The sequence below is a fragment of the Pseudomonas sp. MIS38 genome, from assembly GCF_019891575.1.
Lineage (GTDB): Bacteria > Pseudomonadota > Gammaproteobacteria > Pseudomonadales > Pseudomonadaceae > Aquipseudomonas > Aquipseudomonas putida_A.
Map to the genome: position 1 here is coordinate 57672 of NZ_JAFLXF010000020.1, position 55911 is coordinate 113582.

Sequence of the window (55911 nt, forward strand, 5' to 3'; positions counted from 1 at the left end):
GCAGATCCCGGCCGGCGTCGGCGCCAAATCCAGTCTTGAAGGCGTGGGCGGTACCAACAGTAAAGGCACCACCCATTACATCGGGCCGTGCCCACCGGTTGGCGACAGCGCCCACCACTACATCATTCAGATCTACGCCCTCGATCTGGCCCCGGACGCCTTGCCCGCCGGTCTGACCCGTGCCGAACTGATGGACAAAATCAAAGGCCACGTACTGCGAAACAGCAGCGTGGTACGGCGTTATCACCGCTGAAAAAATTTTCAGCGGCGTTTAACCCGATCTGAAAGGGCTGCCCGTCTCAGTGGATGAATGGATCACTTTCATCCCGAGGTCAGCCCCCATGTCCCGCTCCCTGCCTTTTCTGCGACCCGTTGCCGTCGGTGTGTTGTTGACCGTCGCCGGTTGCGGCGTGTCTTCCAATCCCGAATCGGCTGCCGTTCCGGCGCCGGCCCAGCCACAGGCGTCGATTCAGCATGAGGCGCTCGTTACCGACAGTGCGCTGGCCAAGCGCAGTGCGCGTCCGGCGCCGATTGCCAGTTTCGCGGCGATGCCGGCTTCGGAAAGTTATCCACAAGGCTATCGCGACGAGCAGCGCGAGCAATATCAGGCGCTGGCCGACAATTCTATTCACAGCGTGGCCGAGGCTCCGGTCTCGACCTTCAGCGCCGACGTCGATACCGGCGCCTACGCCAATGTCCGGCGTTTGCTCAATCAGGGACGTCTTCCGCCGGAAGGCGCGGTGCGGCTGGAAGAGTTGGTCAATTATTTTCCCTACAACTATGCGCTGCCGACCGATGGTTCGCCCTTCGGCGTAACCACCGAACTGGCCGCCACCCCGTGGAATCCGCACACCCGCCTGCTGCGCATCGGCATTAAGGCCTCTGACCGGGCTGTGGCGGAGCTGGCCCCGGCGAATCTGGTGTTTCTGGTGGATGTGTCCGGCTCGATGGATCGCCGCGAAGGGCTGCCACTGGTCAAAAGCACATTGAAACTGCTGGTCGATCAGTTGCGCGAACAGGATCGGGTGTCGCTGGTGGTGTATGCCGGCGAATCCCGTGTGGTGCTGGAGCCAACGTCCGGACACGAGAAAGCCAAAATTCGCACAGCCATCGAGCAATTGACCGCAAGCGGTTCAACCGCTGGCGCGTCGGGCATCGAACTGGCCTATCAAATGGCGCAGCAGGCGTTCATTCCCAAAGGCATCAACCGCATCCTGTTGGCCACCGACGGTGACTTCAACGTCGGCGTCAGCGACTTCGACAGCCTCAAACAAATGGCTGTGGATAAACGCAAAACCGGGATTTCCCTGACCACCCTGGGTTTCGGTGTGGATAACTACAATGAACACTTGATGGAGCAACTGGCTGACGCCGGCGACGGCAACTACGCCTACATCGACAACCTGCGCGAGGCGCGCAAAGTGCTGGTGGATCAACTCGGTTCGACCCTGGCGGTGGTGGCAAAAAACGTCAAATTGCAGGTGGAATTCAACCCGGCGCAGGTCAGTGAATATCGCCTGCTCGGCTACGAAAACCGCGCCTTGAAGCGTGAGGATTTCAGCAACGACAAAGTCGATGCCGGTGAAGTCGGCGCAGGACACACGGTGACCGCGCTGTATGAAATTGTTCCGACAGGTGAGAAGGGCTGGCTGGAACCGCTGCGCTACGGTAAATCGGAGAAGGTGGTTGCTGCGAAGGATGGAGAATTGGCGATGCTGCGTGTGCGTTATCAGCAGCCTGAAGGTGGGAAAAGTCTGCTGATCGAGCGGCCGATTGCCAATCAGGTCGCACCGGCCAGTGAGGACCTGCGTTTCGCGGCGGCAGTGGCGGCGTTTTCCCAGCAGCTCAAGGACGCTCGCTACACCGGCGACTTCAGCCTCAAGGACACCGAAACCCTGGCCCGTGGCGCTCGCGGCGACGACCGCTTCGGTTTGCGCAACGAGTTCGTGCAACTGGTGGAACTGGCGCAAAGCCTGCGCACCTCAACCGCATCGATCACGATGCCCACTGAGCGACGGATTGAATAGTGAGCCGATTGAAAGGCTTCATCAGTCAGCTGTTTGCTACGCCAGACAGCGCGGCCGCCAGCAGCGATGAAACGCTGCTGGCGCGTTATCGCGAGGGCGACGGCGCGGCGTTCGAGATTCTGTACGCGCGCCATCGTCAGGGTTTGTATCGGTTTCTGCTTGGATTGAGCGGCAAACCGGAACTGGCTGACGAAGTGTTTCAGGACACCTGGCTGAGCCTGATCCGCAGCACCAGTCAGCCACAGGGCCGGGCGACGTTTCGAACATGGCTGTTCCAGATTGCGCGCAATCGGCTGATCGATCACTGGCGCAAACACGGCGCACATCAGCCGCTGCACGACAGCTACGACGAACAGCTGCATGCGATTGGCGACGAGACCAATGATCCCGAACAATTACTGAACCTCAGCCGCGACAGCCAGCGCCTGGAAAGCGCTCTGCAAACCTTGCCTGCCGATCAGCGCGAAGTGTTCCTGCTGCGTGCCCACGGCGACCTCGACCTGGCACAAATCGCCAGCCTCACCGAAACACCGCTGGAAACCGTCAAGAGCCGCTTGCGCTACGCCCAGCATAAACTGCGTCGGCTGCTGGCCGAGGAGGTACTGACATGACTGACGCCCGCCAGACACCCGAAGATCCCGTGATCAAACATGTGCGCGAACAGCACAACGTTGAACCGCCGGCGCACCTTGATGCGTTCATCCTCAATGTTGCTCACCGCGAAACCCCGGTGCCCAAGCCAGGCCTGTGGCAACGCTGGCTGCGGGCCTGCCAGAAACCGCGTTGGCAGGTCGCCTTCGCCAGCGTGGTCGGTGTGGCACTGATGTTGTCGCTGGTGCAACGTACGCCCGAGCCGCTGCCGCAATTCGACTTCGCACCGGCGGCCAAGCCGGCTGCACCACTGGCGCGCAAACAAGCCCCCGAAGCGCAATCACTGGCCGCTCCGCCCGCTGCGGCCATGCCCGCGCCGGCACCGATGATGGAAATGGCCGCGCCGATGCAAAGCGACGCGATCAGCGCCGACGAGGCCAAACTCGGCAAACGCGCCACCGCCCCGGCCAACGGCCTCGACACGCAACTGCGCGAAGTCCTGCGCCTGCGCGACTCCGGTCAGTTGCAAGCCGCTGACGCGCTATACAACAACCTGCACAAACGCTACCCCGGCGTGGACCTCGACCTGCGCCTCGAAAAAATCCGCCAGAACTGACCGCTTGTTCACCCAGCCATTTGGCATTGCCCGGCAAAAACGCGCACTATCGGGCCATGGCTGAAGCGCTGGAGAACAAAGTGGCAGCAAAAATCGACCGCATCGCCCAACTCCTCAACTGCCCGCAGAAGGGCGAGGAGATGCGGCGCGCGATTACCGAGGCGCGCAAGGAGTTTCTGCTGAACCAGTCGGAAGAAGACGTCGTGGAAGAAGACGAGGTTTTTGAGGAGGTTGGGGAAGAAGAGGAAGACGACGATTACGATGAGTTTGACTGGACGACGGAGTGACCGCCGTCGCATGAAACACCGCGTCCACAAAAAAGCCCCGGACCATCACAGTCCGGGGCTTTCTCGTTTCAATTCATGGCGCACCAGGCGGGATTCGAACCCACGACCCCTGCCTTCGGAGGGCAGTACTCTATCCAGCTGAGCTACTGGTGCAGCGGGCGACATCATACCTAGGTCGGCTCGGGGCGTCCATGCCGGGTTTTGGCGGGTTTTGTCAGTGCGCGTGTCCGTAGAAACGCTGCATTCCTTAAAGCTGTAATGTCCTGCAAAACCCTCGCTTGGCGCTTTTTCCTGGCTGATCTATGGTTTGGCTGCGGCCGGGGCTTTTTGCTCGTTGATCTGAAAAAACCAGCAAACGCTGGGATTTTGTTCTTTTTTTCGAACGACCTATTGTCCTTTACCCCCTTTGCTCCTACGATCCGTTTGAGATTTCAAACGCTCTTTGACGGGGTGTGGATGCGCAGATGCTGTGAATAACGCACGATCGCTGCGCCTCACCCGGTAGATGATTTCCCTGACGGCAGCCTTGCGAGGCGCCTTTCTACAATCATAATTTTGCTCCGCGCAGGCCGCGGTGCTGTTAAGGAAAGCCGACATGCAGCTTAAAGATACCCAGTTGTTCCGCCAGCAAGCCTTCATTGATGGCGCTTGGGTCGATGCGGACAACGGTCAGACGATCAAGGTCAACAACCCGGCCACCGGCGAAATCCTCGGCACCGTGCCGAAGATGGGCGCCGCCGAAACCCGCCGCGCCATCGAAGCCGCTGACAAAGCGCTGCCGGCCTGGCGTGCACTGACCGCCAAGGAGCGTGCAGGCAAGCTGCGTCGCTGGTTCGAACTGATGATCGAGAACCAGGACGACCTCGCGCGCCTGATGACCCTCGAGCAAGGCAAGCCGCTGGCCGAAGCCAAGGGCGAAATCGTTTACGCCGCTTCGTTCATCGAGTGGTTCGCCGAAGAAGCCAAGCGTATCTACGGCGACGTGATTCCGGGCCACCAGCCAGACAAGCGCCTGATCGTGATCAAGCAGCCGATCGGCGTGACCGCCGCGATCACCCCGTGGAACTTCCCGGCGGCGATGATCACCCGTAAAGCCGGTCCGGCGCTGGCCGCCGGTTGCACCATGGTGCTCAAGCCAGCGTCGCAAACCCCATTCTCCGCTTTCGCCCTGGCCGAACTGGCGCAGCGGGCCGGCATCCCTAAAGGTGTGTTCAGCGTGGTCTCCGGCAGCGCCGGCGACATCGGCAGCGAGCTGACCAGCAACCCGATCGTGCGCAAGCTGTCCTTCACCGGCTCGACCGAAATCGGCCGTCAGCTGATGTCGGAATGCGCCAAGGACATCAAGAAAGTCTCGCTGGAACTGGGTGGCAACGCGCCGTTCATCGTGTTCGACGACGCGGACCTGGATAAGGCCGTCGAAGGCGCGATCATTTCCAAATACCGCAACAACGGCCAGACCTGCGTCTGCGCCAACCGTCTGTACATTCAGGATTCGGTCTACGACGCGTTCGCCGAGAAGCTGAAAGTGGCCGTCGCCAAGCTGAAGATCGGCAACGGTCTGGAAGAGGGCACCACCACGGGCCCGCTGATCGACGAGAAAGCCGTGGCCAAGGTGCAAGAGCACATCGCTGACGCCGTGGCCAAAGGCGCCACCGTGCTGGCCGGTGGCAAGCCGATGGAAGGCAACTTCTTCGAGCCGACCATCCTGACCAACGTGCCGAAAGATGCCGCTGTCGCCAAGGAAGAAACCTTCGGCCCGCTGGCACCGCTGTTCCGCTTCAAAGACGAAGCCGAAGTGATCGCGATGTCCAACGACACCGAGTTCGGTCTGGCTTCCTACTTCTACGCTCGCGACCTGGGCCGGGTGTTCCGTGTGGCTGAAGCCCTGGAATACGGCATGGTCGGCGTCAACACCGGGTTGATCTCCAACGAAGTCGCGCCGTTCGGCGGCATCAAGGCGTCGGGCCTGGGCCGTGAAGGCTCCAAGTACGGCATCGAGGATTACCTGGAAATCAAATACCTCTGCCTGGGCATCTAAGCCGGGAAAGGGATCGCTGCAAACGCAAAGGGCACGAGAGCGCTGTCCCTTTGCGTCGTTTCAAACCGGAATTTTCTCTGCGGCCAGGAACGCCGTGGCAGTCGATCATCGCATGCTGCCACCGCCGATTTCTCCCGCTTAATCCTTGAACCACGCCGCCCGATGAGCGGTGAATGAGGACTGTAATGAGCAAGACTAACGCTGAACTGATGGCCCGTCGTACCGCAGCTGTTCCACGTGGTGTTGGCCAGATTCACCCGATCTTCGCTGAGTCGGCGAAGAACGCTACTGTGACTGACGTTGAAGGTCGTGAATTCATCGACTTCGCCGGCGGTATCGCTGTGCTGAACACCGGCCACGTGCACCCGAAAATCATCGCCGCCGTGACCGAACAGCTGAACAAGCTGACCCACACCTGCTTCCAGGTACTGGCTTACGAGCCGTACGTTGAGCTGTGCGAAAAGATCAACGCCAAGGTGCCAGGTGATTTCGCCAAGAAAACCCTGCTGGTGACCACCGGTTCCGAAGCCGTGGAAAACGCCGTGAAAATCGCCCGTGCCGCCACTGGCCGTGCCGGTGTGATCGCCTTCACCGGCGCTTACCACGGTCGCACCATGATGACCCTGGGCCTGACCGGTAAAGTCGTGCCTTACTCGGCCGGCATGGGCCTGATGCCAGGCGGCATCTTCCGCGCGCTGTACCCGAACGAACTGCACGGTGTGAGCATCGACGACTCGATCGCTTCCATCGAACGCATCTTCAAGAACGACGCCGAGCCGAAAGACATCGCCGCGATCATCATCGAGCCTGTGCAGGGTGAAGGTGGTTTCTACGTCGCGCCGAAGGAATTCATGAAGCGTCTGCGTGCCCTGTGCGACCAGCACGGCATCCTGCTGATCGCTGACGAAGTGCAGACCGGCGCTGGCCGTACCGGCACCTTCTTCGCCATGGAACAGATGGGCGTTGCTGCCGATCTGACCACCTTCGCCAAATCCATCGCTGGCGGCTTCCCGCTGGCCGGTGTCTGCGGCAAGGCCGAATACATGGACGCCATCGCTCCAGGCGGCCTGGGCGGCACCTACGCCGGTAGCCCGATCGCTTGCGCTGCGGCGCTGGCCGTGATGGAAGTGTTCGAAGAAGAGCAACTGCTGGATCGCTGCAAGGCTGTCGGCGAGCGTCTGGTAACCGGTTTGAAGGCCATCCAGGCCAAGTACCCGGTGATCGGCGAAGTGCGTGCGCTGGGCGCGATGATCGCGGTCGAGCTGTTCGAAAACGGCGACAGCCACAAGCCAAACCCGACCGCCGTTGCGGCTGTCGTGGCCAAGGCGCGCGACAAGGGCCTGATCCTGCTGTCCTGCGGCACCTACGGGAACGTGCTGCGCGTTCTCGTACCGCTGACCTCGCCGGACGAGCAACTGGACAAAGGTCTGGCGATCATCGAAGAGTGCTTCTCGGAGCTGTAAGCCCCGGCGCTGTGTGATCCGTTCGACAAAAAACCCGCTTCGGCGGGTTTTTTTATGCCCCTGATACACATCCAACGCTTTTGCGCTGTATCGATAGGCCAGCATTGGCTAAGGTTCAGGCATTGCAAGGGAGAGCGCGCATGACCGCCGTTGATTTACCCGCCGTACCCCGAGTGCTGATTGCCGAGGCCGATCCATGGTCTCGTGACCTGCTTAAACAAGTGTTGCTCAACGTGCGCTGTGATGCGCGGCTGGACTTGTGTGCCGATGGCCAGCAAGCCATGTCGTTACTCAGCGAAGTGCCTTATGACCTGGCCATTGTCGATTGGGAGTTGCCGGGCATTGATGGTTTGAGCGTGCTGCGCAGCGTGCGCCAGCGCAAACGCAATCCGCCGCTGCCGTTCATTCTGATGAGCAGTCGCAACGACAGCGCCAGCGTGCGCGAAGCCATCCCGTTGGCCCCGACGGCCTATCTGACCAAACCGCTGAACATGGAAAGTCTGACCGAGCGGCTGCAGGGTTTGCTGCTGAATGCGGGTGAAGAGGTGTTCTGCGAAGTGCCGACGCTGGCGCCGGGCATGACCTTATCGGTGTTCCTTGAGCGGCGTCGTGAGCAGGCCGATGGCGCGCCGTTGATGACCGATGTGCAAGTGGCGGTCAAACGCAGCCTCAACCCCAATGGCCTCGATCTGAAGCTGCTGGAAGAAGAGATCCGCACCGATCCGCAGATCACCGCCGTGCTGATCGCCGCCGCCAACAGTGCGGCGCAGCATCATGGTGTGGCGGTGCAGACCCTGGGGCAGGCGCTGCACCGCCTCGGCACCGGGCAGAGCATGAACCTGATCCTCGGCCTGGCGCTCAAACGCAGCGCCAGACTCAGTGACCCGTGCCTGGCGGATTACGCCGAGCGCTATTGGGGGCTGTCGCTGCACACGGCGGAATACGCCCGCACCCTGGCGCGCCTGCTCGATCTGGATCAGGAGCGCTGCTACTGCGCGGGCATGCTGCATCGTCTCGGTGACCTGGCGTTGCTGCGTTGTTTGCAGGAGTGGAAGCAGGCTGGCGGCGAGCTGGATGAGTGGGAAGAGGTCGGTGACGCGCTGGCGGAGTTTGGCGCGGCCTACGGTTCGGCGCTGCGTACACGCTGGCGCCTGCCGCTGGAGCTGCGTGAGTTGATTGCGTCGGTCTACCAGCTCGGTGGTGGGGTCTATTCCCGTGAGGCGCTGGTGATGAACATGGCGGCGCAGATGGCCCGTCTGACCGAGCATGAGGGCGTTGAGGAACTGGCGAGGAGTCGTACGGCGCGACTGCTGAAGATCGGGCTGCCGGAATTGATGCGGATGCGTAAGTAATCTGACTTTTCACAAAACCCTGTGGGAGCGGGCTTGCTCGCGAAGGCGGTGTATCAGCCAACATAAATGCTGAATGACCTACCGCCTTCGCGAGCAAGCCCGCTCCCACATTGGATATTTGGGTGGCTGAAATTCTGGATCAGGCAGAAATGATCCGGTTCTTGCCCTGCCGTTTTGCCTCGTACATGGCCGCATCCGCTCTGGCGAACAGGCTCTCGAGACTGTCGTCGCCATCCCTGAGGCTGGTCAGGCCCTGGCTGACGGTGATGCCGAATGTCTGCCCCTCGTGGTTGAAACTCAGGCGCTGAATCTCCTGCTGCAGCCGCTCGGCCACTTGCAGCGCCATGTCCGGTGCGCAACCGGGAAACACCGCAGCGAACTCCTCGCCGCCGATACGTCCGAACAAATCACCCCGGCGTAACGAAGCGCGCCCGCATTCGGCAATCCGTTGCAGCACGTTGTCACCCGCCGGGTGGCCGTAGCTGTCGTTGATCAGCTTGAAATCATCGATGTCCAGCAGCAGGAAGGCCAGTGGTGCACCTTGCAGGCGTGCCTCTTCGAACTCGCGGTTGGCGCATTCGAAGAAGTGTCGGCGGTTGCTGCTCTGGGTCAGTACGTCGGTGGTCGCCAGGCGATGCAGTTCGGTTTCCATGTGCTTCTTGTCGGTGATGTCTTCGGCGATGCCGACGATGATCACCGGTTGCCCGGGTTCGTCCTGACGGTTGATGAAGCATTTGTCGCTGAGCCAGCGCACCTGACCGTCGGCGGCGATGATCCGGTACTCGCGGTCTTCCACAGCACCTTTTTGCAGCACTTCGGCAAGGCTGCGTTCGGCATAGTCGAGGTCGTCGGGGTAGATGCTGTCGCGCCACTGGTTGTAGTCGGCCAGCAACAGGCCTGCGGAGCGACCGAAAATCCGCTCGTAGGCAGGGCTGACATACAGCACCTGACGGGTTTCCCAATTGAACGCCCAGAGCACCGCGTTGACGCTCACCAGCAATGAACTGAACAGTTGTTCGCGCTCGCTCAGCCGGGCGACTTCGCCTTGAGCGTGCATCAGCGCCATCAGGGTTTGCGCGGCCTCGGGCCACTGCGCAAGGGATGAGTCTTTTTGATTGTTGTTGACCATCGGCACATTTCTCAAAAGGTGTGCCGCAATTTCGACAACGGCCACAGTACAGCCCGCCGGGGTGGCGAAGTGTCTTTGAGATAGGGCTTTCGGTGCTAAGTTCCGCGCTTTTGTGGCGAGGGAGCTTGCTCCCGCCGGGCGGTAGATATGACGCGTTTCAGCAATGAGAACGCGTCGACAAATTTGCGGTAGCTGCGCTACCGATCGGGGATGAATCCCCTGTGGCGAGGGGATTCGTTCATGGCGGTCAGGCTGCGGCGGGGCGCAGCGAGTAGGTTTTCAGCTGGTCGGCAAATTCACGCAGGGACTGGATGCCGCTGGCTTCGGCCTCGTGCACCCATTCCTTGATGGCGGCGAGCATGTCGTGGCCATTGGCGCTGGTCTTGACCCAGATCTGCTGCAGGGCCAGACGTTTCTCGTAAATGACCTTCAGCGCCTGGCTGTGCTCGAGCATGTTCTGGATGCGCAAGTGATGACGGTCTTCCAGCAGGCTGGTTTCCCGCGACAGCAGGCGCTTGGCCCGATGGAATTGATGACGTACCGAATGATCGACCTTGTCCAGCTCCTGCTTGACCAGCGGGCCGATCACCAATTTGCGGTACTGGGCCATGATCTGGAAGCGGTTGTTGAGGATCGCCATGGCGGTGTCCATGTCCAGATGGCCCTTGCCTTCGACGCGGTGGGCAATCGGTGCCACACGCTGCACTTTGGCCAGACCGAAGAAGCTGAAGACCTTGATCCACGCCCAGCCGAGGTCGAACTCCCACTTCTTCACCGACAGCTTGGCCGAGTTGGGGTAGGTGTGATGATTGTTGTGCAGTTCTTCGCCGCCGATCAGGATGCCCCACGGCACCAGATTGGTCGCCGCGTCGCGGCATTCGAAGTTGCGGTAGCCGATGGCGTGACCCAGACCGTTGACCACGCCGGCCGCCCAGACCGGGATCCACATCATCTGGATCGCCCAGATGGTGATGCCGATGGTGCCGAACAGCAGCAGGTCGATGACGCCCATGATCGCCACGCCCAGCAACGGGTAGCGGCTGTAGAGGTTGCGCTCGATCCAGTCTTCGGGGCAGTTCTTGCCGTAGATGCGCAGGGTCTCCGGGTTCTCGGCTTCGGCGCGATACAGCTCGGCGCCTTTGCGCAGCACGGTGGACAGACCCTTGATGACCGGGCTGTGCGGGTCATCTTCGGTTTCGCATTTGGCGTGGTGTTTGCGGTGGATGGCAGTCCACTCGCGGGTGTTCTGCGCCGTGGTCAGCCACAGCCAGAAACGGAAAAAGTGTTTCAGGCCGGCATTCAGCTCCAGCGAGCGATGGGCCGAGTAACGGTGCAGATAGACCGTGACGGCGACAATTGTCACGTGGGTCATCAGCAGGGTGACCGCGACCAGAGACCAGGCCGACAAGCCAAGAAAACCTTCGTACCACATAGGCTATAGGGCCCTCGATAAAGATAAAAACAGCCGTTGCATTATCACCAAGCACACAGATAAAACCAGTCGCCCTTTCAGATAAGAGTCGCTGGATGTTTCTTGACCTATAATTCCAGCCTTTTTTGTAGGGACATGGACAGCCGAATGCCTGCCACTTACCGCGATGCCTTGCGTGCAGCGCTGCTCTACCTGTTGCTTGCTGTGGTCTGGCTGCAGGGAACTGGTTACTTATTGAACAGTTTCTTTGATGAGTCTGTCGATCTGCAGCGATGGCAACTGATCAACGGTTACGTCTGGGCTGCCGTCAGCGCTGGCCTGATTTTCCTGGCACGGGCCAGATTGTGCGAATTTCTCGGCATTGGTGCGCGGCTACGCGAGCGTCAGTCCGACCGTGAACGCCTGCGTCAGGCGGCAGCGGTGTTCGATTGCACCCGCGAAGGGGTGCTGGTCACCAATCATCAGGGCCTGATCGTGCACGTCAACCGTGCGTTCATGGAAATCACCGGCTACCAGTACGACGAAGTTCTCGGCCATCAGCCAAGCCTGTTCAAGTCCGGCCACCATCCGCCGGGCTTTTACCAGGCGATGTTCGCCACGCTGGAGAGCGAGGGCGAATGGAGCGGTGAGATCTGGAACCGACGCAAGAGCGGCGAGATTTATCCACAGTGGCAGACCATCCGCGTGATTCACGATGATCAGGGCCGGCTCAGTCACTACGTGGCGGTATTTTCCGACATCAGTGCGATCAAGGACTCCGAACACGAACTCAAGCACCTCGCCCATCACGACCCGCTGACCGACCTGCCCAATCGCCTGTTGTTCAGCGACCGCGCCGAGCAGGCGCTGGCCTCGGCGCAGATCCACAAGCGTGGCTGCGCCCTGCTGATGATCGATCTGGATCACTTCAAGATGATCAACGACAGCCTCGGGCACAACGTCGGCGATCGCCTGCTCAAAGCGGTGGCGGCGCGCCTGCAGGACCTGTTCGGCCCCGGGATTACCCTGGCACGGCTCGGCGGTGACGAATTCGCGGTGCTGGCGGAAAGTTGTCCACAACTGGTTCAGGCAGCGGCGCTGGCCCAGCGCATTCTCGATGCGCTGAAGGAACCGTTCAGCATCGAGCGGCATCAGCTGTTCATCAACGCCAGTATCGGTATCAGCCTGTTCCCCAGCGACGCGTTGAGTGCCGATCAATTGCTGCGCAACGCCGACGCCGCGCTGTTCAAGGCCAAGAGCAGCGGCCGAAACGGCTACGCGCTGTACACCGAAGAGTTGACCGCCCATGCGCAGCAACGGGTCGAGATTGCCTTCGAGCTGCGTCGCGCGCTGGAGCAGCAGGAGCTGCGCGTCTATTACCAACCGGTTCACGATTTGCACAGCAGTCGCCTGATCGGCGTCGAAGCGCTGGTGCGCTGGGAGCATCCGCAGCGTGGTCTGGTGTCACCGGCGGAATTCATCCCGATTGCCGAGCGCACCGGGCTGATCGCCGAAATCGACGCCTGGGTGATGCGTCAGGCGTGTTCGCAGATGTGTCAATGGCAGCAGGCCGGGATTGTGTTGTCGTTTGTCGCGGTGAATGTGTCGTCGCGCCTGTTTGCCCGGCGTGAGCTGTATCAGCAGGTGGCGCAGGTGCTGCACGAGACCGGGCTGGATCCGGCGTATCTGGAGCTGGAAGTCACCGAAAGCGCGGTGATGGATGACCCGGAAGTGGCGCTGGAGCAGATGCATCGCTTGCGTGAATTGGGCATTCGCCTGGCCATCGATGACTTTGGCACCGGGTACTCGTCGTTGTTGCGGCTCAAGCGCTTGCCGGTGCAGAAGCTCAAGATCGATCAGGGTTTTGTCGCCGGTCTGCCGTGGGACGAGGATGACGCAGCCATCGTTCGGGTGATCGTCGCCCTGGCACGCAGCATGGGCATGCAGGTGCATGCCGAAGGGATCGAGCAGGCCGAGCAGGCGGCGTTTCTGCTGGAGCAGGAATGTGATCTGGGGCAGGGGTACTGGTTTGGGCGGCCGGTGCCGGCGGGGGAGATTGATTGGACCAGAGCTCCTGTTATCGGTTAGCAGTCCTGTTATGGCTGACACAAAACCTGTGGTGAGGGGATTTATCCCCGATGGGTCGCGCAGCGGCCCTAAAAAACAGGGACTGCTACGCAGTCCATCGGGGATGAATCCCCTCACCACAAGGTTTCATACAGGCTTCAAACTCGGGGAACACCGCGCAAACCCTTGCCCCGTCAGATAATGTTTTCTAGTTATATAAACATTCTTAAATAGTCTTTTTAAGAATATCTGCGCCTCTCTTATATTGCTCCCACGCCGAACGCAGTGCCGCCCACTGCCAGGCACATCCCATTCAAAGGAGCAGCACCATGAGCGCATCCCTTCGCAGCGTTGACGGTCAGGACGAAACCACCATCTTGCGTGAAATCCAGAGCGCCCTGCGCGATCTGCGGTTTGGCGCGGTGGAGATCACTGTGCACAACGCCCAGGTCGTGCAGATTGAACGCAAAGAGAAATTCCGTTTGCAGCAGCCGGGTAACAAGCCGAGCTGAAAAAGATCGCAGCCTGCGCCAGCTTTTGCAGGGGGCTGTGCGCAAGCGCTGGCGCAGGCGGCGATCTTTGAATGAGCAACCCGATTCCAGCAACACATAAGAAAAAGCCACCACCAAGAATTCCAGGAGCTTTCACCATGTCGTCGATTCGCCGTTACGCTTTGGCCGCGCTGGCCAGTGCTGTGTTTGCCGGTTCCGCGGTTGCCAAGGATTACGAACTGCTCAATGTGTCGTACGACCCGACGCGCGAGCTGTATCAGGACTACAACGCCGAATTCATCAAGTTCTGGCAGAAGGATCATGCCGGCGACACCGTGAAAATCCAGCAATCCCACGGCGGTTCGGGCAAGCAGGGCCGGGCGGTGATCGACGGTCTGCGTGCCGACGTCGTGACCCTGGCCCTGGCCGGCGACATCGACGAAATCGCCAAGCTCGGCAAGACCCTGCCGGCCGACTGGCAGAAGCGTCTGCCGGACGCCAGCACCCCGTACACCTCAACCATCGTGTTCCTGGTGCGCAAGGGCAACCCGAAAGGCATCAAGGACTGGGGCGACCTGGTCAAGAACGACGTTTCGGTGATCACCCCGAACCCGAAAACCTCCGGTGGTGCACGCTGGAACTTCCTCGCCGCGTGGGCCTATGGCCTGAAAGCCAACGGCGGCAGCGAAGAAAAAGCCAAAGAATACGTACAGACCCTGTTCAAGCACGTGCCGGTATTGGACACCGGTGCTCGCGGCTCGACCATCACCTTCGTCAACAACGGTCAGGGAGACGTGTTGCTGGCCTGGGAAAACGAAGCGTTCCTGGCGCTGAAAGAAGACGGCGGCGCCGACAAGTTCGACATCGTTGTGCCTTCGCTGTCGATCCTTGCCGAGCCACCGGTGGCGGTGGTCGACAAGAACGCCGAGAAGAAGGGCAACGAGCAGATCGCCGAAGCCTACTTGAAGCACCTGTACAGCCCGGCCGGTCAGGAGATCGCCGCGAAGAACTTCTACCGCCCGCGCGACAAGGACGTGGCGGCGAAGTACGCCCAGCAGTTCCCGAAACTGGAACTCGTGACGATCGACAAGGACTTCGGCGGCTGGAAATCCGCACAACCGAAGTTCTTCAACGACGGTGGCGTGTTCGACCAGATCTATCAGGCGCAGTAATCTGCTCCACAATGAGCCTGAAGTTTAGGCACTTGAGATGTGGGAGTGAGCTTTTGTGGTGAGGGGATTCATCCCCGATGGGTTGCGCAGCAGCCCCAATGCCGACCTTTGCGGTGAATCAAATCTACCGCGAACTCTGGTTTTGCGACTGCTTCGCAGTCGGTCGGGGATAAATCCCCTCACCACAGGGCTTGCTCCCACATTGGTGCGTTCAGCGGAATGCTTTTTAACCAAGGACTTTTATGTCGCGTCGTATCTCCCCCGTCATACCCGGCTTCGGGCTGACGCTGGGCTACACCTTGGTGTACCTCAGCCTGATTGTGCTTATCCCGCTGGCGGCGATGTTCGTCCACGCCGCCCAACTCACCTGGGATCAGTTCTGGACGATCATCACCGCGCCACGCGTGCTGGCAGCGTTGAAGCTGAGCTTCGGTACCGCGCTGTGTGCAGCGATCATCAACGGCATCATCGGTACGCTATTGGCCTGGGTGCTGGTGCGCTACACCTTCCCCGGGCGCAAGGTGATCGACGCGATGATCGACCTGCCGTTCGCCCTGCCGACGGCGGTGGCCGGTATCGCCCTGACCGCGCTGTACACCCCGACCGGTCTGGTCGGCCAGTTTGCCGCCGACCTCGGTTTCAAGATTGCCTACACGCCGCTGGGCATCACCCTCGCGCTGACTTTCGTCACCCTGCCGTTCGTGGTGCGCACGGTGCAGCCGGTACTGGCTGACATTCCCCGTGAAGTCGAAGAGGCCGCTGCCTGCCTTGGCGCGAAACCTTTGCAGGTGTTCCGCCATATCCTCTTGCCAGCGCTGTTGCCCGCCTGGCTGACCGGTTTTGCCCTGGCGTTCGCCCGCGGTGTCGGTGAGTACGGCTCGGTGATTTTCATCGCCGGCAACATGCCGATGAAAACCGAGATCCTGCCGCTGCTGATCATGGTCAAGCTCGACCAGTACGATTACACCGGCGCCACTTCCATCGGCGTGCTGATGCTGGTGGTTTCCTTCGTCCTGTTGCTGCTGATCAACCTGTTGCAGCGGCGCATCGAAACCCCATAAGGAGGCGCGAACATGTCCCAATCGTCTATTGCGGCCGCGTCCTCGGCCAACGCTGCCCGCCGTGGCAGCGCTACTTCACGGCGCGTGCTGATCGGTCTCGGCTGGCTGATCTTTTTCCTGTTTCTGGTGCTGCCGCTGTTCATCGTGGTGTCGCAGGGTTTGAAGAACGGCCTCGGCGCGTTCTTCACCGCGATCTTTGAACCGGACGCCTTGTCGGCGCTGAAACTCACGGTGATCGCCGTGCTGATTTCGGTGCCGCTGAACCTGGTGTTCGGCGTCAGCGCCGCATGGTGCGTGAGCAAATATTCGTTCCGTGGCAAGAGCATGCTGGTGACGCTGATCGACCTGCCGTTCTCGGTGTCGCCGGTGATCGCCGGTCTGGTCTACGTGCTGATGTTTGGCGCTCAGGGCCTGTTCGGCCCGTGGCTGCAGGATCATGACATCCAGATCGTCTTCGCCCTGCCGGGCATCGTGCTGGCGACGATCTTCGTCACCGTGCCGTTCGTGGCCCGCGAGCTGATTCCGCTGATGCAGGAACAAGGCACGCAGGAAGAGGAAGCCGCGCGCCTGCTCGGCGCCAATGGCTGGCAGATGTTCTGGCATGTCACCGTCCCCAACATCAAGTGGGGCCTGATCTATGGTGTGGTGCTGTGTACCGCTCGGGCCATGGGTGAGTTCGGTGCGGTGTCGGTGGTTTCCGGGCACATTCGCGGGGTGACCAACACCTTGCCGCTGCACGTCGAGATCCTCTACAACGAATACAACCACGTGGCCGCGTTCGCCGTGGCGAGCCTGTTGCTGATCCTGGCGCTCTTCATCCTGCTGCTCAAGCAGTGGAGCGAAAACCGTATCAACCGCCTGCGCGCCAGCGCCGCGGAGGAATAATTCATGTCGATCGAAGTGCGTAACGTCAGCAAGAATTTCAATGCGTTCAAGGCGCTGGACAACATCAGCCTGGACATCCACAGCGGTGAACTGGTGGCGCTGCTCGGCCCGTCCGGCTGCGGCAAGACCACGCTGCTGCGGATCATCGCCGGCCTGGAAACCCCGGATCAGGGCAACATCGTGTTTCACGGCGAAGACGTCTCCGGCCACGACGTGCGTGATCGCAACGTCGGTTTCGTGTTCCAGCACTACGCGCTGTTCCGGCACATGACGGTGTTCGACAACGTCGCGTTCGGCCTGCGCATGAAACCGAAAAACCAGCGCCCGAGCGAAAGCCAGATCGCGACCAAGGTCCACGAACTGCTGAACATGGTGCAGCTGGACTGGCTGTCGGATCGCTACCCGGAGCAACTCTCCGGCGGTCAGCGTCAGCGTATCGCCTTGGCCCGTGCCTTGGCGGTGGAACCGAAAGTGCTGCTGCTCGACGAGCCGTTCGGCGCTCTCGACGCCAAGGTGCGTAAAGAGCTGCGCCGCTGGCTCGCGCGCCTGCACGAAGACATCAACCTGACCTCGGTGTTCGTGACCCACGACCAGGAAGAAGCGATGGAAGTCGCCGACCGCATCGTGGTGATGAACAAGGGCGTGATCGAGCAGATCGGCTCACCGGGCGACGTCTACGAAAACCCGGCCAGCGATTTCGTTTATCACTTCCTCGGCGACTCGAACCGCTTGCTGCTCAGCGATGACAACCATGTGCTGTTCCGTCCGCACGAAGTGTCGTTGTCCAAGCATGAACTGGAAGATCACCACGCCGCTGAAGTGCGTGATATTCGCCCATTGGGCGCGACCACGCGGGTGACGTTGAAGGTGGAAGGGCAGACCGATCTGATCGAGGCGGAAGTGGTGAAGGATCACGACAGCCTGATCGGACTGGCCAAGGGTGAAACGCTGTTCTTCAAGCCGAAGGTCTGGCAGAAAGTCGCCGGCCTCTAAAGTCAAAAGCTTCGCGAGCAAGCCCGCTCCCACCTTTGGAACGCATTCCATTGTGGGAGCGGGCTTGCTCGCGAAAGCGGCCTATACAGCCGCACGATTCGGATTGACCCGCACCACCCCCGCCCGCGCCTCGATCTGCTCTTTCAACTCATGGCGCATGCCGAGCAGGAACGCCACTTCGGCCACCACAAACAGCGGCCCGACAATCAGCCCGCTCACGTCATCGACAAACGCCGGTTTGCGCCCCTCGTAGTGGTGCCCGACAAACTGGATCACCCAGCCAATCACAAACATCGCCAGCCCGCTGCTCAGCCAGACCATGGTGCTCTGCTGCGCCAGCGCATGCCCGGCCCAGACCGACAGGCCCATCAACAGCGTCATCAGAACGCCCAGCTTCAGTTCCAGGCGCAGGTAAAACCACGCCGACGCCAGCGCCAGCAGCACCGCCGGAGAGATCCACAAGCCGCCCAGTGACCATTCTGGTCGCGACAGCAACACCGCCACCGCCACCACGATCAGCGGAATGCCGATAAAGTGGCTGGCGATGTTGCGCGGGTCGCGGTGGTAGGCGGCGTATTGACTGAGATGGTCGACGAGGCTTTTCATTGTTGTTCCTCCTGTAGGGTGCGTGCAGCATGTCTCGGGTTCGGCGTTCGCTCTGTCAGGCAGGCGACAATTGGGAGTGATCATGGATAAGCGTTCACGGCTGCTGACCGGGCAATGGTTCAGTCATCTGCCGGCATCCTTTCAGGATAGTCTGCTGGCGGCGGCTCGGGAGCGGCGGCTGACGGCGGGGCAGCGCCTGTTCCAGCGCGGCGATCCGCCCTGCGGCCTGTACGCGGTGCTCGACGGCGCGATCCGAATCGGCGCGGTGAGCGAGCAGGGCAAGGAGGCGTTGCTGAGCCTGGTGGAGGCGCCGCACTGGTTCGGCGAAATCTGCCTGTTCGACGGCCAGCCACGCACTCATGATGCGTATGCGGTCGGGTCGTGCACCCTGCTGAATATCCCGCAGGCCACGCTGCTGAAAATCCTCGACGAACAGCCGGTGTACTGGCGCCATCTGGCATTGCTGATGAGCCACAAACTGCGCCTGACCTTCATCAATCTCGAACAGTTGAGCCTGCTGCCGGCTCCGGCACGCCTGGCCCATCGCTTGCTGATGATCGCCGAGGGCTACGGCGAAATCGATGCGCCACGCCGGGTCCTGCAACTGCCGCAGGAGCAGCTGGCGTCGATGCTGTCGCTGTCACGGCAGACCACCAACCAGATCCTCAAGGATCTGCAAGGGCAGGGGATTATCGGGTTGGGGTATGGCGAGATCGAGATTCTCGATGCCAAGCGATTGCGCGCGCTGGCCATACTCTAAAGAACACTGCCATCCCTGTGGGAGCGGGCTTGCTCGCGAAGGCGTCGTGTCAGCCAGCACATCATGCACTGACACATCGCTTTCGCGAGCAAGCCCGCTCCCACATATGATCGCTGTTGTTTTTACGAACCGCGATAGGTCGAGAAGCCGTAAGGGCTGAGCAGCAACGGGATGTGGTAGTGCTGGTCAGTCTGCTTCACTTGGAAAATCACCGGAATCTCCGGGAAAAACGTCTCGCGCTTGTTCTTCTCGAAATACTCGCCGGTCTTGAACACCACCCGGTATTCGCCTGCCTCGAAAGGCTGTTTGGCCGGGAACAGTTCGGCGATGCGTCCCTGCTCGTTGGTGGTGCCTTGGGCCAGTGGCTGCCAGTTCTGGCCGACGTGTTTTTCCAGGGTCACGTTGACGCCCGGCGAGGGCAGGCCGTTTTCCAGGTTGAGCACGTGCACGCTCAGCGGGTTGCCGGCGGCCAGCGCCAGGCTGGAGAAGGCACTCAGGCCGAGTGCGGCGAAGGTCATGCGCAGGGTAGTCATGGTCAGTCTCCTTATTGGGAACGGGTGAAGGTCAGGCCGGCGTTTTCGGCGGCCTTGATCGCACAGCTTTCGTCTTGCTCGCCGCCGCCGGAGCCGGCCACGCCCATGGCGCCGACCAGTTCATCCGCGGCGAACAACGGGATCCCGCCGCCGAGCAACAGCAGCTCATCGAGGGTGTTGAGGTTGGCGGTTTCCGGATTGCTGCGGGCGCGCTCGGCGAACAGCCGGGTCGGGGTTTTCGTCGACAGCGCGGTGTAGGCTTTGCGCTGGCTGGCAGCGGTGTTGTGCGGGCCGATGCCGTCGCCGCGCAGGGTTACCAGCAAGTTGCCGCCACGGTCGAGCACCGATACCGTGGCGGTGCAATTGCTCAACGCGGTGTCGGCCAGCAGGCGTGCGGTTTTCAGATCGAGGTCAGCGTGGCGCGGCAGTTCAGGGGCGGCGAAAACACTGACGCTGAGGCCGAGGGCAAGGCTGGCTGCAAGGTATTTGACGGTCATGAACAGGCTCCGAAAGCGAAGGACATCACCTTAGCCGCCGCTCTTCGTCAGAACCCCGACAGTCGGATTACAAGTTTGTAATGGGCAACGCCGCCGAAGGCGCCTAGCCTGTGTGCCTGATCAATCGAGGTGTGCCATGCGTTTGCTGGTCGTAGAAGATGAAGCCAAAACCGCGAATTTCCTGGCCAAGGGCCTGGGCGAGTCGGGTTTTGCCGTGGACGTGGCGCTCAATGGTCTCGATGGGCGCTATTTCATCGAGCAGCAGGAATATGACCTGATCATCCTCGACGTGATGCTGCCGGGCCTCAATGGCTGGCAGCTGCTGCAACTGATCCGCCAGCGCGGCGCCACGCCGGTGCTGTTCCTCACCGCCAAGGACGCCATCGAAGACCGCGTGCGCGGCCTCGAACTGGGCGCCGATGATTACCTGCTCAAACCCTTCGCCTTCGCCGAATTGCTCGCGCGGGTGCGCACGTTGCTGCGGCGCGGGCCGCTGCGCGAGGCCGAGTCCTACAGCATCGCCGACCTGGAAATCGACGTGCTACGGCGTCGGGTCAGTCGCGGCGGTCAGCGCATTGCCCTGACCAACAAGGAATTTGCCTTGCTGCAATTGCTCGCCAGCCGTCAGGGCGAAGTGCTGTCGCGCACGCTGATCGCCTCGCAGGTGTGGAACCTGAATTTCGACAGCGACACCAACATGGTCGAAGTTGCAGTGCGGCGTTTGCGGGCCAAGGTCGATGACCCGTACATGCCGAAACTGATCCATACCGTGCGCGGGGTCGGCTATCAGCTGGAGGCGCCCGACGATGCGGTCTAGGTCGATCGCCTGGCGTCTGGCGCTGGCGTTCGCTGTGGTTTGCGCGTTGGTGTTGAGTGCGATCGGTGTGTTTCTCTACCGCTCGCTCGACTCGGAAATCGCCTACCGCGACGACCTCGCGTTGCTCGGCCGTCTGGAGCAGGTGCGCGCCTTGCTCGCCGACAGTGACAGCCTCGGCGCCTTGCAGGCGCGGCCACGTCTCTATCAGAACATGCTCGGTAACCTCGACAGCCTGCTGTTGGTGCGGCGGGCCGATGGCTCGAACGTGATTGCGATCAACCCGCGCCAGCGCGAGCTGCCGCCATTGAACGCAATCGCACGCGAGCAAACGCCGCAGCGTCGCGATGTGCTGACCTGGCAAGCGCCGGACGGCGCCGAGCTGGCGCTGTTGTCCGGTGAAGCCCAAGGGCCGAACGGCGAACCGCTCACCGTGATCGCCGGCAAGGTGCTTACTGAGCGTGAACAGATGCTCGCCAGTTATCGCCTGCGCCTGTACCTGGCCGTCGGGCTTGGCGCGTTGCTGGCGTTCGCGCTGGGCCTGGTTTTGCTGCGCCGTGGTCTGCAACCGTTGCGCCAGTTAAGCGCGGCGGTGCGCGGCATTGATCTGCGCAGCCTCGACCAGCGTCTGCCCGCCAGTGGCACCCCCGCCGAACTGCTCGAACCGGTGCAGGCGCTCAACGGCATGCTCGCGCGACTGGACGACAGCGTGCAGCGGCTGTCGCAGTTTTCCGCCGATCTGGCCCACGAGATCCGCACCCCGTTGCACACCTTGCTTGCCAGCAACGGCCAGGCGTTGAATCACCCGCGCAGCACGGCGGAGTATCAGGAGCTGCTGGCGTCGAACATGGAAGAATTCGAACGCCTCAAACGCATGGCCGAGAACCTGATGTTCCTCGCCCGCGCCGAACAGGCGGAGCGTGCGCTCGACTTGCGCACGCTGGATCTGCACAGCGTCGGCAGCGAGCTGTGCGATTACTTCGAAGCCTTGGCCGATGATCGCCAGTTGCGCCTGGAAAACCGGCTGCACGGCGAACTGTTGGCCGATCAGCAACTGCTGCAACGTGCCCTGGGTAATCTGCTGGCCAACGCGGTGCGTCATGCCGATGAAGGCACACTGATCAGCCTGCGCCGCCACGATGAGCCGGGCGTGTGCTGGTTACAGGTACACAACCACGGCCCGGTGATTGCGCCAGAACATCTGGGCAAACTGTTCGACCGCTTCTATCGCGTCGACCCTTCACGGGCGCAGCCTGGGGATTCCGGTGGGCTGGGGCTGGCGATCGTGCAGTCGATCATGCTGTTGCATGGCGGGCAGGTCAGGGTGAGCAGTGATGCGAGTGGCACAGTGTTTGAGTTGGGTTTTGTCCTGAGCCAATGATGCGCCGTGCAAGTATTCTGAAACTCAGCTAGAGTTTGGTGACTAATGCATCACATGTGATGCATTTCATTGATTTATCTATAAATGCATCGTAAACAGTGCAGGTTTGCGCAATGGAACAGATCGGCGAAGTGATCAGAAGTTTGCGTAAGGCGCGCAAACTCTCCCAGCAGGCACTGGCTCAACAATATGGCATGAGCCGCGCCACCATCTCGGGGATCGAAAACAACACGGTCTCCGAAATCGGCCTGCGCAAGGTTGAGGCGATACTCAACGGCTTCGGTTACGAGCTGGTTGCCGTTCCCCGGAAGTCCAATCGCCCAACCCTCGACGCTCTGCAAAAAGTGAATTTCCATGACTGAAACGCCGGACAGGTTGCAAATCCGTGTAGGTGAGCAGGTGGTCGGGACGCTGGGGCGCGGGCAGATTCGCGACGACAGCGTGTTCAGTTACCGCGAAGACGCCAGCGCTGACAATGCGGTATCGCTGACGATGCCCACTCGCCTGGACAGCTATGGCTGGGAACATGGCATCCACCCTGTCTTCGAGATGAACTTGCCCGAAGGCGCGCTGCGTGAGGAGTTGATGCGGCGCTTCAGTAAAGCCGTGCGTGGCTTCGATGATTTTGCTTTGTTGGCTATCGTCGGCCCCCATCAGCTCGGCCGTCTGGCAATTGCCAGCGCACCGGCGACTGATCAGCCTCCGGCAACATCCCTCAGCGATCTGCTGGTGCACGATGGTGCTCAGGGACTGTTCGAAGACCTGTTACAGACCTATGGTCAGTATTCCGGAGTGTCAGGCGTGCAGCCCAAAGTGCTGGTGCGTGACAGCGCTGCCGCGATTGATCGCCTGACTCATCGGGGCGCGACTCATCTGGTCAAGGCCTTTCGCGCCGAAGAGTATCCGCAGCTGGCAACCAATGAATATTTCTGTATGCGGGCGGCACAGCACTGCGGCCTCGAAGTGCCAACATTCGAGCTCAGCGAGCGCGGCAAATTTCTGGTGGTCGAGCGTTTTGACCTGAGCGATTCGGGGTACCTCGGTTTCGAGGATTTCTGTGTACTGAACGGGTGGCCGTCGAAAGCCAAATACGACGGTTCCTATGAAGGTGCCGCGCGGCAGATCAAGGCATTTGTTTCGCCGCAGTTGCTGGGCTCTGCCCTGGAAGCGTTTTTCAAGATTGTCGCGTTGTCTGCAGGGCTGAAAAACGGTGATGCGCATCTGAAGAACTTCGGCGTGCTTTACGAAGATTGTGCAGAGCAGTCATCCGTCAGGCTCGCGCCGGCGTACGACATCATCACAACGTCGGTTTATATCAAGAGCGACAGCATGGCGCTGCTGCTGGGCGGTTCAAAAGCCTGGCCCAAGTACAAGATGCTGGTGCGGTTCGGTCGTACGGCATGCAACCTGACCGAGGCGCGTTGCAACGAATTACTGCAACAAGTGGCTCACGGCATGCAGATGGCGATCGAGGAAATGGCCAGACACTGCCGCAAGTACCCCGATTTTGCCGAAGTAGGCGAGGCGATGATCGAACAGTGGACTTCCGGCCTGCAACGCAGCTTGATCAAGGGCTGATGTTCAGCGCAACTGATCGCGAAACTGCCCCGGCGTCATCCCCGTCCAGCGCTTGAACGCGCGGCTGAAGCTGCTGGTGTCGGCAAACCCCAGCAGGTAACTGACTTCACTCAACGAACACTGCGGATCGCGCAGGTGCAGCAGCGCGAGGTTTTCGCGGCTCTCGTTGAGCAGCGTGTCGAAGCGACAGCCCTCATCCGCCAGATGCCGTTGCAGGCTGCGCAGGCTCAGGTGCAAGGCCTGGGCGATGCGTTCGGCGCTGGGTTCGCCTTCCGGCAGTTGCTCCTCGATGGCATCGCGCACCTTGCGCTCCCAGGTCAGCGGCTGGAGTTGGGCCATCGTGCGCTTGAGCACCGCTTCGTTGTGTTCGGCCAGTTCCGGGTTGGCGTCGTCGAGGTGGCTGTCGAAGTCGGCGAGGGCAAACTCCAGGCGATCTTCGGCGCAGGAGAAATGCACCGGAGCGCGGAACACTTTGTGCCACTGATGCGCATCGGACGGTTCCGGGCGGCGCAGGTACACCGCCAGCGGCGCGTAATCGCGACCCAGGCGATTGCGGCAGGTACGCACGTAGATCGCGGCAAAGGCATCGATGGCTTCGAAGGCCGGCGCCGGATTGCCTGACGGAATTTTCAGACGAAACAGATAGCGGTCATCGCTGCGGCTCAGCTCCAGTTCCAGTGCATCGCTGACCACCGGGTGATAACGCACGATGCGCTCGAATACCTCACGCAGGCTGCCGCTGGCCACCAGCGCGTAACCCAGCGCATGGAACGTGGTCGGGCTGACGAACCGCGACACTCGCAGGCCGATCGCCGGATCGCCGCTGAACTGTACTGCCAGTTGCCACAGACGCGTGGTGCCGGACAACGGATAACGCGCGTTCGGGTCGTCCATCAACTGCGGATCGAGCCCGGCCTGTTGGCACAGGCCGAGACTGTCCAGCCCCAGCGCATCGAGCTGCTTGCGCAAGGCACGGGTCCAGCTGGCGAGAGAGGTCGGTTCCTTCATGCTGATTGGCGCTTCCGGTCAACAGGTTGGCGTTCACGGCTACCATCAATAAAGCTTTCGCAAGGCAGGATGCGAACATCAATAACCAGAGGATGGAAGCATGGACCGTACTTCTGCAAGTCCCCCGCGACACAATGCTGCCCAGCGATCAGCGCATATTCGCGAAGTGGTGCTGGCCAAGGGCGTCGAGTTGCGTCAGCGCTACCCGATTTTGCAGCACCAGGACGCCCTCGGCGCGGGGATTCTGGCCTTTGCTCTGGCCGGGATGATCGGTTCGGCGACGCTGTACATCACTGGCCACATGGCGTGGTGGGTATGCCTGTTGCTCAACGCGTTTTTCGCCTCCCTGACCCATGAGCTGGAACACGACCTGATCCACAGCATGTATTTCCGCAAGCAGCGCGTGCCGCACAACCTGATGATGGGCCTGGTGTGGCTGGCGCGGCCGAGCACGATCAACCCGTGGATCCGCCGCCATCTGCACCTCAATCACCACAAGGTCTCCGGCACCGAAACCGATATGGAAGAACGCGCGATCACCAACGGCGAACCGTGGGGTTTTGCGCGGCTGCTGATGGTCGGCGACAACGTGATGTCGGCGTTCATCCGCATGCTGCGGGCCAAGACCTGGGCGCACAAAATCAACATCATCAAACGCACGCTGAAGGTCTATGCGCCACTGGCGCTGGTGCATTGGGGGGCGTGGTACGTGTTCCTCGGCTTTCATGCGGCGAATGGCATTGCCTACCTCATGGGTTCGCCGATTGAATGGTCGGCGACCACGCTGTCGGTGATGCAGATGATCGACATCGCGGCGGTGGTGATCATCGGCCCGAACGTGCTGCGCACCTTTTGCCTGCACTTCATCAGCTCGAACATGCATTACTACGGCGACATCGAGGCGGGCAATGTGCTGCAGCAGTGCCAGGTGTTGAACCCTTGGTGGCTGTGGCCGCTGCAGGCGTTCTGCTTCAACTTCGGCAGCAGCCACGGGATTCATCATTTTGTGGTGAAAGAACCGTTTTACATCCGGCAGCTGACCGTGCCGGTGGCGCATAAGGTGATGCGTGAGATGGGCGTGCGCTTCAATGATTTCGGTACGTTTGGGCGGGCGAACCGGTTTGTTCGTCGGGATGAAGTGGTAGCGGAGGAGGCGCGTACGGCTCAGGCTTGATGGTGAATTTGCGGGCCTCTTCGCGAGCAAGCCCGCTCCCACAGGGGAACGCATTTCAACTGTGGGAGCGGGCTTGCTCGCGAAGGCACCGGATCAGGCAACCTCAATCCGGCTGAAATGGCGAAGCACTGAGAATCACCCCGGTCTCCTCCACATACTGCTGCCAATGCCCGATCAGGGTGCTGAGCTTGTCCGGCTGACTCGACGCCAGATCATGAATCTCACCCGGATCGCTGCTCAGGTCGTAAAGCTGCCAGGTCGCCGGCCCCACCGGCCCGGGGATCCACACGGCTTTCCACGACCCTTGGCGAATTGCCCGCCGGCCAAACAACTCCCAACCAGTCACGGTGTGTTCGTCATGCACCTGCGCCGTCTCGCCAGACAAAAAGCCCAGCCATGATTTACCGCGCAGCGGCGCCACCGGTTTGCCGTGCCATTGCTTGCCCGGATGGCGCACGCCGGCCAGATCGAGAATGGTCGGGGTAATGTCCATCACCGTGCCAAAGCCGTGGCTGATCTGCCCTTTGATCGGCAGTTGCGGATAGTGCAGCAGCGCCGGTACGCGAATCCCGCCTTCGGTGGTGAACGCCTTGAACAACCGTGACGGTGCGGTCGCCACCTGCGCCCAGCTCGGCCCGTACCACACGTAGGAATTGGCGCGGCCGATGTTGTCGAGGCTGTTGTCGTAATGCTGATTGAGGTAGGTCAGCAGTTCCGGGCCGAACTTGGGAAACGCCTCCAGCAGTGCGCCCTCGGCACCGTTGTCGGACATGAACAGGATGAAGGTGTTATCGAGTTGGCCCTGCTGGCGCAGGTAATCGACCACCCGGCCGATGTTCCAGTCCATGCGCTCGACCATGGCCGCGTAGACCTCCATGGCCCGCGCGGAAATCTGCCGTTGCTCATCACTCAGCGAGTCCCATTGCGCATTCAGTTGAATCAGCGGATGCGGCTCGACATCCGGCTCGATCAGGCCCAGCGCCTTGAGTTTTTCCAGGCGCTCCAGACGCAAGACTTCGGGACCGGCGTCGTAGCGACCACGGTATTTTTCGACGATGTCGGCCGGTGCCTGCAACGGCCAGTGCGGTGCGGAGAAGGGCAGATAAGCGAAGAATGGCCGGCTCTGATCGCGCTCCTTGAGATACTGCAGCAGCTTGTCGCCGAAGGCGTCCGACGAGTAGAAATCCTTGGGCAGCTCATCGATAAAGGTGTCGTCTTCGATGTACAGCGCCGGAGTCGATTTCAGCAGGCCAGGGGTGTGTTCATCGTAGGTCGGCTCGAAACCATAGTGGTTGGCCGCACCCGGCAGCAACGAAAACGAACGCTCGAAACCGCGGGCCTGCGGCGCCAGTTCAGCAGTCAGGCCGAGGTGCCATTTGCCGCTCATCAAGGTTTGATAACCGGCCTCGCGCAGCAGCTCGGGCAGGGCCACAACGCGGTCGTTGAGGTAGCCTTCGTAACCCGGTTTGCCGATCAGCTCCGGGGTCAGCGCTTCGGCCATGGTGCCGATGCCGGCGATGTGGTGGTCGGTGCCGGTCAGCAGCATCGAGCGGGTTGGCGAGCAGGTCGGTGCGGTGTGGAAATCGGTCAGGCGCAGGCCGTTGTTGGCCAAGGCATCGAGGTTCGGCGTGGCGATTTCGCCACCGAACGCGCCGATGTCGGAAAAGCCGAGATCGTCGGCCAGAATCACCAGAAAGTTGGGGCGTTGCGGCATCGAAAAGCTCCTCTCAGCAGGCAATGAACGACAGCGGCAGATCGCGGATCTGGACCGGCAGGCTCGGTTGGTAATGGTCGTCACTGGTCAGTTCGTGCAGCAGCTCTTCACGCAACTGATGGAAGTCGAAACTGCTGCGCTGACGCGGGTGCGGCAGGGCGATATCGACCACTTGCTTGATCCGCCCCGGACGCGGCTCCATCACCACCACGCGGTCGGCCAGAAAGATCGCTTCTTCGACGTCGTGGGTGACGAGGATCGTGGTGATTTTTGCCCGGTCGCGGATCGCCAGTAGTTCGTCCTGCATCTGCTGACGGGTCAACGCATCAAGGGCGCCGAACGGTTCGTCGAGCAGCAGGATCCGTGGGCTGGCGACCAGTCCGCGAGCAATCGCCACGCGCTGGGCCATGCCGCCGGAGAGCTGGTGCGGATAGGCGCGGGTGAAATCGTGCAGGCCGACCAGATCGATGAAATCGTTGATGCGCTGCTGCTTTTCGGCGGTGCTCAGCGGCTCGTTGACCAGGCCCAGACCGATGTTGTCGGCCACCGTCAGCCACGGGAACAGCCGATGCTCCTGAAACACGATGCCGCGCTCGCCGCCGATGCCGCTGACCGCTTTGCCATCGACGCTGATCTGCCCGCGAAACTGCGTATCCAGACCCACCAGCAAACGCAGCAAGGTGGATTTGCCGCAACCGCTGGACCCGACGATGGCGACAAATTCGCCCTCGGCGATGTCGAGGTTGAATTCGCGAATCGCCTCCAGTTCGAAACCGTCGACGTCGAAGGATTTGCCTACGTGGGTGAAGCTGACAATCGGTGCGTTCATGCGTGTCTCCAGCGAGTAGCGCGAATTTCCAGGCGTTGGCCGATGAGGTTGAGCAGGGCGCCGGTGAGGCCGACCAAAAGCATCGCGGCCATGATCAGGTCCATGCGCAGCAGTTGTTGGGCGCCGATCATTTGGCTGCCGATGCCGCCGTTGGACGGCATGAAATATTCGGCGCCGATGGTGCCGAGCCAGGCGTAGATCAGACTCAGGCGCAGCCCGGCGAAAATCCCCGGCGCCGCACCCGGCAGCACCAGACGACGCAGGCGCTGGCCGAGGCTCAGGCGCAGCACCTGCGCGGCTTCGTTGAGTTGTGGCGAGAGGTTGGCGACGCTGCGCTGGGTGGCGATGAACAGCGGGAAAAACGCGGCGAGGGCGACGAACACCCACTTCGCCAATTCACCCAATCCGAACCACGCGGTGAGCAGCGGCACCCAGGCGAAAATCGCGATCTGGCGAATGGCGGCGAGAGTCGGGCCGAGCAGCCGTTCGCTGGTGCGCGACAGACCCAGCAACAGGCCGAGGGCGAAACCGAGTCCGCCGCCCAGCAGCAACCCGCCAAGGGTACGACCGAGGCTCAAGGCCATGCCGCTGATCAGCGTGCCGTCGAGCAGACCGTTCCTGGTCGTTTCCAGTACCGCCAGCGGGCTGACCAGGATGTTCGCATCGACCCACTGCTGATCGCTCGCCACTTGCCAGACGCCAATCAGGCCCAGTGGCAACAGCCACGGTTGCAGCCGCTGCCAGCCTTCATGGCGCGGGCCACGACGGATTTCCGCAGTCGCCGGGTGCGGCCAGTGCACCAGTTTGCGGTCGAGAAAACCGATGCCGCGATCCATCGCGACACCGAGCACACCGATGACGACGATGCACACGAACACGATGTCGAGCATGAACAGTTGCCGTGCCCAGACCATCAGGTAACCGATGCCTTCGCTGGACGCCAGCAGCTCCACCGCCAGCAATGAAGTCCAGCCGGCGGCCAGGGCCAGACGTACGCCGGCCATGAACGCCGGCAGCGCGGCAGGCAACACCAGACGCCGGATCAGCAAGTACGACGGCAGGCGCAGTACGGCGGCGGCTTCGCGCAGTTTCGGTTGCGCATCACGAACGCCGACCAGGGTGTGCAGGGTCACCGGCACCACGATGGCCTTGATCAGCACCACCAGTTTCAGCACTTCGCCGATGCCGAAAAACACCATGAACAGCGGAATCCACGCCAGCGTCGGTACCTGTGCCAGACCGGCGAACGTCGGGAAGACCAGGCGTTCGAGACGCCGGCTGAAGCCCAGCGCGGCACCCAGCAGCGCACCAGCTGAGATCCCTGCCAGCAAGCCCCAGAGCAGACGTTGCAGGCTGATCCACAAATGACTCCACAACTCGCCCTGGGACAGCTCGATGGCGCTGTTCCACACCAGCGATGGCGCCGGCAGGATCTGCTCGCTCATCCATTGATTGCGTGCGGCCAGCCACCACAGAGCGAACAGGCTGATCGGCAACAGCCATGGCAACAGACGTTGGTTGAGGCTCGGCCACGCGCGCCGGCTTTTCAGAGGTGGCGCGGGCAGCGGCAGGCTGAGCAGGGAATCACGGGCCATGGGTGACCTCCGTTGTCGGGTTGCATGGCGAACCGCTGTGCCTGTGTGGGAGTGGGCTTGCTCACGAAGACGGAGTGTCAGGCACCGATGATGGTGAATGACACGGCCTCTTCGCGAGCAAGCCCGCTCCCACAATTGGCTAGCGGTGTATGCAAAATCGATCTATAAAAATTCAAATCAATTCTATTGAGAGATAAGCCAGACCATTTAAGGCTCGCAGCGCGACGCGCATCCAATGCATTTGAAGAATATTTTCGATGCTGTTAATGCATACGCGCTGCAGCCCGCGTTGTTGCTTGCTTAGCGTTAATGGTTATAAAAATGTGCATTTATAGTATTTAAGCGAAGGTCTTGCTTCGGCCTACTTTCGGCTCCTCAACGCCTGTCGTGATCAAGGAGCCGTACCCATGAACTTTCCCTTCAAACGAGTCTTCAGTCTGTTTGCCATTCCGGCACTGGCGGGCCTGTTGGCGATTACCGCGCAGGCCGACGAGCTCAAGGAAATCAGGATCGCTGTGCCCGACCTGAGCGCCGGCACCCAGCACAGCGGCGGCGGTGTGGTGGATGTGCTGCGTGATCAGCAGATCTTCGAAAAAGCCTTCGCCGATCAGGGCATCAAGATTCAGTGGAGCTTTTTCAAGGGCGCCGGGCCGGTGATCAACGAGGCGTTTGCCAATGGTCAGGTCGATCTGGCGTATCTGGGCGACCTCGCGGCGATCATCGGCAAGTCCAATGGCCTCGACACGCGTTTGCTCAGCGCCAGTGCGCGCGGGGTGAAACAGTATCTGGGCGTGGTGCCGGGGTCGGGGATCAAGACCCTGCAGGATCTGAAAGGCAAGCGCGTGGCGATCTTCCGTGGCACCGCCACGCAGTTGTCGTTTGATGCGGCGTTGGCCAGTCAGGGCTTGAGCGAGAAGGATCTGAAAGTGATCAATCTCGACTTCAGCGGCGCGGTCGCGGCCTTGGCGGCGAAACAGATCGACGCGTCGTGGGGCAGCTCAGGGCTGACGGCACTGCAAGCCAAGGGGCTGGCTGAATTGCCGCTCAATACCAAGGATCTGGGTGGCGCCGGCAGTGTGCAGTCAGTGCTGGTCGGCACCGGCAAGTTCGTCGACGGGCACCCGGAGGTCGTGGCAAAACTGCTCAAGGCGCAGCAGCAGGCGGTTGAGTGGCTGACTCGGGACAGCAACAAGGACGCTTATGTGCAACTGGTGTCGGGGCTGGCGAGTTATCCACCGGTGATCCTGACCCAGGATCTGGCGGATCAGAAACTCAGCGAAGTGTTCCCGTCGACGCTGGACCCGGTGTTCCTCGGCAAGTTGCAGGATTCGGTGGACCTGGCGGCGCAGCAGAAGCTGATTCGCAAGCCGTTCAAGGTCAGTGATTGGGTAGCGCCTGAATTGGCGGCGGCCAAGCTCTGAATCTCCAGTGTCTGGACGGGCCTTTTCGCGAGCAAGCCCGCTCCCACAGTGGATCGGCGTGAATACAAAACTGTGTTCACCACAATCCCCTGTGGGAGCGGGCTTGCTCGCGAAGGCGTCCTCAAACCGCGACGCTGACTTCCTGCTTATCCACCGCCACCAACGTTTCGATCATCGCTCTTGCTGCCGGCGACAAGCGAAATCCTGTGCGACTGACAATCCCGCAGCGCGCGTTCATGCTCTCCAGATTCTGCGGCAGATTGCGCCAGTGCAGCAGCGCCAGTGAACCCTGGGCAATATCCTCGTAAAACGCCTCTTCCGTACCGATGCCGATGGCATTCGATTGCAGCACCACTTTCACCAGCGCCGGGAAATGCTCGGTCTCGATGGTCGGCGAAAAATCGATCCGGCCGCTGAGGTTCGCCAGCAGTTTGCGAATCCCCGGCGGGATCAATGTGGTCGCCAGCGGGTAGTCGAACATGTCGTTGGTCGACAGGCTTTCCTTGGCCAGCAGCGGGTGCCCGGGACGGCAGAAAAACACCCCGCGCTTGGGCGTCAGGGCCTGGGTCTGGAAGTTCGGGTCGGCTTCGAAGTGGCGGATGTCGGCGATGAAGAATTCGATCTCTTCACGGCTCAGCGCACGGCTGAGTTTTTCCCAGTTATCCACCTGAAAACAGGTGCGCACTTTCGGGTGCGCGTTGATGAATTGCGCCACCGCATCCGGCACCAGTTTCACCGCCGGGGCCGGGCCGCAGCCGAAGTGCAGTTCCCCGGCATCAAGCTTGGTCATCTGCGTCACTTCCGCGCTGAGCAGCGCCGCGCCTTGCACCAGGGTCAGGGCGTGTTGCAGCACCACCTGGCCTTCGGGCGTCGGGCGCAGATCCTTGTTGCCGCGATCCACCAGCACGCAGCCGAACTCTTGCTCCAGCCCTTGAATGCTGCGGCTGAACGCCGGTTGAGTGATGCCCATCGCGTCTGCCGCACGGACAAAACTGCGGTGTTCGTTGAGGGCGATGAAGTAGCGCAACTGGCGAAGATCCATATGCTTTTCCGGCATCCTAAAAATAGCTCGAAGGCATTTGCGACGAGGGTTGCTTGAGGTTTTAAATGCAAGCTCTTATTCCGTCAACGAAGCATGTGAATATCTATTAGATGTAAATGGAATATAGATAGAGCGATGTTTCGCTGCCGCCTAACCGCAAGCAGTCGATGAGGGTCTACCCATGAGCAATGCCGCACTCGCTGTAAAACCTGCTGTCCACGCGCTGGAAATCCATCCGGTGGCCGGCCGTATCGGCGCCGAGATCCGTGGTGTGCACCTGTCCGGAGAACTGGACGCCGCCACCGTCGAAGCCATTCAGCAGGCGCTGATCCAGTACAAGGTGGTGTTCTTCCGCGAGCAGACCCAGCTCGACGATCAGCGCCAGGAAGCCTTCGCCCATCTGCTCGGCGAGCCGGTGGCACATCCGACCGTACCGGTGCGCGAGGGCACACGCTATCTGCTGGAACTGGACGGGGCCGAGGGCCAGCGCGCCAACTCCTGGCACACCGACGTGACCTTCGTCGACGCCTACCCGAAAGCCTCGATCCTGCGCTCGGTGGTGGCGCCGGCCTTCGGTGGCGACACCCTGTGGGCCAACACCGCGACCGCGTACAACGAACTGCCGAGCGAACTGCGCGAGCTGGCGGACAAACTGGTCGCCGTACACAGCAACGAATACGACTACGCCGGGGCCAAGCCAGACGTGTCGGCGGAGAAGTTGGAGCGCTACCGCAAGGTCTTCACCTCGACCGTCTACGAGACCGAGCATCCGGTGGTGCGTGTGCATCCGATCAGCGGCGAGAAAAGCTTGCTGCTGGGGCACTTCGTCAAACGCATCAAGGGGTATTCGCAAGCCGATTCGGCGCACCTGTTCGGCCTGTTGCAGAGCCATGTGATTCGTCAGGAAAACACCGTGCGCTGGCGCTGGAAGGCCGGTGATGTGGCGATCTGGGATAACCGTTCGACTCAGCATTATGCGATTGATGATTACGGCACTCAGGATCGTATCGTGCGGCGGGTGACGCTCAAGGGTGAAGTGCCGGTTGGGGCTTCGGGGCAGCGTAGTCAAACCATCAAAGGTGCCGAGCTCGTCGGCGTCTGATCGGGCCTCTTCGCGAGCAAGCCCGCTCCCACAGTGGAAATGTGTTGAACACAGTGGATGTGAACGACACAGAACCCTGTGGGAGCGGGCTTGCTCGCGAAGCTCTTTCACCAAACTCCAATCTGCACGACTTTCTCGGTCTCCGGCTCGCCATAGCGAAACCGCTGCCCGCGCAGATCGATCTCCTGATGACTGATCGTGGTCCGCCGCTTCAAGCCGCGTACCCACTCGAACAGATATCCCGCATGCTCCTCGCGCACTGCAGCGTAATCAGGATCATCACCCAGATCGCGCAACTCCTGCGGATCATTCAGCAGATCAAACAACTGCGGCCGGAAGCCGTCGTACGCCAGGTATTTCCAGCGCTCGCTGCGCACCATGGTCATGCGGCAGCGGTCGATCGGCTGGCCAAGTCGCTCGCGTGCCGGGGCCTGAAAGGCGTAGTCGTATTCGCTGATGGCGTAGCGGCGCCAGTCGGGATTTTCTCCGTGTAAAAGCGGGATCAGCGAGCGTCCTTCCAGCCGATGCTCGGCTTTCGGCAAGCCCAGTGCCTGCAGAAATGTCGGCAATGCGTCGATGGTTTCTGCCAGCCGCTTATCCACCGTGCCCCGAGTGATGTCCGCCGCGGCGCGCGGGTCGCGCACGATCAGGGGCACGCCCACTGCCTGTTCCAGCAAAAACTCCTTCTCGCCCAGCCAGTGGTCGCCGAGAAAGTCGCCGTGATCGCTGGTGAACACGATCAAGGTGTCATCCCAACGACCGTTGCTCTGCAGAAAATCGAATAGCCGCCCGAGTTGGTCATCCACCTGCTTGATCAGGCCCATGTAAGTGGGGATTACATTCAATCGTACTGAGTCCCGGGAGAAGTTGAGGCTTTCCTCATGCTGGCGAAACGCCGTGTATACGGGGTGTTTGCTGGCTTCGGAGGGCGTCGCGCGGACCGCTTCGAGAATCGATTTCGTACTGTACAAGGCGTGGTATGGCGCCGGTACGATGTAGGGCCAATGCGGTTTGATGTAGGAGAGGTGTAAACACCAGGATTTCTCACCTTGCTCGGTGATGAAGTCGATGGCTCGATTTGTAGTGTAGACAGTCTCTGAGAACTGCTCGGGAATTCGCGCTGGCAAATGCGCATGACGCATGTGCCAGCCGCTGAGGATTTCGCCGTTCTCGCCTTCGGCGGCGTTGGCCCAGTCGTGCCAGGGATTGCGCCCGTCGAAGCCCTGCTCGCGCAGGTAATGGGTGTAGGGTGCGGATTCGCGTTTGTCGTCGAACAGCGGGTCGTTGGGGAAGATTCCGTCGTGGCGGAAGTACGGCTCGAAACCGACCTCGTTGAGCACTTCGGCCTGCGCGCTGTCCGGGTTGATCGCCAGACGCTGCAAGGCGTCGACATTGGCCGTGGCGTGGGTCTTGCCGACCAGCGCGGTGCGGATGCCGTGGGGGCGCAGGTAGTCGCCGATCGTCAGTTCTTCCAGCGGCAACGGCACAGCGTTCCATGCGACCTGATGGCTGCTGACGTAGCGTCCGGTATAGGCCGACATCCGCGACGGGCCGCAGATCGTGCCCTGGGTGTAGGCACGGCTGAAGCGCACGCCAGCGGCGGCCAGGCGATCGATGTTCGGCGTGTGCAGATGCGGATGACCGTAACAGGACAGGTAATCGCGGCGCAGCTGATCGCACATGATGTACAGGACGTTGCGCACAGGGTTTTGCGGGGTGGGCATGGGGTTCACCGGTCAGAAGGACAGGCGAGGGTTGTCGCTTTCGGCAGGGGTGTTCGGCAAGTGCATTTGGGGAATGGGTTTTATGCAGTGGATGCATCGGTGTGAGTGGCGACGCCTTCGCGAGCAAGCCCGCTCCCACAGGAGTACGCATTCCAAATGTGGGAGCGGGCTTGCTCGCGAAGGCAGTGGCTCAGACGGCAAAATTCTCCAGCGAACACACCTCATCATCCACCGCATCAATCGCCTTGATCTGCTCAATCATCGCCTCGGCCAGCGGCGACAACCGATACCCCGCCCGACTGACAATCCCGTAGCGGGTGTACAGCTCTTCCAGATCATCCGCCAGACCCTCGATCCGCAAACACACCAGCTCACCCTTGGCCTGATGCAGCGCATCTGAATACGCCCCGACAATCCCGATCGCCTCCGAACGTAGTACCACGCTGAGCAGGCTGGAACTGTTTTCGCATTCGACATTGGGGGTGAAATCCGGGCGACCGCTGAGGTCGACGATGACCTTGCGCAGGTTCGGCGGACGAATGCTCACCGCCAGTGGATAGCTCATCAATTGCTCGGCCGTGACTCGTTCAAGAGCGGCCAGCGGATGCCCGGCACGGCAACAGAAATGCCATTTGCGCGGCCGCAAGCGGTACGTCAGGTAATCCGGATCGGCTTCGAAGTGTCGGGTGTCGGCGACGAAGAATTCGAATTCCTCACTGAGCAGGCGTTTGCTCAGGCTCTGCCAGTCATCGACCTGAAATTGCACCCGCGCTTTCGGGTAGCGCCCGATGAACGCGCCGATCGCGCGCGGGATCAATCCGGCCGCCGGCGCCGGGCCGCAACCGAAGCGCAGCTCGCCCGCCTCCAGGCCATTGAACTGACTGATCTCGTTGGCCATCTGCTGCGCGCCGCTGACCAGTCGCCGTGCATGTTCGAGCAGCACTTGGCCCTGTTTGGTCGGCGGCAGGTCCTTGCGCCCGCGATCGACCAACTGACAGCCGACGCTGTGCTCCAGCGCCTGAATGCTGCGGCTGAACGCCGACTGCGACAGGTTCACCGCCTGCGCGCCGGCGACGAAGCTGCGTTGTTCGGCGAGGGCGATGAAGTGTCGAAGTTGGCGCAAGTCGATATGCATTTTTCACATAAAAAATATCCGGGAAATGCATTGGATATGCATTAGGTCGACTCCTTATAAAGGCAATCTCTTATGCAGTAAATATTTGTAAATCCATAAATAAATAACTGAAAAGAATATGCAGCGCTGAAGATGTCTGTGTGTTTTTTGACCAGGAGCCGCGCCATGAGTCCGTTGAACCTTGCGTCACCCTTAACGCCACGACGGCTCAAACGCCTGCCTCTGGCCCTGTTGCTGGCGGGGAGTGCCAGCTGGACTCACAGCTACGCCGCCGACGCCGAGACCCCGCCGCCAGCTCCCGCCGGTAAACCCGCGGCCCACAGCTCGCAGCTGGAAACCGTGACCGTTACCACCCGCCGTCGCGAGGAAAGTTCGCAAGATGTGCCGACGCCGATGAGCGTGGTCAGCGGCCAGACCCTGGAAACCCAGCGGGTCTACCGGATTCAGGATTTGCAGCAACTGGTGCCGAGCGTCAACGTCGCCTACATGCACGCGCGCCAGTCCAGCGTGTCGATTCGTGGCCTGGGCAACAACCCGGCCAGCGACGGCCTGGAAGGCAGCGTCGGTCTGTACATCGACAACGTGTATCTGGGCCGTCCGGGGATGGCGGTGTTTGACCTGATGGACATCGAACAGCTTGAAGTCCTGCGCGGGCCTCAGGGCACGCTGTTCGGCAAGAACACCACCGCCGGGGTGATCAACATCAGCACCCGCGCACCGACGTTCACTCCTGAACGCAGCATCGAAACCTCGTTCGGCGAGGACGGCTACTTCCAGACCAAGGGCACGATTTCCGGGCCGATCAACGATGAACTGGCCGGGCGCTTTTCGGCCTATCGCACCCGCAGCGACGGCGATATAAAGAACGAATACAACGGCCATGACCTGAACGGAGGCTCGCGCGATGGCTTCCGCGCGCAGTTGCTGTTCAAGCCCAACGAAGATTTCAATCTGCGCTGGATCGGCGATTACAACGAAGAGGACTCCAGCGCCGGCACCCGCGTGCTGTACAACACCGGGCCGACCATCAATGGCGTCAACCTCTATCAATCGCGGGCCAATGCGGCCGGTGCGACGCTGGTCAACGGCTCGCACCGCAAGGTCAATCTGGACAACGACCAGCACGTCACCGTGCATCAGGGTGGCACGTCGGTGGAGGCCAACTGGACGCTGCCGAGCGATTTCACCCTGACCTCGATCAGCTCGTATCGCTTCTGGAATTTCACCCCGGCCAACGACGACGGTCTCAACGTTGCGGCGACTTACAACGCCGGGGTTTCGGTCGAAGACAAACAGTACTCGCAGGAATTCCGCCTGGCCTCGCCCAAGGGCGAGTTCTTCGACTACGTGGTGGGCGCGTACTACTTCGGCTCGGATCTGGACAACAAATCCTTCGCCTATTACGGCCCGCAGGCCGACATCTGGAACGGCACGCCACGCGGTGCCCTGGCCAACGTCGGCAGCGTCGGCAACGGCCACATCAAGACCGACAGTTTCGCCCTGTTCGCCCAAGGCACCTGGCACCTCACTGAGCGCCTGGACTTCACCGCCGGGGTGCGTGGCACCTATGAAGAGAAGAACGCCTGGGTCACCCGCGATGCGCCGGTCGGTGGCGCCACTGTCACCGGTGCAGCGGCCACGGCACGCCGCGGACGCACTGGCGCCTACGATTCCGGCGATCTCAATCAGTACAGCTCAAGCCCCTCCGGGTTGCTTAACCTCAGCTATCGCATCACCGATGATCTGCTCGGTTACGCCACGCTGTCCCACGGCGAAAAATCCGGTGGGGTGAACCTTGCGGTGGGTTCGGCGCCAACCGCCGGCGCCGACTCGCTGCTGATTGGCACCGAGCGCGCCAACAACGCCGAACTCGGTTTCAAAAGCACCCTGTGGGATCGGCGTCTGCAACTCAACGCCAACGTTTTCTGGACTCAGGTCAACGCTTACCAGACCAACGCCTACGACGACGTCAACCGCGTGCAATACCTGACCAACGCCGGCTCGGTGCGCTCGCGCGGCGTCGAAATCGAAAGCACGGTGATCCCGTTGCGCGGCCTGACGCTGAACTTCAACGGCTCGTACAACGACGTCAGCTACCTCTCGTACAAAGATGCGCCATGCCCGCCGGAAGTCAGCCAGGCACCGGGCGCACCGGCGTCCTGCGACCTCAGCGGGCACCAGGTGGTCGGCGCGTCGAAATGGATCGGCAACGCCAACGGCAAATACGAATGGAATCTGGCCAACGGTCTGCAACCCTACGTCACCGGCAGCTACGCGTTCCGCTCCAAAGCGGTGGGCACGGTCGAAGATTCCGACTACGGGCAGATCCCGAGCTACGCGGTGGTCAACCTGTCCACCGGTCTGCGCGGCGATTTCAATCAGGGCCAGTGGGACGTTTCGCTGTGGCTGAAGAACGCCTTCGACAAGACCTACTACACGACCCTGTGGACCGGCGGCAACGGCGGTTATGAAGGCCTGCTCGGTACGCCGCGCACCCTCGGCGTTACCGGTCGCTACGACTTCTGATCTGTCATTCAAGGAGCTGCATCATGTTGCCAGGCAAAACCGCTTTAGCGCTGTTGTTATCCGGCGCAGCGTTGAGTACCTCGGTGTTCGCCGCACCCAGCGTGTACCCGACCGGCGTCACCCGCTACGACCCGAACAAGGCGTTCAACCAATACGTGATTTTCAGTGGTGCCGACAAGCAGACGCACCTGATCGACATGAACGGCAACGAGGTGAAAACCTGGCCGCAGGCGGGGTTTCCGTCGGCGATCATCGACCCACAACTGGTCGGTGGCGAGCGCGGGCATGTGCTGTTGCAACTGAGCGACAAGGATCCGGGCAAGCTCGGCTCCGCCGGTAACGGCCTGGGCAATCAGAGCGTCGGCGAGCTGGACTGGAACGGCAAAGTGGTCTGGCAGTGGGGCGACAAGGCGCCCGGCGGCGCAGCGCAGCAACACCATGATCAGCGGCGCCTGAGCAACGGCAACACCGTGGTGCTGGCGAACAAGGTGCATAAGGTCAAAGGCTTCAAAGTCCCTGAGGTGATCGACGATGCAATCTATGAAGTCAGCCCCGACGGGCAGGTGAAATGGCAGTGGCTGGCCTCGGAACACCTCAACGAGTTCGGCTTCACCCCGGAGCAACTGAAACTGGTACGCGCCAGCGACAACCCGGATTACCTGCACATCAACAACCTGAGCGTGGTCGGGCCGAACAAGTGGTTCGATGCCGGGGACAAGCGCTTCAATCCAGACAACCTGTTGCTCGATTCACGCAACGCCAACTTCATCGCGATCATCGACAAACACAGCGGCAAAGTGGTCTGGCGCCTCGGCCCGAACCTGCCGCTGATCAACCCGAAAACCGCACAGAAACTGCCGCGTCCGGTGGATCAATTTGTCGGCCAGCACGACGCGCACATCATCCCTGTCGGGCTGCCCGGTGCGGGCAACCTGCTGGTGTTCGACAACCAGGGTTCGGCGGGGTATCCGAACGTCACCCTCGGGCTGATTTCCGGCTCGCGAGTGCTGGAAATCGACCCGCAGAAAAATGAAATCGTCTGGCAGTACAGCGCGGCGAATTCGAAGCAGCCGGGGTGGGCGTTCTATAGCTCGTTCATCAGCAGCGCGCGACGTTTGCCCAACGGCAATACGCTGATCGACGAAGGCATGAACGGGCGCTTTTTCCAGGTCACGGCCGGCGGCGAAAACGTCTGGGAATACGTCAGTCCTTATCTGGGTAAAGCACCGGGCAGCGACGCGATCAGCAACTGGGTCTATCGGGCGTTGCCCGTGAGTTACGACTGGGTGCCGAAGGGTACGCCGCGCTCCGAGACCGCCGTGATTGCCCCGACATCGGCAGTGCAGCAGACCAGTGCCAGTCGTTAGTTGAAAAGGAATTAATGCTCGAATGAATGGCGATAAGTTATGTGCGGTTTGAATACTGCTTATTGCAATTTCGTTGAAAAGTCGCGTGGACAATAAGTGAATGGCCAACCATCCTGAGTGTCGTGAGTTTCCAGGAGGGAACTTGCTCTCATCGGAAGACACTTATCCAACGATAAAGGAAATCACGTTATGTCGAGCATTAATGGAACTTATGTAAACGCTAACGCTGGCGCCAAACTGACGATTACCGATGGCAACGACTCCAACGGCACCTTCAGCGGCAAGTTGAACCAGAACGGCGTGAACTACGACATCACCTACGGGCATTACCATTTCCAGAACAGCACCGGGCAGCCTACGATCATCACCTTCGCGGCTCTGAATGACGGCACAGGTTATCAATCCTGGGCGCTGTTCTCGCCGGATCACAACTATTCGAAAGTTCGTGCTGCGGGTTCGCGCACCAACTTTGATGGTGATGTTGTTAATCTGGCTGGAGAGTTTGTTAAGCAGTAATTTTGTGTCACAAAAAAGCCGTCATGCTATTTAGCCTGGCGGCTTTTTTCTTACATGAAATAAGTCATTTTCATGTTGGTTGTGCTTCCTGTGGATGACAGCGTTTGCTGGCGTCTGATTCTAAGCTCGCGGTGAACTCAATCATTCGAGCAGGACGCTTACATGCAAAACGCGCTTTATTCCAACACCCTCGATGGGCCCTCTCTGACCATTGTCGATTCCGATGACCGCACCGGGGTCTTCGGCGGCACGTTGCATCACCAAGGCATCAACTACGGCATTGTCAGTGGCCGTTATGCCAGCCTCAACGGCTACCAGCCGCCAACCGTGGTCACGCTGATTGCCAATAACCAGGATCACGGTTATTTCGCCCTGACCCTGTTCTCGCCAAGTCGCGGCACTCATGAACTGCAGGGGCACTGCGTGCGCGTTACCTATGACGGCGTGGTCAGCAGCCTGCCGGGCGACTTCGTTCGCCACGCATGAGGCGCAGCCAGCGCCAGATTTCTTCTCAAACACAAGCAAGGATGCTGCACATGTCCACGATCAATGGCGTTTATCGTCATGAACCTTCAGATACAACCTTGACCCTGACCGAGGGCGATGACCGCACCGGCAGTTTCACCGGCACGTTGTCCGTGTCCGGCACCGATTACCCGATCGCATTTGGCAATTTTCATTTCAGGCATGGCTTTTCAACAGGCCCGGTCGCTATCTCTTTCAATACGCTGACGGTCGATGGCACGGCGCAAGCCTGGGTGATGTTCTCGCCCGATCAGGCCTACACGCGCTTGCGGGCAATGGGCAGCGCGGCGGACATGATGGGCAACACCGGGTTGAATGGCCTGGAATTCATCCGGCAAAACCGCTGAAGAAGCGCGAAATGAGCGGGTTTCGCATGCCTTCGCCGAATATTTTTCATGCTTGAAAAGCATTGTAAATTCAGCCCTCGGCGCCAGGCCTTGCAGGCCGTGGCTTCGCGACAATCTGCGAAAACTGATATTCGTAAAAAATCTAAACACATCGATAAAAGTTACTTTCGGAGATAAGCGATTGCTCCAATGATTCACCCAACGACCGGCCGCCCGGGGGATGTTTGCGGCGACCGGTCGGGTACTTCGCAAAGAGACCGCAGGGAGTGAATCAATGGGCAATGTCCAGACCGCCGCCAGCGCACAGGAATTGCTGTGGCGTCAGACGCCGAGTGGCGAATTGGTCGATCTCGGCCGGCCGCATCGTGTGCCGCTGGGGCAGTTGCGTTTGCAGCGTGCACCCAAGGGCATTCTGAGCCGCCGTGAAACCATTCTGCTCGGCGTGCTGGCGCTGCTGGTGCACGGTGCGGTGATCTACTGGATCAACCAGCATCCGACGCCGGCGTTGCCGATCGTGCCGCCGGAAATTCCGCCGATGACCATCGAGTTTTCGCGGCCGGCGCCACCCGCGCCACCAGTGGTCGAACCGCCGCCACCGGCACCGGTGGTTGAGCCACCGCCGCCGGTTGAAGACGAGTTGGCGGTGAAGCCTCCGCCACCCAAACCGATTCCCAAACCCAAGCCGAAACCGGTGGCCAAACCGGTGCCGAAACCGGCGCCCAAAGCTGTTGAACAACCGCCCGCGCCGCCGCAACCGGCCGCTCCGGTTGCCGCCCCGGCACCGCCCGCCCCACCGGCTCCCGCGCCAGTGACACCGGCCTCGGCCAACGCCGCGTATTTGAAGAACCCGGCGCCGGAATATCCGTCGCTGGCCCAGCGTCGCGGCTGGGAAGGCACGGTGTTGTTAAGGGTGCACGTGTTGGCCAATGGCAAGCCGGGTGAAATTCAGATTCAGAAAAGCAGTGGTCGGCAACAGCTCGACGATGCGGCACTCAATGCCGTCAAACAGTGGAGCTTCGTGCCGGCCAAGCAGGGTGATGTCGCCCAGGACGGCTGGGTCAGCGTGCCCATCGATTTCAAGATTCATTAAACCGAAACCTATTCGCGCTAAATGTTTACACGAGGGAATACATCATGACGTTACTGGCCTCTCCACTGGAATCCATCGAAAGCGCGGTGATCTGGCTGCTGGTGGTTTTTTCCGTTGCCACCTGGGGACTGGCGCTGCTCAAGGCTGTGCAGTTCGGTCGTCTGAAGGCGCAGGATCGCAAGTTTCATAAACGTTTCTGGGCGGCGTCGAGTCTGGATTCCGCCGCTGAGTTGAGCGAAACCCAGCCTGGTGCTGCGGCACGAGTCGCTCAGGCCGGTTACGCGGCGATTCAGGTGGGTGAGGCGCCGCAGGCCAATGACCTGAGCCAGGCGATCAACCATCAGGATCGATTGGAGCGTGCCCTGCGTCAGCAGATCGTCCGTGAACGCCGTTCGCTGGAAACCGGTCTGGCAGTGGTCGCAAGTATTGGCAGCACCTCGCCGTTTATTGGCCTGTTCGGCACGGTGTGGGGAATCATGGAGGCGTTGAAAGGCATCAGCGCGGCAGGCTCGGCGAGCCTGGAAACGGTCGCCGGTCCAATCGGTGCGGCACTGGTCGCCACCGGTGTGGGGATCGCCGTCGCGGTACCGGCGGTGCTGGTTTACAACTACTTTTTGCGGCGTCTGAAACTGACGGCGGCGGACCTGGATGACTTCGCCCATGACTTCTACAGCCTGGCGCAGAAGAGTTCGTTTCGCGTGCTGATCCACCCGACTGCAAACAAGGTAGCGGCACCGGGCAACGCAACAAAAGTGAAGGAGGCGTCCTGATATGGCCTTCTCCACGCAAGACAGCGACGAGGTGCTGAGCGAGATCAACGTGACGCCGCTGGTGGACGTGATGCTGGTGCTGCTGGTGGTGTTTATCGTCACCGCGCCGCTGCTGACCAACGCAATCCCGATCAACCTGCCGAAGACCGAAGCGGTAGCACCGGTCGAGCAGAAAGATCCGCTGGTGGTGAGCATCGACGGCGCCGGCAAACTGTTTATCAACAAGGATGAAATCCAGCCGGACTTGCTGGAATTCAACCTCAAGTCGGCCAAGGCCAAGGACCCGGAAGTGCGCGTGCAATTGCAGGCCGACGACGGGGTGAACTACGGCGAAGTGGCGCGGGCCATGGCTTCGATCGAGCGGGCAGGGATTACCAAATTGTCGGTGATCACCGCGCGGTAACAGGATTTACGTTTTTCCGGGGCCGTCTCCTTGGCAGGGTGCGGCCCTTTTTTTATTTCTGGAATAGAAAACAAAGCCCTCACCCTAGCCCTCTCCCAGAGGGAGAGGGGACTGATCTAGGTGTTTGGTAGACGTACGCTGACGTGGGATATCTAGTCGAACTCAGGATTTGAAAAGCTCAAAAATTAGCTCCCTCTCCCTCGGGAGAGGGCTGGGGTGAGGGGTAAAGGATTTAAAGTCGTACACAAATCATATATTCAATTTAGGTCTTAATAAATAGCTTCTTATTCCTTAACGAATATAAATCCCGTCCCTATACTCGATCAGGAACAGACACGACGCAGGAGAGCTCCCCATGCGCAACGAATCAATCCGCTACCTGATTGTGCCGGGCTGGCAAGGATCGCCAGAAGATCATTGGCAAACCCACTGGCAGAACAGCCTGCCCAACAGCGCACGCGTGGAGCAGGCCGACTGGCTGACACCGCGTCGTGAAGACTGGGTTGCGGCGCTGGCCGAAGCGATTGCCGCCGACAGCACGCCGGTGATCCTGATTGCTCACAGCCTGGGTTGCATCACCGTTGCGCATTGGGCTGCCACCGCGCCCGTGCAATATCTGCGTCAGGTGCGCGGTGCGTTGCTGGTCGCACCTGCCGATGTCGAGCGTCCGGCCTGCGCGCCTGCGTTGCGCAATTTCGCGCCGATCCCGACCGATCTGTTGCCGTTCCCCAGCCAGGTGGTCAGTTCCGACAACGACGCCGCCGTCAGCGCCCCGCGTGCCCTGGAGCTGGCGCGCAACTGGGGCGCCGAAGCGGGGATTCTTGCCGGAGCCGGGCACATCAACGTCAAGTCCGGGCATCAGCGTTGGGAGCAGGGTTTCGCTTATCTGTATCGCCTGCAGAACCGTATGGAACACCACGCCCGGCGTCGCGCTTGAACCTTTTTCTTTTCTGAACGCCCCCGTCTGCCGGCGGTTCTGGGCGGGAGTCTGCCATGAGTTTCGAAACGTTCGGTCAGCCGTTGCTGACCTTTCCCGATGCGGAAAAAAGTCCCCTGAGCATTCGCGCCAAGGCGCTGGTGTTCGTCGATCCCCGGTCCCGCCAGTTGCGCGAAGAACTTGAGCACCTGGCGCCGCGTGCCATCTCGGTATTGATCCGCGGCGAGACCGGCACCGGCAAAGAATTGCTCGCGCGCCACATCCACCGTGCCAGTGATCGCAGTGGTCTGTTCGTCTCGGTCAATTGCGGCGCGATCAGTCCGACCTACGCCGATGCCGAGCTGTTCGGCTATGCCGCCGGCAGCTATACAGGTTCGGCGAGCAGTCGGGCCGGCTGGTTCGGTTCGGCCAACGGCGGCACCTTGTATCTGGATGAAATCGGCGATCTGCCGTTGCCGATCCAGATCAAACTGCTCGCCGCCCTGGAAAATCATGAAGTCACCCGCGTCGGCGCACATCAGCCAAGCCCGGTGGATGTGCGGCTGGTGGCGGCAACCAGCATCGATCTGGCGCAAGCAGTGGACGCGGGGAAATTTCACGAACGGCTCTACCACTACCTCAGCGAAGGGCAGCTGGAATTGCCGGCCCTGCGCGAGCGGATTGGCGACATCCTGTCGCTGGCGGAGTATTTCCTTGGCATCTACAGCCAGCGCCTGGATCTGCCGGTGCCATTGATCAGCGAAGCGGCGCAGCACCTGCTGGAGCGACACAGCTGGCCGGGCAACACCCGCGAGCTGGAAAACGTCATTCACTTTGCGCTGTTGGTCAGCACTGGCGACGAAATCCTCCCGGAGCACCTGAACCTGCCCGAGGTGTCTGGGCCGCAGCTTCAGATCGAACGACTGGTAGCACAAATCAATATTGGCGGTAGCGTTGACGAACGTAAGGCTTTGAAAGATCTGCTGATTGGTTTGAGCCAGCAGTTGTAGCCGTTTGCTTCTGTATGAACGAAATGGAATATCAAAGTGAATAAACGTTATTGTGCGGGAATAAAAAATCCCGGTATTGTCCGCTTCACGCCAGAGATAGCACTTCACTGGCACTCGTATTAATAGCCGTCGCCATTCGCGACCGTGATTCTCGATAAGGACACTGCATGAAAAAGGTTCTGTTGTTTACCGCATTGGCGGCTGCTCTGACTGCTTCCCTGGCCCAGGCTGGCGAGAAACTGGTGGTGGCGGCGACTCCGGTGCCGCACGCGGAAATTCTCGAGCTGATCAAACCGACCCTGGCCAAAGAAGGCGTGGATCTGGAAATCAAAGTCTTCACCGACTACGTGCAGCCGAACGTGCAGGTTGGCGAGAAGCGTCTGGATGCCAACTACTTCCAGACCAAGCCTTACCTGGACAGCTTCAACGCCGGCAAATACAAGGACGACAAGTCCAAGTACCTGGTGACCGTGCAAGGCGTCCACGTTGAACCGTTCGGTGGCTACTCGAGCAAGTACAAGAAACTGGCTGATCTGCCAGACGGCGCGACCATCGCCATCCCCAACGAAGGCAGCAACAGCGGCCGTGCGCTGATCCTGCTGCAGAAGGCGGGTCTGATCGAGCTGAAAGATCCGAAAAACGCTCTGGCGACCCCTAAGGACATCGCCAAGAACCCGCACAACTTCAAGTTCAAGGAACTGGAGTCGGCCCTGCTGCCACGCGTGCTGAAGGAAGTTGATCTGGACATGATCAACACCAACTACGCGCTGGAAGCCAAGCTGAACCCGACCAAGGATGCGCTGGTGATCGAAGGCGCTGACTCGCCTTACGTGAACTTCCTGGTGGCCCGTGAGGACAACAAGAACAGCGACGCCATCAAGAAACTCGCCGCTGCCCTGACCAGCCCGGAAGTCAAAGCGTTCATCGAGAAGAAGTACAACGGCGCGGTATTGCCGGCGTTCTGATCCGACGCGTGAACCACCCCTTCAAGGTATGAAAACGCCGATGGCCAGTGATGGTCATCGGCGTTTTTGTGCGTGCGTTGAAAAGCCCCTCACCCTAGCCCTCTCCCAAAGGGAGAGGGGACTGATTGGGGGATGCTGTAGAAGTACACCGACGTGAAAGTTTTCTGCCGAATCCATAATCGACTCTATCTTTCAGGTCGATGTTAATCGCCAGACACTGCGGTCGGCCCCCTCTCCCTCGGGGAGAGGGCTGGGGTGAGGGTGCTGTTGATCCTGACCTCAGGTTACCTGAGCCTTCAACGCCCGGCGCAACGCCACGAGCAATTTCACGATGTCCTGCGGATCCAGTCGCTGCGGCACTTTTACGTCCATGTTGTCTTCCTTGTAATGGTTTGGCCGGGGAAGTCTGGCCAAAAGCTGTTCGTCCTTGGAGGGCTTTCATGCAAAAAAGATCCTTCCTACAGCGCAAGGGAAAATAGCCTTCTTATTCCTTCCCGGCAAACCCACAGGATAGTTTTTTGCGTGATATCAATATGCTTTAACGGTATTTAAATTCTTGTTTTTATACCTATAAAGTCAGCGCCTGCCGGACAGTTACCCGCTGTCCATGGACTGCATGACCGTCGCTTACCGAGCGACGTCCAGGATGCTTCATGACTTTCGATTACGCCTTTATCCTCAGTACCCTGCCGGCCTTTCTCAAGGCTGTGGGCGTGACGCTGCAAGTCGGGTTCATCGCCATCGGCACGTCGCTGCTGGTGGCGCTGCTCAATGCAACGATCCTGGTGTTCCGCACGCCTTACCTGCAACGCGCCGTCGGCCTGTATGTGGAACTGGCGCGCAACACGCCGCTGCTGATTCAACTGTTCTTCGTCTACTTCGCCCTGCCGGCGCTGGGGATCAAGGTTTCCGGATTCACCGCGGCAATCATCACCATGACTTTCCTTGGCGGTGCCTACCTCACCGAAGTGCTGCGCGCCGGCGTCGATGCGGTACCGCAGGCGCAACTGGAATCGGGGCGTTCCATCGGCCTGTCCCACGGCCAGTTGCTGCGCTACGTGATCCTGCCGCAAGCGGGGATTCTCAGCCTGCCGTCGCTGTTCGCCAATTTCATTTTCCTGCTCAAGGAAACCACCGTGGTCTCGGCGGTGGCCGTGCCGGAAATCCTCTACACCACCAAGAGCTACATCGCGCTCTATTACAAAACCTACGAAATGCTCGCCGTGCTGACGCTGATCTGCGTGCTGTTGTTCTTGCCGCTGTCGCTGTTGCTCAGTCGTTTGGAAAGGAGGCTCCAGCATGGCCAGTTCGGGTCTTGAACTGCTTTGGGTGTCGTTGCCGCAACTGGCAAAAGGCGCCGGGCAAACCTTGTCGATCTCGTTCCTGAGCATTGCGATCAGCACCATTGGCGGCGTGCTCTACGGCGTATTGCGCACGCTCAACGTGAGGTGGCTGAACGCGATCCTGCGGGTCTATCTGGAACTGTTCCGGGCGATCCCGGTGCTGGTCTGGCTGTACCTGCTGTTTTTCGGCCTGCCGATTTTCTTCGGTTTGAGCCTGCCGAGCTTCTGGTGCGCGGTGCTGGTGCTGTCGCTGTGGGGCGCCAGTGAGGTCGGCGAAGTGGCGCGCGGTTCGCTGCATTCATTGCCGCGCGGGCAGCGTGAGGCGGGGCTGTCGATCGGCCTGAACGCGGCGCAACTGTACGGCTACGTGCTGCTGCCGCAGGCGCTGAAACGCATGACGCCGCCGACCATCAACGTCTACACGCGAATCATCAAGACCAGCTCGCTGGCGGTGCTGATTGGCGTGGTCGATGTGATCAAGGTCGGCCAGCAGATCATCGAGCGCACCTACGAATCGGTGCTGATCTACGGCGCGCTGTTTCTGTTTTTCTTTTTCATCTGCTACCCGCTGTCGGCCGCCTCGCGCGTGCTGGAGCGGCGCTGGACGCAAGCATGAGCGCATTGATCGAGTTTCAGGGTTTCAACAAATTCTACGGCGAACAGCAGGTGCTCAAAGGCATCGACCTGCAAGTGCGCAGCGGCGAAGTGATCGTCATCCTCGGCCCCAGCGGTTGCGGCAAAAGCACGTTGCTGCGCTGCCTCAACGGCCTGGAAAGCGCACACAGCGGCAGCCTGAAATTTGCCGGACGCGAGCTGCTGGACAAGGTCACCGACTGGCGCGAAGTGCGTCAGCAGATCGGTATGGTGTTCCAGAGTTATCACCTGTTTCCGCACATGAGCGTGCTCGACAATTTGCTGCTCGGCCCGCTCAAGGTGCAAAAGCGCCAGCGCCGTGAAGCGCAGCAGCAAGCCGAAGCCTTGCTTGAGCGCGTGGGCCTGGCGGACAAGCGCGATGCGTTCCCGCGCCAGCTCTCCGGCGGCCAGCAGCAACGCATCGCCATCGTCCGTTCGTTGTGCATGAACCCGCGGGTCATGCTCTTCGATGAAGTCACCGCCGCCCTCGACCCGGAGATGGTCAAGGAAGTGCTGCAAGTGATTCAGGGCCTGGCCCGCGAGGGCATGACCCTGCTGATCGTCACCCACGAAATGGCCTTCGCCCGCGCGGTGGCCGACCGCATCGTGTTCATGGATGCCGGACGCATCCTTGAACAGAACCCGCCCGAGATTTTCTTTACGAACCCGCAAACCGCACGCGCGCAGCAGTTTCTGGAGAAGTTCTCCTTCGTTGCAACACTGCCTGAAACGAATCCGACAAAGGAACTGGAACCGCTATGAAAACTGCCAAGTCATCCCTGTTTTTACTGCCGCTGCTGGGGCTCGCGCTGCTCGCCGGCTGCAACAAATCCGAAGAACCGGCCAAGCCGAAAGTCGCCAGCGAAAGCACCGCGCCAGCCGGTTACCTGGACAAGATCAAGGCCCGCGACAAACTGATCGTCGGCGTGTTCACCGACAAGCCACCGTTCGGTTTCGTCGATGAGGCCGGGCGCTACGTCGGCTTCGACACCGACATCGGCCGGCGCTTCGCCAAGGATCTGCTGGGTGATGAAAACAAGGTTGAATTCGTCGCCGTGGAGCCGGCGAGCCGCATTCCGTTCCTGCAGAGCGACAAGGTCGACCTGATCCTCGCCAACATGACCGTGACCCCGGAGCGCAAGGAAGCGGTGGAATTCACCAACCCGAACCTCAAGGTCGCGGTGCAGGCGCTGGTGCCGCAAAGCAGCGCGGTAAAAAATCTGGATGACCTGGCAACTCGCACCACCATCGTTACCACCGGCACGACCGCCGACATCTGGCTGACCAAGAATCATCCGGACTGGAAACTGCTGAAGTTCGAGAAAAACTCCGAGTCGCTGCAAGCACTGGCCAACGGTCGTGGTGATGCCTACGCGCAGGACAATCTGGTGCTGTTCAGCTGGGCCAAGCAGAACCCGGGCTACCGTGTGCTGGAGGAAAAACTCGGCGCCGAAGCACCGATTGCCCCGGCGGTGAAGAAGGGCAATGTCGAGCTGCGTGACTGGGTGAATACCGAACTGGCCAAGTTGGGTGAAGAGAAATACCTGCTCAAGCTGTATGACCAATATGTGCGTAAAGAACTGAGCGATGACACCCAGCCTGAGAGTGTGATTGTCGAGGGTGGCAAGTGGCAGGGGTGATTGGCCGTTAAATCTGCGCTGACCTGAAGGCCCTCTTCGCGAGCAAGCCCGCTCCCACAGTTGGAATGCATGCCCCTGTGGGAGCGGGCTTGCTCGCGAAAGCGGTGGTTCAGGCGCCGCTCAATCCGGCCAGTTCCACGCCGGCTCATCCAGCACCCGCTGGCTAACAATTCCGGTCTGCCCCAGCGTCTTCTCCAGCACGATGCAGTTGCATTCGGGATCTTCCTGCAACGCCGAAATCAACCGTCGCGCATGCGACACCACCCACACCTGACACCGTTCCGACGCGCGAATGATCAAGCGCGCCAGCGCCGGCAACAGATCCGGATGCAGACTGGTTTCCGGTTCGTTGAGCACCATCAATGACGGCGGGCGTGGCGTCAGTAGCGCGGCGATCAGCAACAGATAACGCAGCGTGCCGTCCGACAACTCTGCCGCCGACAATGGCCGCAGCAACCCCTCCTGAAAGAACTCGATGGCAAAGCGTCCGCCGGCCAGCGGTGCGATGTTCAGTCTTGCGCCGGGAAACGCATCGCTGATCGCCGCCTGCAACGCCTCGGGGTCGCCGATTTCATTGATGGTCTGCAGGGCTGCGGCGAGGTCGCGACCGTCGTGGTGCAGCACCGGCGTGCGCGTACCCAGTTGCGGTTGGCGCACCGGGGCGTCGGCGTCGCTGCGAAAGTGATCGTAGAAGCGCCAGCGGCGAATGAACTCGCGCATCTGGAACACTTCCGGCGAACTGCGCAGGCTGCCGATTTGATCGAACAGGCTGTCGAAATTCGGGGTGTGCTGCGCCAGCACGTCCCAGCTGCGCCCTTCGCGGGCGCGAATCATCGGGCCGTTGCGATCCACCAGCAGGCTGGCCGGGCGATAGAGCGGCCCGGCCCAGATGCATTCGCGCTTGATCTGCGGATCGAGACTGAAGCGCGAGGGGCTGGGATGAGTGTCCCCCGGCAGCATGAAATGTCCGTTGGAGTCGGGCAATCCGAGGCTGATCGAATAGCTGAAATCCTCGCCGGCAAACCCCAGGCGCAGACGTTTGACGCCCTGACGCACCGTCGGCTCGACCGCCACTTCGCCGTTGCGCATGCGCCGACTGATGGTTTCCGGCCCGGCCCAGAAGGTCGAATCCAGCCCGCCCTCGCGGGCCAGTGCATTGACCACGCCGCCCTGAGCGGTCTCCGCCAGCAGGCGCAAGGCCCGATAGAGATTGGACTTGCCGCTGCCGTTGGGGCCGGTGATCAGGTTCAGCCGGCCCAGCGGAATCACCAGTTTGTTGATCGAGCGGTAATTGGCCACCGCGAGGGTCTTGAGCATGGGCGTTTCCTTCTGCCGGAACCGATAGTGTGCCGTGCCTGCACCCCTGTGGCGAGGGAGCTTGCTCCCGCTGGGCTGCGAAGCTGCCCCAACCTCCGATTCGAGAGGTTTTGCGCCTGCTGCGCAGTCGAACGGGAGCAAGCTCCCTCGCCACAAAAATCCTTCTGAAAATGCGTTATTCCCGCGAGCGAAGGTTGAACCCTGTTCTAAGCTCACAGTCGTATCGTCACTTGCACGTTCGTACACAGGAAGGAGTCTGCATGGCGAGTCCCGGATTGAAAACAGTTGTCGTGCTGAGCCTGCTCACGTTGCTGACCGCTTGCGGCAAGAAAGAAGCCCCGGCGGAGTACTTGCCACGGGTCTTCGTGCAAGAGGTCAAACCGGCGGACTATGCCGCTGCCGTGACCCTCACCGGTGACGTGCAGGCGCGGGTGCAGACCGAACTGTCGTTCCGGGTCGGTGGCAAGATCATTCAGCGCATGGTCGATGTCGGCGACCGGGTCAGCGCCAAACAGGTACTGGCCAAGCTCGATCCCAAGGATTTGCAGACCAACGTCGATTCCGCGCAAGCCCAGGTCATCGCCGAACAGGCGCGGGTCAAGCAGAGTGCGGCGGCGTTCGTGCGTCAGCAGAAGCTGCTGCCCAAGGGCTACACCAGCCAGAGCGAATTCGATTCCGCACAAGCCGCCTTGCGCAGCAGCCAGAGCGCCCTGAGCGCGGCGCAGGCGCAACTGGCCAATGCCAAGGATCAACTCAGTTACACCTCGCTGGTCGCTGACGCCCCCGGCATCATTACCGAGCGCCAGGCTGAAGTCGGCCAGGTGGTCCAGGCCACCGCGCCGATTTTCAAACTGGCCCGCGATGGCGATCGTGACGCGGTGTTCAACGTTTATGAGTCGTTGCTGGCTGAGCGCCCGGCGGAGCGTTCGATTGTCGTCAGCCTGCTCGACAACCCCAACATCAAGACCACCGGCACGGTGCGTGAAATCACCCCGGCGGTGTCGGCGCAGTCCGGCACGGTGCAAGTCAAAGTCACCCTCGACAGCCTGCCGCAGGGTATGCAGCTCGGCTCGGTGGTCAGCGCCACGGCCAAGGGCAGCGGCAAGTCGGCGGTGGAATTGCCGTGGTCGGCGCTGACCAAAAACATCAGCGATCCGGCGGTGTGGATGGTTGACGACAAGGGCGAAGCGCAGCTGCACAACGTCACCGTCAGCCGCTACCTGATCGGCAAGGTCATCATCAGCGACGGCCTCAAGGGCGGTGAGAAAGTGATTGTCGCGGGTGGGCAACTGCTGCACCCGGGCATGAAAGTCGAAATCGCCGAAAACACCTACGAAGGTCTGCAACCGGGAGCGCAGCCATGAAGCGTCTGGGGCTGTTGTCCATTGGTGTGCTGCTGGCCGCCTGCTCGAAAAGCGAGCCACCGCCGGAGCCGGTGCGGCCGGTATTGTCGATCAAGGTACAGGCGCTGAACGAGGAAACCCTCGGGCGTTTCGCCGGCAGCATTCAGGCGCGTTACGAGAGCAACACCGGGTTCCGCGTCGGCGGGCGCATTGCCAGTCGCAACGTCGATGTCGGCGCCGAGGTGCAAAAGGGTACGCTGCTGGCGACCCTCGACCCGTCCGATCAGCAGAACCAGTTGCGTTCGGCCCAAGGTGACCTGGCCAAGGTTCAGGCGCAACTGATCAACGCCCAGGCCAATGCCCGTCGGCAGCAGGCGCTGTTCGATCGCGGGGTTGGCGCGCAGGCGCAACTGGACATCGCCACCACCGACCTGAAAACCACCCAGGCCTCGCTCGATCAGGCGCGCGCGGCGGTCAACCAGAGCCAGGATCAACTCGGTTACACCGAATTGCGCGCCGATCACAAAGCCGTGGTCACCGCGTGGAATGCCGAGGCCGGTCAAGTGGTGACAGCAGGTCAACAAGTGGTGACTCTGGCGCAACCGGACATCAAGGAGGCGGTGATCGATCTGCCGGACACGCTGGTCGATGAAATTCCTTCCGACGTGGTGTTTCTGGTGGCCGGGCAACTCGACCCGAGCATCAACACCACCGCAACCATTCGCGAAATCGAACCGCAGGCCCAAAGCGCCACGCGCACCCGCCGCGCGCGGCTGACCCTGGCCAACACGCCAGACGGTTTCCGCCTCGGCACGGCGATCAGCGTGACCCTCAGTTCGGCGATCAAGCCGCGCATCGAATTGCCTGCCACCGCCCTGCAGGAAACCGACGGCAAGACCCGCATCTGGGTGATCGACACCCAAAGCAAAACCGTCGCGCCCCGTGACGTCAGCGTGATCAGCCGTACCGACGGCACGGTGGTGCTGGCCGGCGGGGTCAAGTCCGGCGAGCAGGTGGTCACCGCAGGCGTTAACAGTCTCAAACCCGGACAAGCCGTGAAACTCGACGAGGACAGTCAATGAAAGGCTCTTTCAATCTCTCCGAATGGGCCCTCAAGCATCAGTCGTTCGTCTGGTATCTGATGTTTGTCGCGCTGCTGATGGGGGTGTTTTCGTACTTCAATCTGGGCCGTGAAGAAGACCCCTCGTTTACCATTAAGACCATGGTCATCCAGACCAAATGGCCGGGCGCGACCCAGGAGGAAACCCTCAAGCAGGTTACCGATCGCATCGAGAAAAAGCTCGAGGAGCTCGACTCCCTCGACTACGTGAAAAGCTACACACGCCCCGGTGAATCTACGGTCTACGTGTACCTGCGCGACACCACCAGCGCCAAGGACATCCCGGAGATCTGGTACCAGGTGCGCAAGAAGATCGATGACATTCGCGGCCAGTTTCCCCAGGGCATTCAAGGCCCCGGGTTCAACGACGAGTTTGGCGATGTGTACGGCTCGGTCTACGCGTTTACCGCCGACGGCCTGACCATGCGCCAGTTGCGCGACTATGTGGAGCAGGCCCGCGCCGAGATTCGCAACGTCCCGGGGCTGGGCAAGATCGAAATGATCGGCCAGCAGGACGAAGTGATTTACCTGAACTTCTCCACCCGCAAACTCGCCGCGTTGGGCATCGACCAGCGTCAGGTGGTGCAGAGCCTGCAATCGCAGAACGCCGTGACCCCGGCGGGGGTGATCGAGGCCGGCCCGGAGCGCATTTCGGTGCGCACCTCGGGGCAGTTCGCTTCGGAGAAGGATCTGGCCGAGGTCAATCTCAAGCTCAATGACCGCTTCTATCGTCTGGCCGATGTCGCCGACATCAGTCGCGGTTACGTCGACCCGGCCACGCCGGAATTCCGTTTCGACGGCAAGCCGGCAATCGGTCTGGCGATTGCCATGCAGAAGGGCGGTAACGTCCAGGAATTCGGCAAGGCGCTGCACCAGCGGATCGACCAGATCACCGCTGATTTGCCGGTTGGCGTCGGCGTCCATACGGTGTCCGATCAGGCCGTGGTGGTGGAAGAGGCGGTCGGCGGTTTCACCAGTGCGCTGTTCGAAGCGGTGGTGATCGTGCTGGTGGTCAGCTTCATCAGCCTCGGCGTGCGCGCCGGGCTGGTGGTGGCGTGCTCGATTCCGCTGGTGCTGGCGATGGTCTTCGTGTTCATGGAATACAGCGGCATCACCATGCAGCGGATTTCCCTCGGGGCGCTGATCATCGCCCTCGGCCTGCTGGTGGACGACGCGATGATCACCGTGGAGATGATGGTCACGCGCCTGGAAATGGGTGAGACCAAGGAGCAGGCGGCGACGTTCGCCTACACCTCGACGGCATTCCCGATGCTCACCGGTACGCTGGTGACCGTCGCCGGTTTCGTGCCCATCGGCCTCAACGCCAGCTCCGCCGGCGAGTACACCTTCACCCTGTTTGCGGTGATCGCGGTGGCGATGCTGGTGTCGTGGGTGGTGGCGGTGTTCTTTGCGCCGGTGATCGGCGTGCACATCCTCAGCACCAACGTGAAACCCCATGAAGCCGAGCCGGGCCGCATCGGTCGGGCGTTCAACGGTGGTTTGCTGTGGTGCATGCGCAATCGTTGGTGGGCGATCGGCATCACCGTGCTGCTGTTTGTACTGGCGGTGTTCTGCATGCGCTTT

At 60.8% G+C, this 55911-nt stretch carries 53 protein-coding genes and 1 tRNA gene (2 of these 54 running past the window's edge); 40 read left to right on the forward strand and 14 right to left on the reverse strand.

The genetic code is table 11. The features are described from left to right. The 5 genes from J1G18_RS20995 to J1G18_RS21015 form a co-directional block, all read left to right on the forward strand. Nucleotides 1-253, forward strand: partial view of a YbhB/YbcL family Raf kinase inhibitor-like protein gene (locus J1G18_RS20995; RefSeq protein ID WP_027611137.1) — the final stretch only. Its footprint begins 308 nt before the window's first position; 253 of the gene's 561 nt are visible here — the last part of the coding sequence; its start codon lies off the left edge, out of view; its stop codon occupies nt 251-253. A gap of 88 nt (nt 254-341) precedes the next feature. Next, entirely contained in the window at nt 342-2027 is a 1686-nt protein-coding gene (locus J1G18_RS21000) for a vWA domain-containing protein (RefSeq protein WP_223008390.1), read from the forward strand. Between the two features lie 29 nt (nt 2028-2056). Then, nucleotides 2057-2638: an RNA polymerase sigma factor gene (locus J1G18_RS21005; protein ID WP_262415644.1), complete on the forward strand. Its 582-nt coding sequence runs from the start codon at nt 2057-2059 to the stop codon at nt 2636-2638. Then, the gene (locus tag J1G18_RS21010; protein WP_223008392.1) at nt 2635-3234 is read left to right on the forward strand and encodes a hypothetical protein; all 600 of its coding nucleotides are present in this window, start codon (nt 2635-2637) and stop codon (nt 3232-3234) included. The genes J1G18_RS21005 and J1G18_RS21010 overlap by 4 nt, the downstream gene beginning before the upstream one ends. A 56-nt stretch (nt 3235-3290) precedes the next feature. Beyond that, nucleotides 3291-3521 (forward strand): hypothetical protein, encoded by a 231-nt coding sequence (locus J1G18_RS21015; RefSeq protein ID WP_007963505.1) that lies wholly within the window; start codon nt 3291-3293, stop codon nt 3519-3521. Nucleotides 3522-3597: 76 nt separating this feature from the next. Here J1G18_RS21015 and J1G18_RS21020 read toward each other — a convergent pair. Next, a tRNA-Arg gene (locus tag J1G18_RS21020) sits at nt 3598-3674 on the reverse strand. Nucleotides 3675-4116: 442 nt separating this feature from the next. Here J1G18_RS21020 and gabD point away from each other — a divergent pair. The 3 genes from gabD (at nt 4117) to J1G18_RS21035 (ending at nt 8374) form a co-directional block, all read left to right on the forward strand. Continuing rightward, the gene (gene gabD / locus J1G18_RS21025) at nt 4117-5559 is read left to right on the forward strand and encodes an NADP-dependent succinate-semialdehyde dehydrogenase (RefSeq protein WP_007963502.1); all 1443 of its coding nucleotides are present in this window, start codon (nt 4117-4119) and stop codon (nt 5557-5559) included. A gap of 185 nt (nt 5560-5744) precedes the next feature. Continuing rightward, on the forward strand, nt 5745-7022 hold the full coding sequence (gene gabT, locus J1G18_RS21030; protein ID WP_003220503.1) for a 4-aminobutyrate--2-oxoglutarate transaminase: 1278 nt from the start codon (nt 5745-5747) through the stop codon (nt 7020-7022). 140 nt (nt 7023-7162) lie between these two features. After that, complete coding sequence (locus J1G18_RS21035; RefSeq protein WP_096796911.1) at nt 7163-8374, forward strand: response regulator; 1212 nt, start codon at nt 7163-7165, stop codon at nt 8372-8374. Nucleotides 8375-8513: 139 nt separating this feature from the next. On the opposite strand, the gene J1G18_RS21040 is transcribed toward J1G18_RS21035, so the two are convergent. Beyond that, nucleotides 8514-9503, reverse strand: coding sequence for a GGDEF domain-containing protein (locus J1G18_RS21040; protein ID WP_098966601.1), 990 nt, complete (start codon nt 9501-9503; stop codon nt 8514-8516). A 247-nt stretch (nt 9504-9750) separates the two neighbouring features. Continuing rightward, nucleotides 9751-10935 carry a delta-9 fatty acid desaturase DesA gene (gene desA, locus J1G18_RS21045; RefSeq protein WP_027611144.1) on the reverse strand — a complete coding sequence of 395 codons (1185 nt, stop codon included), beginning with the start codon at nt 10933-10935 and terminating at the stop codon, nt 9751-9753. Nucleotides 10936-11082: 147 nt separating this feature from the next. Between desA and dibA the strand changes: the two genes are divergently transcribed. The 6 genes from dibA (at nt 11083) to J1G18_RS21075 (ending at nt 17583) form a co-directional block, all read left to right on the forward strand. After that, entirely contained in the window at nt 11083-13002 is a 1920-nt protein-coding gene (gene dibA / locus J1G18_RS21050; RefSeq protein ID WP_134785155.1) for a phosphodiesterase DibA, read from the forward strand. Nucleotides 13003-13310: 308 nt separating this feature from the next. Continuing rightward, nucleotides 13311-13493: a sulfur starvation response protein OscA gene (oscA, locus tag J1G18_RS21055; RefSeq protein ID WP_003220508.1), complete on the forward strand. Its 183-nt coding sequence runs from the start codon at nt 13311-13313 to the stop codon at nt 13491-13493. 137 nt (nt 13494-13630) lie between these two features. Next, a complete protein-coding gene (locus J1G18_RS21060) occupies nt 13631-14644 on the forward strand; it encodes a sulfate ABC transporter substrate-binding protein (RefSeq protein ID WP_027611146.1) in 1014 nt (337 codons plus the stop codon). 242 nt (nt 14645-14886) lie between these two features. Continuing rightward, a complete protein-coding gene (gene cysT / locus J1G18_RS21065) occupies nt 14887-15705 on the forward strand; it encodes a sulfate ABC transporter permease subunit CysT (RefSeq protein ID WP_027611147.1) in 819 nt (272 codons plus the stop codon). Between the two features lie 12 nt (nt 15706-15717). Then, nucleotides 15718-16590, forward strand: a complete 873-nt coding sequence (cysW, locus tag J1G18_RS21070) for a sulfate ABC transporter permease subunit CysW (protein WP_003220512.1) — start codon at nt 15718-15720, stop codon at nt 16588-16590. Between the two features lie 3 nt (nt 16591-16593). Continuing rightward, nucleotides 16594-17583 carry a sulfate/molybdate ABC transporter ATP-binding protein gene (locus J1G18_RS21075; RefSeq protein WP_025113397.1) on the forward strand — a complete coding sequence of 330 codons (990 nt, stop codon included), beginning with the start codon at nt 16594-16596 and terminating at the stop codon, nt 17581-17583. 81 nt (nt 17584-17664) lie between these two features. On the opposite strand, the gene J1G18_RS21080 is transcribed toward J1G18_RS21075, so the two are convergent. Beyond that, on the reverse strand, nt 17665-18189 hold the full coding sequence (locus J1G18_RS21080) for a DUF962 domain-containing protein (RefSeq protein WP_098966608.1): 525 nt from the start codon (nt 18187-18189) through the stop codon (nt 17665-17667). 82 nt (nt 18190-18271) lie between these two features. On the opposite strand from J1G18_RS21080, the gene J1G18_RS21085 reads away from it, so the two are divergent. Further along, nucleotides 18272-18949, forward strand: a complete 678-nt coding sequence (locus tag J1G18_RS21085; RefSeq protein WP_223008393.1) for a Crp/Fnr family transcriptional regulator — start codon at nt 18272-18274, stop codon at nt 18947-18949. Between the two features lie 122 nt (nt 18950-19071). Here J1G18_RS21085 and uraH read toward each other — a convergent pair whose 3' ends face one another. Both uraH and J1G18_RS21095 read right to left on the reverse strand, forming a co-directional pair. Then, nucleotides 19072-19482, reverse strand: coding sequence for a hydroxyisourate hydrolase (gene uraH, locus J1G18_RS21090; protein WP_097086822.1), 411 nt, complete (start codon nt 19480-19482; stop codon nt 19072-19074). An 11-nt stretch (nt 19483-19493) separates the two neighbouring features. After that, the gene (locus J1G18_RS21095) at nt 19494-19979 is read right to left on the reverse strand and encodes a GlcG/HbpS family heme-binding protein (RefSeq protein ID WP_135294718.1); all 486 of its coding nucleotides are present in this window, start codon (nt 19977-19979) and stop codon (nt 19494-19496) included. 136 nt (nt 19980-20115) lie between these two features. Here J1G18_RS21095 and J1G18_RS21100 point away from each other — a divergent pair, with 136 nt between their 5' ends. From J1G18_RS21100 to J1G18_RS21115, 4 genes are all read left to right on the forward strand, one after another. After that, the gene (locus tag J1G18_RS21100) at nt 20116-20796 is read left to right on the forward strand and encodes a heavy metal response regulator transcription factor (protein ID WP_027611153.1); all 681 of its coding nucleotides are present in this window, start codon (nt 20116-20118) and stop codon (nt 20794-20796) included. Next, entirely contained in the window at nt 20786-22174 is a 1389-nt protein-coding gene (locus tag J1G18_RS21105) for a heavy metal sensor histidine kinase (RefSeq protein ID WP_223008394.1), read from the forward strand. The genes J1G18_RS21100 and J1G18_RS21105 overlap by 11 nt, the downstream gene beginning before the upstream one ends. Nucleotides 22175-22287: 113 nt before the next feature. Further along, entirely contained in the window at nt 22288-22536 is a 249-nt protein-coding gene (locus J1G18_RS21110; protein ID WP_103368632.1) for a helix-turn-helix domain-containing protein, read from the forward strand. Further along, nucleotides 22529-23752 carry a type II toxin-antitoxin system HipA family toxin gene (locus tag J1G18_RS21115; protein ID WP_134785160.1) on the forward strand — a complete coding sequence of 408 codons (1224 nt, stop codon included), beginning with the start codon at nt 22529-22531 and terminating at the stop codon, nt 23750-23752. Before J1G18_RS21110 ends, J1G18_RS21115 begins: the two co-directional genes overlap by 8 nt. Nucleotides 23753-23755: 3 nt before the next feature. On the opposite strand, the gene J1G18_RS21120 is transcribed toward J1G18_RS21115, so the two are convergent. Continuing rightward, a complete protein-coding gene (locus J1G18_RS21120) occupies nt 23756-24760 on the reverse strand; it encodes an AraC family transcriptional regulator (protein ID WP_007963478.1) in 1005 nt (334 codons plus the stop codon). A gap of 100 nt (nt 24761-24860) precedes the next feature. On the opposite strand from J1G18_RS21120, the gene J1G18_RS21125 reads away from it, so the two are divergent. Beyond that, complete coding sequence (locus J1G18_RS21125; protein WP_098966615.1) at nt 24861-25934, forward strand: fatty acid desaturase; 1074 nt, start codon at nt 24861-24863, stop codon at nt 25932-25934. A gap of 103 nt (nt 25935-26037) precedes the next feature. Here the strand turns inward: J1G18_RS21125 and J1G18_RS21130 are convergent, their stop codons facing one another. From J1G18_RS21130 to J1G18_RS21140, 3 genes are read right to left on the reverse strand one after another with little or no spacing between them, the layout of a single operon-like run. Next, complete coding sequence (locus J1G18_RS21130) at nt 26038-27648, reverse strand: arylsulfatase (RefSeq protein ID WP_223008395.1); 1611 nt, start codon at nt 27646-27648, stop codon at nt 26038-26040. 13 nt (nt 27649-27661) lie between these two features. Continuing rightward, entirely contained in the window at nt 27662-28477 is an 816-nt protein-coding gene (locus J1G18_RS21135; RefSeq protein ID WP_139053629.1) for an ABC transporter ATP-binding protein, read from the reverse strand. Continuing rightward, on the reverse strand, nt 28474-30072 hold the full coding sequence (locus J1G18_RS21140) for an ABC transporter permease (RefSeq protein ID WP_223008396.1): 1599 nt from the start codon (nt 30070-30072) through the stop codon (nt 28474-28476). Before J1G18_RS21140 ends, J1G18_RS21135 begins: the two co-directional genes overlap by 4 nt. Nucleotides 30073-30479: 407 nt before the next feature. Here J1G18_RS21140 and J1G18_RS21145 point away from each other — a divergent pair, with 407 nt between their 5' ends. Then, nucleotides 30480-31493: an ABC transporter substrate-binding protein gene (locus J1G18_RS21145; RefSeq protein WP_210556892.1), complete on the forward strand. Its 1014-nt coding sequence runs from the start codon at nt 30480-30482 to the stop codon at nt 31491-31493. Nucleotides 31494-31614: 121 nt separating this feature from the next. Here J1G18_RS21145 and J1G18_RS21150 read toward each other — a convergent pair whose 3' ends face one another. Then, nucleotides 31615-32535, reverse strand: a complete 921-nt coding sequence (locus tag J1G18_RS21150) for a LysR family transcriptional regulator (RefSeq protein ID WP_045122247.1) — start codon at nt 32533-32535, stop codon at nt 31615-31617. A 181-nt stretch (nt 32536-32716) separates the two neighbouring features. On the opposite strand from J1G18_RS21150, the gene J1G18_RS21155 reads away from it, so the two are divergent. Then, entirely contained in the window at nt 32717-33637 is a 921-nt protein-coding gene (locus tag J1G18_RS21155; protein WP_134785166.1) for a TauD/TfdA dioxygenase family protein, read from the forward strand. A gap of 107 nt (nt 33638-33744) precedes the next feature. On the opposite strand, the gene J1G18_RS21160 is transcribed toward J1G18_RS21155, so the two are convergent. Together J1G18_RS21160 and J1G18_RS21165 are read right to left on the reverse strand one after the other, a co-directional pair. After that, nucleotides 33745-35361 (reverse strand): alkaline phosphatase family protein, encoded by a 1617-nt coding sequence (locus tag J1G18_RS21160; protein ID WP_223008397.1) that lies wholly within the window; start codon nt 35359-35361, stop codon nt 33745-33747. A 190-nt stretch (nt 35362-35551) separates the two neighbouring features. Continuing rightward, complete coding sequence (locus J1G18_RS21165; protein ID WP_135294725.1) at nt 35552-36496, reverse strand: LysR family transcriptional regulator; 945 nt, start codon at nt 36494-36496, stop codon at nt 35552-35554. 165 nt (nt 36497-36661) lie between these two features. Here J1G18_RS21165 and J1G18_RS21170 point away from each other — a divergent pair, with 165 nt between their 5' ends. From J1G18_RS21170 to J1G18_RS21240, 15 genes are all read left to right on the forward strand, one after another. After that, nucleotides 36662-39022 carry a TonB-dependent receptor gene (locus J1G18_RS21170; protein WP_223008398.1) on the forward strand — a complete coding sequence of 787 codons (2361 nt, stop codon included), beginning with the start codon at nt 36662-36664 and terminating at the stop codon, nt 39020-39022. Between the two features lie 23 nt (nt 39023-39045). Next, complete coding sequence (locus J1G18_RS21175; protein WP_134785169.1) at nt 39046-40389, forward strand: aryl-sulfate sulfotransferase; 1344 nt, start codon at nt 39046-39048, stop codon at nt 40387-40389. Between the two features lie 189 nt (nt 40390-40578). Then, nucleotides 40579-40905 carry a hypothetical protein gene (locus J1G18_RS21180; protein ID WP_098966630.1) on the forward strand — a complete coding sequence of 109 codons (327 nt, stop codon included), beginning with the start codon at nt 40579-40581 and terminating at the stop codon, nt 40903-40905. Between the two features lie 162 nt (nt 40906-41067). After that, on the forward strand, nt 41068-41391 hold the full coding sequence (locus J1G18_RS21185; RefSeq protein WP_007963450.1) for a hypothetical protein: 324 nt from the start codon (nt 41068-41070) through the stop codon (nt 41389-41391). Between the two features lie 50 nt (nt 41392-41441). Then, entirely contained in the window at nt 41442-41777 is a 336-nt protein-coding gene (locus tag J1G18_RS21190) for a hypothetical protein (RefSeq protein WP_210556877.1), read from the forward strand. A 274-nt stretch (nt 41778-42051) separates the two neighbouring features. Then, nucleotides 42052-42867, forward strand: a complete 816-nt coding sequence (locus tag J1G18_RS21195; protein WP_097086849.1) for an energy transducer TonB — start codon at nt 42052-42054, stop codon at nt 42865-42867. 44 nt (nt 42868-42911) lie between these two features. After that, nucleotides 42912-43637 carry a MotA/TolQ/ExbB proton channel family protein gene (locus J1G18_RS21200; RefSeq protein ID WP_096797442.1) on the forward strand — a complete coding sequence of 242 codons (726 nt, stop codon included), beginning with the start codon at nt 42912-42914 and terminating at the stop codon, nt 43635-43637. A 1-nt stretch (nt 43638) separates the two neighbouring features. Continuing rightward, complete coding sequence (locus tag J1G18_RS21205) at nt 43639-44040, forward strand: ExbD/TolR family protein (protein ID WP_003220570.1); 402 nt, start codon at nt 43639-43641, stop codon at nt 44038-44040. Nucleotides 44041-44395: 355 nt separating this feature from the next. Beyond that, entirely contained in the window at nt 44396-44977 is a 582-nt protein-coding gene (locus J1G18_RS21210; protein ID WP_003220572.1) for an alpha/beta hydrolase, read from the forward strand. A 56-nt stretch (nt 44978-45033) separates the two neighbouring features. Beyond that, nucleotides 45034-45966 (forward strand): sigma 54-interacting transcriptional regulator, encoded by a 933-nt coding sequence (locus J1G18_RS21215; protein WP_003220574.1) that lies wholly within the window; start codon nt 45034-45036, stop codon nt 45964-45966. Nucleotides 45967-46133: 167 nt separating this feature from the next. Then, the gene (locus tag J1G18_RS21220) at nt 46134-46931 is read left to right on the forward strand and encodes a MetQ/NlpA family ABC transporter substrate-binding protein (RefSeq protein WP_027611172.1); all 798 of its coding nucleotides are present in this window, start codon (nt 46134-46136) and stop codon (nt 46929-46931) included. A 653-nt stretch (nt 46932-47584) separates the two neighbouring features. Beyond that, a complete protein-coding gene (locus J1G18_RS21225; RefSeq protein WP_003220579.1) occupies nt 47585-48250 on the forward strand; it encodes an amino acid ABC transporter permease in 666 nt (221 codons plus the stop codon). Further along, the gene (locus tag J1G18_RS21230; RefSeq protein WP_223008399.1) at nt 48231-48890 is read left to right on the forward strand and encodes an amino acid ABC transporter permease; all 660 of its coding nucleotides are present in this window, start codon (nt 48231-48233) and stop codon (nt 48888-48890) included. Before J1G18_RS21225 ends, J1G18_RS21230 begins: the two co-directional genes overlap by 20 nt. Next, the gene (locus tag J1G18_RS21235; protein ID WP_098966639.1) at nt 48887-49669 is read left to right on the forward strand and encodes an amino acid ABC transporter ATP-binding protein; all 783 of its coding nucleotides are present in this window, start codon (nt 48887-48889) and stop codon (nt 49667-49669) included. The genes J1G18_RS21230 and J1G18_RS21235 overlap by 4 nt, the downstream gene beginning before the upstream one ends. Further along, nucleotides 49666-50547 (forward strand): transporter substrate-binding domain-containing protein, encoded by an 882-nt coding sequence (locus J1G18_RS21240; RefSeq protein WP_134785173.1) that lies wholly within the window; start codon nt 49666-49668, stop codon nt 50545-50547. Before J1G18_RS21235 ends, J1G18_RS21240 begins: the two co-directional genes overlap by 4 nt. 120 nt (nt 50548-50667) lie before the next feature. Here J1G18_RS21240 and J1G18_RS21245 read toward each other — a convergent pair whose 3' ends face one another. Further along, nucleotides 50668-51864 carry an AAA family ATPase gene (locus tag J1G18_RS21245; protein WP_223008400.1) on the reverse strand — a complete coding sequence of 399 codons (1197 nt, stop codon included), beginning with the start codon at nt 51862-51864 and terminating at the stop codon, nt 50668-50670. Between the two features lie 260 nt (nt 51865-52124). Here J1G18_RS21245 and J1G18_RS21250 point away from each other — a divergent pair, with 260 nt between their 5' ends. The 3 genes in view from J1G18_RS21250 to J1G18_RS21260 are tightly spaced (each overlapping or abutting the next) and all read left to right on the forward strand, a layout consistent with a single transcriptional unit that may run on beyond the window. Further along, nucleotides 52125-53228, forward strand: a complete 1104-nt coding sequence (locus tag J1G18_RS21250) for an efflux RND transporter periplasmic adaptor subunit (RefSeq protein ID WP_096797448.1) — start codon at nt 52125-52127, stop codon at nt 53226-53228. Next, nucleotides 53225-54289, forward strand: a complete 1065-nt coding sequence (locus tag J1G18_RS21255) for an efflux RND transporter periplasmic adaptor subunit (protein WP_223008401.1) — start codon at nt 53225-53227, stop codon at nt 54287-54289. Before J1G18_RS21250 ends, J1G18_RS21255 begins: the two co-directional genes overlap by 4 nt. Then, nucleotides 54286-55911, forward strand: the 5' portion of a protein-coding gene (locus J1G18_RS21260; protein WP_027611180.1) for an efflux RND transporter permease subunit. 1428 nt of this gene lie beyond the right edge of the window; 1626 of the gene's 3054 nt are visible here — the first part of the coding sequence; the start codon lies at nt 54286-54288; its stop codon lies beyond the right edge, outside the window. Before J1G18_RS21255 ends, J1G18_RS21260 begins: the two co-directional genes overlap by 4 nt.

What these genes read in the sequence shown, in the direction of transcription:
- J1G18_RS21235 (WP_098966639.1), top strand. Translation starts at nt 48,887, where the DNA reads ATGAGCGCATTGATCGAGTTTCAGGGTTTCAACAAATTCTACGGCGAA.
- J1G18_RS21230 (WP_223008399.1), top strand. Translation starts at nt 48,231, where the DNA reads ATGGCCAGTTCGGGTCTTGAACTGCTTTGGGTGTCGTTGCCGCAACTG.
- J1G18_RS21190 (WP_210556877.1), top strand. Translation starts at nt 41,442, where the DNA reads ATGTCCACGATCAATGGCGTTTATCGTCATGAACCTTCAGATACAACC.
- J1G18_RS21245 (WP_223008400.1), bottom strand. Translation starts at nt 51,864, where the DNA reads ATGCTCAAGACCCTCGCGGTGGCCAATTACCGCTCGATCAACAAACTG.
- J1G18_RS21220 (WP_027611172.1), top strand. Translation starts at nt 46,134, where the DNA reads ATGAAAAAGGTTCTGTTGTTTACCGCATTGGCGGCTGCTCTGACTGCT.
- J1G18_RS21015 (WP_007963505.1), top strand. Translation starts at nt 3,291, where the DNA reads ATGGCTGAAGCGCTGGAGAACAAAGTGGCAGCAAAAATCGACCGCATC.
- J1G18_RS21105 (WP_223008394.1), top strand. Translation starts at nt 20,786, where the DNA reads ATGCGGTCTAGGTCGATCGCCTGGCGTCTGGCGCTGGCGTTCGCTGTG.
- J1G18_RS21180 (WP_098966630.1), top strand. Translation starts at nt 40,579, where the DNA reads ATGTCGAGCATTAATGGAACTTATGTAAACGCTAACGCTGGCGCCAAA.
- cysT (WP_027611147.1), top strand. Translation starts at nt 14,887, where the DNA reads ATGTCGCGTCGTATCTCCCCCGTCATACCCGGCTTCGGGCTGACGCTG.
- J1G18_RS21250 (WP_096797448.1), top strand. Translation starts at nt 52,125, where the DNA reads ATGGCGAGTCCCGGATTGAAAACAGTTGTCGTGCTGAGCCTGCTCACG.
- J1G18_RS21080 (WP_098966608.1), bottom strand. Translation starts at nt 18,189, where the DNA reads ATGAAAAGCCTCGTCGACCATCTCAGTCAATACGCCGCCTACCACCGC.
- J1G18_RS21240 (WP_134785173.1), top strand. Translation starts at nt 49,666, where the DNA reads ATGAAAACTGCCAAGTCATCCCTGTTTTTACTGCCGCTGCTGGGGCTC.
- J1G18_RS21040 (WP_098966601.1), bottom strand. Translation starts at nt 9,503, where the DNA reads ATGGTCAACAACAATCAAAAAGACTCATCCCTTGCGCAGTGGCCCGAG.
- J1G18_RS21135 (WP_139053629.1), bottom strand. Translation starts at nt 28,477, where the DNA reads ATGAACGCACCGATTGTCAGCTTCACCCACGTAGGCAAATCCTTCGAC.
- J1G18_RS21150 (WP_045122247.1), bottom strand. Translation starts at nt 32,535, where the DNA reads ATGGATCTTCGCCAGTTGCGCTACTTCATCGCCCTCAACGAACACCGC.
- J1G18_RS21170 (WP_223008398.1), top strand. Translation starts at nt 36,662, where the DNA reads ATGAGTCCGTTGAACCTTGCGTCACCCTTAACGCCACGACGGCTCAAA.
- J1G18_RS21100 (WP_027611153.1), top strand. Translation starts at nt 20,116, where the DNA reads ATGCGTTTGCTGGTCGTAGAAGATGAAGCCAAAACCGCGAATTTCCTG.
- gabT (WP_003220503.1), top strand. Translation starts at nt 5,745, where the DNA reads ATGAGCAAGACTAACGCTGAACTGATGGCCCGTCGTACCGCAGCTGTT.
- J1G18_RS21110 (WP_103368632.1), top strand. Translation starts at nt 22,288, where the DNA reads ATGGAACAGATCGGCGAAGTGATCAGAAGTTTGCGTAAGGCGCGCAAA.
- J1G18_RS21195 (WP_097086849.1), top strand. Translation starts at nt 42,052, where the DNA reads ATGGGCAATGTCCAGACCGCCGCCAGCGCACAGGAATTGCTGTGGCGT.
- cysW (WP_003220512.1), top strand. Translation starts at nt 15,718, where the DNA reads ATGTCCCAATCGTCTATTGCGGCCGCGTCCTCGGCCAACGCTGCCCGC.
- J1G18_RS21075 (WP_025113397.1), top strand. Translation starts at nt 16,594, where the DNA reads ATGTCGATCGAAGTGCGTAACGTCAGCAAGAATTTCAATGCGTTCAAG.
- gabD (WP_007963502.1), top strand. Translation starts at nt 4,117, where the DNA reads ATGCAGCTTAAAGATACCCAGTTGTTCCGCCAGCAAGCCTTCATTGAT.
- J1G18_RS21000 (WP_223008390.1), top strand. Translation starts at nt 342, where the DNA reads ATGTCCCGCTCCCTGCCTTTTCTGCGACCCGTTGCCGTCGGTGTGTTG.
- J1G18_RS21205 (WP_003220570.1), top strand. Translation starts at nt 43,639, where the DNA reads ATGGCCTTCTCCACGCAAGACAGCGACGAGGTGCTGAGCGAGATCAAC.
- J1G18_RS21165 (WP_135294725.1), bottom strand. Translation starts at nt 36,496, where the DNA reads ATGCATATCGACTTGCGCCAACTTCGACACTTCATCGCCCTCGCCGAA.
- J1G18_RS21145 (WP_210556892.1), top strand. Translation starts at nt 30,480, where the DNA reads ATGAACTTTCCCTTCAAACGAGTCTTCAGTCTGTTTGCCATTCCGGCA.
- J1G18_RS21175 (WP_134785169.1), top strand. Translation starts at nt 39,046, where the DNA reads ATGTTGCCAGGCAAAACCGCTTTAGCGCTGTTGTTATCCGGCGCAGCG.
- J1G18_RS21130 (WP_223008395.1), bottom strand. Translation starts at nt 27,648, where the DNA reads ATGCCGCAACGCCCCAACTTTCTGGTGATTCTGGCCGACGATCTCGGC.
- J1G18_RS21200 (WP_096797442.1), top strand. Translation starts at nt 42,912, where the DNA reads ATGACGTTACTGGCCTCTCCACTGGAATCCATCGAAAGCGCGGTGATC.
- J1G18_RS21060 (WP_027611146.1), top strand. Translation starts at nt 13,631, where the DNA reads ATGTCGTCGATTCGCCGTTACGCTTTGGCCGCGCTGGCCAGTGCTGTG.
- dibA (WP_134785155.1), top strand. Translation starts at nt 11,083, where the DNA reads ATGCCTGCCACTTACCGCGATGCCTTGCGTGCAGCGCTGCTCTACCTG.
- J1G18_RS21120 (WP_007963478.1), bottom strand. Translation starts at nt 24,760, where the DNA reads ATGAAGGAACCGACCTCTCTCGCCAGCTGGACCCGTGCCTTGCGCAAG.
- J1G18_RS21210 (WP_003220572.1), top strand. Translation starts at nt 44,396, where the DNA reads ATGCGCAACGAATCAATCCGCTACCTGATTGTGCCGGGCTGGCAAGGA.
- J1G18_RS21115 (WP_134785160.1), top strand. Translation starts at nt 22,529, where the DNA reads ATGACTGAAACGCCGGACAGGTTGCAAATCCGTGTAGGTGAGCAGGTG.
- oscA (WP_003220508.1), top strand. Translation starts at nt 13,311, where the DNA reads ATGAGCGCATCCCTTCGCAGCGTTGACGGTCAGGACGAAACCACCATC.
- J1G18_RS21010 (WP_223008392.1), top strand. Translation starts at nt 2,635, where the DNA reads ATGACTGACGCCCGCCAGACACCCGAAGATCCCGTGATCAAACATGTG.
- J1G18_RS21160 (WP_223008397.1), bottom strand. Translation starts at nt 35,361, where the DNA reads ATGCCCACCCCGCAAAACCCTGTGCGCAACGTCCTGTACATCATGTGC.
- J1G18_RS21215 (WP_003220574.1), top strand. Translation starts at nt 45,034, where the DNA reads ATGAGTTTCGAAACGTTCGGTCAGCCGTTGCTGACCTTTCCCGATGCG.
- J1G18_RS21185 (WP_007963450.1), top strand. Translation starts at nt 41,068, where the DNA reads ATGCAAAACGCGCTTTATTCCAACACCCTCGATGGGCCCTCTCTGACC.
- J1G18_RS21255 (WP_223008401.1), top strand. Translation starts at nt 53,225, where the DNA reads ATGAAGCGTCTGGGGCTGTTGTCCATTGGTGTGCTGCTGGCCGCCTGC.
- J1G18_RS21140 (WP_223008396.1), bottom strand. Translation starts at nt 30,072, where the DNA reads ATGGCCCGTGATTCCCTGCTCAGCCTGCCGCTGCCCGCGCCACCTCTG.
- J1G18_RS21035 (WP_096796911.1), top strand. Translation starts at nt 7,163, where the DNA reads ATGACCGCCGTTGATTTACCCGCCGTACCCCGAGTGCTGATTGCCGAG.
- J1G18_RS21225 (WP_003220579.1), top strand. Translation starts at nt 47,585, where the DNA reads ATGACTTTCGATTACGCCTTTATCCTCAGTACCCTGCCGGCCTTTCTC.
- uraH (WP_097086822.1), bottom strand. Translation starts at nt 19,482, where the DNA reads ATGACTACCCTGCGCATGACCTTCGCCGCACTCGGCCTGAGTGCCTTC.
- J1G18_RS21155 (WP_134785166.1), top strand. Translation starts at nt 32,717, where the DNA reads ATGAGCAATGCCGCACTCGCTGTAAAACCTGCTGTCCACGCGCTGGAA.
- J1G18_RS21085 (WP_223008393.1), top strand. Translation starts at nt 18,272, where the DNA reads ATGGATAAGCGTTCACGGCTGCTGACCGGGCAATGGTTCAGTCATCTG.
- J1G18_RS21125 (WP_098966615.1), top strand. Translation starts at nt 24,861, where the DNA reads ATGGACCGTACTTCTGCAAGTCCCCCGCGACACAATGCTGCCCAGCGA.
- J1G18_RS21095 (WP_135294718.1), bottom strand. Translation starts at nt 19,979, where the DNA reads ATGACCGTCAAATACCTTGCAGCCAGCCTTGCCCTCGGCCTCAGCGTC.
- desA (WP_027611144.1), bottom strand. Translation starts at nt 10,935, where the DNA reads ATGTGGTACGAAGGTTTTCTTGGCTTGTCGGCCTGGTCTCTGGTCGCG.